At 61.5% G+C, this 57671-nt stretch carries 48 protein-coding genes (2 of these 48 cut by a window edge); 27 read left to right on the forward strand and 21 right to left on the reverse strand.

All coding sequences use genetic code 11. The features are described 5' to 3' along the window. The 4 genes in view from QEZ49_RS11960 to mnhG are tightly spaced (each overlapping or abutting the next) and all read left to right on the forward strand, a layout consistent with a single transcriptional unit that may run on beyond the window. A protein-coding gene (locus QEZ49_RS11960; RefSeq protein WP_280387300.1) for a monovalent cation/H+ antiporter subunit D crosses the window boundary here: on the forward strand, positions 1-444 show its 3' end. The gene continues 1254 nt to the left of window position 1, outside the view; only the last 444 of its 1698 coding nucleotides appear in the window; its start codon lies beyond the left edge, outside the window; its stop codon occupies positions 442-444. After that, the gene (locus tag QEZ49_RS11965; RefSeq protein ID WP_280387151.1) at positions 441-938 is read left to right on the forward strand and encodes a Na+/H+ antiporter subunit E; all 498 of its coding nucleotides are present in this window, start codon (positions 441-443) and stop codon (positions 936-938) included. Before QEZ49_RS11960 ends, QEZ49_RS11965 begins: the two co-directional genes overlap by 4 nt. Continuing rightward, positions 935-1219: a K+/H+ antiporter subunit F gene (locus QEZ49_RS11970; RefSeq protein WP_280387152.1), complete on the forward strand. Its 285-nt coding sequence runs from the start codon at positions 935-937 to the stop codon at positions 1217-1219. The genes QEZ49_RS11965 and QEZ49_RS11970 overlap by 4 nt, the downstream gene beginning before the upstream one ends. Beyond that, positions 1219-1623, forward strand: coding sequence for a monovalent cation/H(+) antiporter subunit G (gene mnhG / locus QEZ49_RS11975; RefSeq protein ID WP_173954026.1), 405 nt, complete (start codon positions 1219-1221; stop codon positions 1621-1623). The genes QEZ49_RS11970 and mnhG overlap by 1 nt, the downstream gene beginning before the upstream one ends. A gap of 264 nt (positions 1624-1887) precedes the next feature. Here mnhG and QEZ49_RS11980 read toward each other — a convergent pair whose 3' ends face one another. Continuing rightward, positions 1888-4212, reverse strand: a complete 2325-nt coding sequence (locus QEZ49_RS11980) for a Tex family protein (protein WP_280387154.1) — start codon at positions 4210-4212, stop codon at positions 1888-1890. 200 nt (positions 4213-4412) lie between these two features. On the opposite strand from QEZ49_RS11980, the gene hrpB reads away from it, so the two are divergent. The 7 genes from hrpB to nadE all read left to right on the forward strand — a co-directional run bounded on the left by hrpB (position 4413) and on the right by nadE (position 15039). After that, positions 4413-6896: an ATP-dependent helicase HrpB gene (gene hrpB, locus QEZ49_RS11985; RefSeq protein ID WP_280387156.1), complete on the forward strand. Its 2484-nt coding sequence runs from the start codon at positions 4413-4415 to the stop codon at positions 6894-6896. A 386-nt stretch (positions 6897-7282) separates the two neighbouring features. Further along, positions 7283-8464 (forward strand): SH3 domain-containing protein, encoded by a 1182-nt coding sequence (locus tag QEZ49_RS11990; protein WP_280387157.1) that lies wholly within the window; start codon positions 7283-7285, stop codon positions 8462-8464. A 483-nt stretch (positions 8465-8947) separates the two neighbouring features. Beyond that, positions 8948-10063 carry a hypothetical protein gene (locus tag QEZ49_RS11995; protein WP_280387159.1) on the forward strand — a complete coding sequence of 372 codons (1116 nt, stop codon included), beginning with the start codon at positions 8948-8950 and terminating at the stop codon, positions 10061-10063. A gap of 27 nt (positions 10064-10090) precedes the next feature. Continuing rightward, positions 10091-12106, forward strand: a complete 2016-nt coding sequence (gene asnB, locus QEZ49_RS12000) for an asparagine synthase (glutamine-hydrolyzing) (protein WP_280387161.1) — start codon at positions 10091-10093, stop codon at positions 12104-12106. A 22-nt stretch (positions 12107-12128) separates the two neighbouring features. Next, on the forward strand, positions 12129-12404 hold the full coding sequence (locus tag QEZ49_RS12005) for a phosphopantetheine-binding protein (RefSeq protein ID WP_280387163.1): 276 nt from the start codon (positions 12129-12131) through the stop codon (positions 12402-12404). Positions 12405-12458: 54 nt separating this feature from the next. Next, positions 12459-14021 carry a class I adenylate-forming enzyme family protein gene (locus QEZ49_RS12010; RefSeq protein WP_280387164.1) on the forward strand — a complete coding sequence of 521 codons (1563 nt, stop codon included), beginning with the start codon at positions 12459-12461 and terminating at the stop codon, positions 14019-14021. Further along, on the forward strand, positions 14008-15039 hold the full coding sequence (gene nadE, locus QEZ49_RS12015; protein ID WP_280387166.1) for an NAD(+) synthase: 1032 nt from the start codon (positions 14008-14010) through the stop codon (positions 15037-15039). Before QEZ49_RS12010 ends, nadE begins: the two co-directional genes overlap by 14 nt. 110 nt (positions 15040-15149) lie before the next feature. Here nadE and glk read toward each other — a convergent pair whose 3' ends face one another. The 5 genes from glk to QEZ49_RS12040 all read right to left on the reverse strand — a co-directional run bounded on the left by glk (position 15150) and on the right by QEZ49_RS12040 (position 21984). Then, positions 15150-16124 carry a glucokinase gene (gene glk, locus QEZ49_RS12020; protein ID WP_280387168.1) on the reverse strand — a complete coding sequence of 325 codons (975 nt, stop codon included), beginning with the start codon at positions 16122-16124 and terminating at the stop codon, positions 15150-15152. 96 nt (positions 16125-16220) lie between these two features. Beyond that, entirely contained in the window at positions 16221-17069 is an 849-nt protein-coding gene (locus tag QEZ49_RS12025; protein WP_280387170.1) for a hypothetical protein, read from the reverse strand. A gap of 249 nt (positions 17070-17318) precedes the next feature. After that, positions 17319-18104: a hypothetical protein gene (locus QEZ49_RS12030; protein WP_280387172.1), complete on the reverse strand. Its 786-nt coding sequence runs from the start codon at positions 18102-18104 to the stop codon at positions 17319-17321. A 436-nt stretch (positions 18105-18540) separates the two neighbouring features. Next, positions 18541-20688: a molybdopterin oxidoreductase family protein gene (locus QEZ49_RS12035; protein WP_280387173.1), complete on the reverse strand. Its 2148-nt coding sequence runs from the start codon at positions 20686-20688 to the stop codon at positions 18541-18543. Positions 20689-20925: 237 nt separating this feature from the next. Next, entirely contained in the window at positions 20926-21984 is a 1059-nt protein-coding gene (locus tag QEZ49_RS12040) for a lysine-2,3-aminomutase-like protein (protein ID WP_280387175.1), read from the reverse strand. A gap of 238 nt (positions 21985-22222) precedes the next feature. On the opposite strand from QEZ49_RS12040, the gene QEZ49_RS12045 reads away from it, so the two are divergent. After that, positions 22223-22981 (forward strand): outer membrane beta-barrel protein, encoded by a 759-nt coding sequence (locus QEZ49_RS12045; RefSeq protein WP_280387177.1) that lies wholly within the window; start codon positions 22223-22225, stop codon positions 22979-22981. A gap of 97 nt (positions 22982-23078) precedes the next feature. Here QEZ49_RS12045 and QEZ49_RS12050 read toward each other — a convergent pair whose 3' ends face one another. From QEZ49_RS12050 to epmA, 3 genes are all read right to left on the reverse strand, one after another. After that, positions 23079-23828 (reverse strand): glucose 1-dehydrogenase, encoded by a 750-nt coding sequence (locus QEZ49_RS12050; protein WP_280387178.1) that lies wholly within the window; start codon positions 23826-23828, stop codon positions 23079-23081. Positions 23829-23998: 170 nt separating this feature from the next. After that, positions 23999-24274 (reverse strand): helix-turn-helix domain-containing protein, encoded by a 276-nt coding sequence (locus tag QEZ49_RS12055; RefSeq protein ID WP_280387180.1) that lies wholly within the window; start codon positions 24272-24274, stop codon positions 23999-24001. A gap of 67 nt (positions 24275-24341) precedes the next feature. Next, positions 24342-25388 carry an EF-P lysine aminoacylase EpmA gene (gene epmA / locus QEZ49_RS12060; RefSeq protein WP_280387182.1) on the reverse strand — a complete coding sequence of 349 codons (1047 nt, stop codon included), beginning with the start codon at positions 25386-25388 and terminating at the stop codon, positions 24342-24344. A gap of 193 nt (positions 25389-25581) precedes the next feature. On the opposite strand from epmA, the gene efp reads away from it, so the two are divergent. Further along, complete coding sequence (gene efp, locus QEZ49_RS12065) at positions 25582-26151, forward strand: elongation factor P (protein ID WP_280387184.1); 570 nt, start codon at positions 25582-25584, stop codon at positions 26149-26151. A gap of 8 nt (positions 26152-26159) precedes the next feature. On the opposite strand, the gene QEZ49_RS12070 is transcribed toward efp, so the two are convergent. Further along, on the reverse strand, positions 26160-26639 hold the full coding sequence (locus tag QEZ49_RS12070; RefSeq protein WP_280387186.1) for a lysozyme inhibitor LprI family protein: 480 nt from the start codon (positions 26637-26639) through the stop codon (positions 26160-26162). A gap of 129 nt (positions 26640-26768) precedes the next feature. Between QEZ49_RS12070 and QEZ49_RS12075 the strand changes: the two genes are divergently transcribed. Next, positions 26769-28526 carry an outer membrane beta-barrel protein gene (locus QEZ49_RS12075; RefSeq protein ID WP_280387188.1) on the forward strand — a complete coding sequence of 586 codons (1758 nt, stop codon included), beginning with the start codon at positions 26769-26771 and terminating at the stop codon, positions 28524-28526. 89 nt (positions 28527-28615) lie between these two features. On the opposite strand, the gene QEZ49_RS12080 is transcribed toward QEZ49_RS12075, so the two are convergent. Beyond that, complete coding sequence (locus QEZ49_RS12080; protein WP_068459124.1) at positions 28616-29110, reverse strand: hypothetical protein; 495 nt, start codon at positions 29108-29110, stop codon at positions 28616-28618. A gap of 88 nt (positions 29111-29198) precedes the next feature. Between QEZ49_RS12080 and QEZ49_RS12085 the strand changes: the two genes are divergently transcribed. The 5 genes from QEZ49_RS12085 (at position 29199) to QEZ49_RS12105 (ending at position 33895) form a co-directional block, all read left to right on the forward strand. Further along, positions 29199-29501 (forward strand): putative quinol monooxygenase, encoded by a 303-nt coding sequence (locus QEZ49_RS12085; protein WP_280387190.1) that lies wholly within the window; start codon positions 29199-29201, stop codon positions 29499-29501. Positions 29502-29600: 99 nt separating this feature from the next. Next, positions 29601-31067, forward strand: coding sequence for a malonyl-CoA decarboxylase (locus QEZ49_RS12090; protein WP_280387192.1), 1467 nt, complete (start codon positions 29601-29603; stop codon positions 31065-31067). A gap of 257 nt (positions 31068-31324) precedes the next feature. Beyond that, positions 31325-32311, forward strand: coding sequence for a neutral zinc metallopeptidase (locus tag QEZ49_RS12095; RefSeq protein ID WP_280387193.1), 987 nt, complete (start codon positions 31325-31327; stop codon positions 32309-32311). Positions 32312-33055: 744 nt separating this feature from the next. After that, entirely contained in the window at positions 33056-33373 is a 318-nt protein-coding gene (locus tag QEZ49_RS12100) for a hypothetical protein (RefSeq protein WP_280387195.1), read from the forward strand. A 387-nt stretch (positions 33374-33760) separates the two neighbouring features. Beyond that, positions 33761-33895, forward strand: coding sequence for a hypothetical protein (locus QEZ49_RS12105; protein WP_280387197.1), 135 nt, complete (start codon positions 33761-33763; stop codon positions 33893-33895). A 1196-nt stretch (positions 33896-35091) separates the two neighbouring features. On the opposite strand, the gene QEZ49_RS12110 is transcribed toward QEZ49_RS12105, so the two are convergent. Then, complete coding sequence (locus QEZ49_RS12110) at positions 35092-36360, reverse strand: porin (protein WP_280387199.1); 1269 nt, start codon at positions 36358-36360, stop codon at positions 35092-35094. A gap of 865 nt (positions 36361-37225) precedes the next feature. On the opposite strand from QEZ49_RS12110, the gene QEZ49_RS12115 reads away from it, so the two are divergent. Continuing rightward, on the forward strand, positions 37226-38683 hold the full coding sequence (locus QEZ49_RS12115) for a glucan biosynthesis protein G (RefSeq protein WP_280387201.1): 1458 nt from the start codon (positions 37226-37228) through the stop codon (positions 38681-38683). After that, a complete protein-coding gene (gene mdoH, locus QEZ49_RS12120) occupies positions 38680-40632 on the forward strand; it encodes a glucans biosynthesis glucosyltransferase MdoH (protein WP_280387203.1) in 1953 nt (650 codons plus the stop codon). Before QEZ49_RS12115 ends, mdoH begins: the two co-directional genes overlap by 4 nt. A 57-nt stretch (positions 40633-40689) precedes the next feature. On the opposite strand, the gene QEZ49_RS12125 is transcribed toward mdoH, so the two are convergent. From QEZ49_RS12125 to QEZ49_RS12135, 3 genes are all read right to left on the reverse strand, one after another. Continuing rightward, positions 40690-41760 carry a TIGR01620 family protein gene (locus QEZ49_RS12125; RefSeq protein WP_280387205.1) on the reverse strand — a complete coding sequence of 357 codons (1071 nt, stop codon included), beginning with the start codon at positions 41758-41760 and terminating at the stop codon, positions 40690-40692. Further along, the gene (locus QEZ49_RS12130; protein ID WP_280387207.1) at positions 41757-43235 is read right to left on the reverse strand and encodes a YcjX family protein; all 1479 of its coding nucleotides are present in this window, start codon (positions 43233-43235) and stop codon (positions 41757-41759) included. Before QEZ49_RS12130 ends, QEZ49_RS12125 begins: the two co-directional genes overlap by 4 nt. A 541-nt stretch (positions 43236-43776) precedes the next feature. Next, complete coding sequence (locus QEZ49_RS12135; protein WP_280387210.1) at positions 43777-44523, reverse strand: hypothetical protein; 747 nt, start codon at positions 44521-44523, stop codon at positions 43777-43779. Between the two features lie 155 nt (positions 44524-44678). On the opposite strand from QEZ49_RS12135, the gene QEZ49_RS12140 reads away from it, so the two are divergent. After that, entirely contained in the window at positions 44679-45482 is an 804-nt protein-coding gene (locus tag QEZ49_RS12140; RefSeq protein ID WP_280387212.1) for a DUF2189 domain-containing protein, read from the forward strand. A gap of 48 nt (positions 45483-45530) precedes the next feature. Here QEZ49_RS12140 and QEZ49_RS12145 read toward each other — a convergent pair whose 3' ends face one another. Together QEZ49_RS12145 and QEZ49_RS12150 are read right to left on the reverse strand one after the other, a co-directional pair. Then, positions 45531-46391 (reverse strand): outer membrane beta-barrel protein, encoded by an 861-nt coding sequence (locus tag QEZ49_RS12145; RefSeq protein WP_280387214.1) that lies wholly within the window; start codon positions 46389-46391, stop codon positions 45531-45533. Positions 46392-46550: 159 nt separating this feature from the next. After that, on the reverse strand, positions 46551-47396 hold the full coding sequence (locus QEZ49_RS12150; RefSeq protein ID WP_068459137.1) for a MoxR family ATPase: 846 nt from the start codon (positions 47394-47396) through the stop codon (positions 46551-46553). A 671-nt stretch (positions 47397-48067) separates the two neighbouring features. Between QEZ49_RS12150 and dksA the strand changes: the two genes are divergently transcribed. Next, on the forward strand, positions 48068-48505 hold the full coding sequence (gene dksA / locus QEZ49_RS17270) for an RNA polymerase-binding protein DksA (protein WP_068459166.1): 438 nt from the start codon (positions 48068-48070) through the stop codon (positions 48503-48505). A 168-nt stretch (positions 48506-48673) separates the two neighbouring features. Here dksA and QEZ49_RS12160 read toward each other — a convergent pair whose 3' ends face one another. Beyond that, complete coding sequence (locus QEZ49_RS12160; RefSeq protein ID WP_280387219.1) at positions 48674-50317, reverse strand: arylsulfatase; 1644 nt, start codon at positions 50315-50317, stop codon at positions 48674-48676. Positions 50318-50835: 518 nt separating this feature from the next. On the opposite strand from QEZ49_RS12160, the gene QEZ49_RS12165 reads away from it, so the two are divergent. Beyond that, positions 50836-51765, forward strand: coding sequence for a formylglycine-generating enzyme family protein (locus QEZ49_RS12165; protein ID WP_280387221.1), 930 nt, complete (start codon positions 50836-50838; stop codon positions 51763-51765). 46 nt (positions 51766-51811) lie between these two features. Here the strand turns inward: QEZ49_RS12165 and ada are convergent, their stop codons facing one another. The 3 genes from ada to QEZ49_RS12180 all read right to left on the reverse strand — a co-directional run bounded on the left by ada (position 51812) and on the right by QEZ49_RS12180 (position 54762). Then, positions 51812-52864, reverse strand: coding sequence for a bifunctional DNA-binding transcriptional regulator/O6-methylguanine-DNA methyltransferase Ada (gene ada / locus QEZ49_RS12170; protein WP_280387224.1), 1053 nt, complete (start codon positions 52862-52864; stop codon positions 51812-51814). Positions 52865-53026: 162 nt separating this feature from the next. Further along, positions 53027-53569 carry a GNAT family N-acetyltransferase gene (locus tag QEZ49_RS12175; RefSeq protein WP_280387226.1) on the reverse strand — a complete coding sequence of 181 codons (543 nt, stop codon included), beginning with the start codon at positions 53567-53569 and terminating at the stop codon, positions 53027-53029. Between the two features lie 86 nt (positions 53570-53655). After that, positions 53656-54762 (reverse strand): DUF2865 domain-containing protein, encoded by a 1107-nt coding sequence (locus QEZ49_RS12180; RefSeq protein WP_280387228.1) that lies wholly within the window; start codon positions 54760-54762, stop codon positions 53656-53658. 386 nt (positions 54763-55148) lie between these two features. Here QEZ49_RS12180 and cysS point away from each other — a divergent pair, with 386 nt between their 5' ends. The 3 genes from cysS to cimA form a co-directional block, all read left to right on the forward strand. Further along, the gene (cysS, locus tag QEZ49_RS12185) at positions 55149-56567 is read left to right on the forward strand and encodes a cysteine--tRNA ligase (protein ID WP_280387231.1); all 1419 of its coding nucleotides are present in this window, start codon (positions 55149-55151) and stop codon (positions 56565-56567) included. After that, positions 56564-56689: a hypothetical protein gene (locus tag QEZ49_RS12190; RefSeq protein WP_280387233.1), complete on the forward strand. Its 126-nt coding sequence runs from the start codon at positions 56564-56566 to the stop codon at positions 56687-56689. The genes cysS and QEZ49_RS12190 overlap by 4 nt, the downstream gene beginning before the upstream one ends. 146 nt (positions 56690-56835) lie before the next feature. Beyond that, positions 56836-57671: the 5' portion of a citramalate synthase gene (cimA, locus tag QEZ49_RS12195; RefSeq protein WP_280387235.1), read on the forward strand. 799 nt of this gene lie beyond the right edge of the window; 836 of the gene's 1635 nt are visible here — the first part of the coding sequence; it begins with the start codon at positions 56836-56838; its stop codon lies beyond the right edge, outside the window.

Here is a 57671-nt window from a genome sequence, read left to right on the forward strand (position 1 = left end):
GGCTTCGTCGCCAAGTTCCTTATGCTGCACGCAATGTTTCTGCCCGATGGCGTTGCTGTCGGTGCCCATGAGGTCAACGGTACGACGCCGACGCTCGGGGCATTGAGCTGGACGCTGATGGCTATGCTGCTTATTTCCGGCTTCGCCGTCATGGTGGCGATGGCGCGCGCGGGTGTGCGCGTGTTCTGGGTGCCGATGGAAAGCACGGTGCCGAAGGTGCGCTTTCTGGAAATGGTGCCGATCGTCTCGTTGCTGCTGCTGTGTGCAACGCTGACGGTGCAAGCGGGGCCGGTGGCGCGCTTCATGGACGCGACGGCAAAGAGCATTCATGCGCCGGAAGGTTACGTGCGCGGTGTGCTGGATGTGCCGCGCAAACGCCCTGAGCAACCGGTGATCGACGGCCAGCCTGCCACGGCACCCGCCACGCAGGAGGTGAGCCCATGAGCGTGCTAACCCGCCGGGTGCTGCCTTATCCGCTGCTGTCGGCGTTTCTGCTGATCATGTGGCTGCTGCTCAATCAGTCTCTTTCGGCCGGACATCTGATCCTTGGCTCGATCATCGGCGTTGCCGGTGGTCTTGCGATTTCATCGCTGCAGATTCCCTCCGGTCAGGTGCGCAACCTGCACCTGCTGGTGCAGTTCGCATTCATCGTCCTGTACGACATCATCCGTTCCAACATTGCGGTGACGCGCATCGTGCTGACGCCGGGGCGGGTTGCGAAGTCGGGCTTTCTCTACGTCAAGCTGGATATTCGCAACGAATACGCGCTGGCGATTCTGGCGTGCGTGGTGACTTCCACGCCGGGCACTGTCTGGGTCAATTTCGACAGCGCCAAGGGCGAACTGCTGCTGCACGTGCTGGACCTTGTTGACGAGGATGAATGGACTGACCTGATCAAGAACCGCTACGAGCGACTGCTGAAGGAGATCTTCGAATGACGGCACATTCGATTCTTATATGGTCGGTCGCGGCCGCTGAAATGATGATCGTGCTGGCCATGGCGTGCGCGGCTTATCGCATGCTGAAGGGACCGCGGGCGCAGGATCGCGTGCTGGCGCTCGATGCGTTCTATGTGTGCGGCATGATCCTCATTCTCACGTTCGGCATCGAGACATCGGACATCTTCTATTTTGAGGCGGTGTTGGTGATTGCGCTGGTGGGCTTTGTTGCCACGGCCGCGCTCGCCAAGTTCCTTATGCGCGGGGAGCCAATCGAATGATGGAGGTTTCTCCCACTCTGCCCGCCTGGGTGGCGATCGTTACGTCCATTCTTGTGCTGCTGGGCGCAGCATTGACGCTGATCGGAACCATCGGTCTGGTGCGGCTGAACAACTTCTATTCGCGCGTGCATCCGCCGACGCTGGGAACCACCCTGGGCATCGGCTGCGTGCTGCTGGCGTCGATGCTGTATTTTTCCGTGGTGAAGCAGCGGCTGGTGGTGCACGAGGTGCTGATTGCCATCTTCGTCACCATAACGACGCCGGTTACGCTGATGCTGCTCGTCAGCGCTGCTTTGCGGCGCGACTGGGCTATCGGTGATCCGAGTGTGCCGGTTCCTCCCGGTCTGCCGGAGGAGGCCGAACGGCCGGAGCCATTGCCCGAGTCGGATCAGCCGACGTCATAGCCGGCGGCTACGGCAACTTCTGCTTTGCCTTACAGCGGGGCGGGCAGGGCATCGCCCCTGCGGCCCGCCCGGCATCATGACTGCTGCATTTCCGTTGGCGACATTTTCGGCAGCATCGTAGTGCGATGTATGCAATTCGCATTGCGACGGCATCGGTGTGGTAAAGCGTGATCGCGTTTTCAGGTGCGATCACGCTCCAACCACGTGCTGAGACCGATGGTGACGCTTCGGATTGACAGCGCCCGAAGCGTCAATGGCTTAGGCCTAGTGCCGGCCTTTTTCCTGTGCGCGCTTGAGTGCGGCGGCCAGAGCGCTTTCTCCACCCGACTGCGATGGTGACGACTGACGCGGGATCGGCGCGCCACTGCTGCGCTGGGATGGTGGCGGCGAAGCCTGCCGGTCATTTCGGCCGGATGCAGAGCGATCAACAGCGCCGGAACGCATCGTCAGCGCGATACGCTTGCGGGCGACATCCACTTCCTTCACGCGTACCTTCACCACGTCGCCAGCCTTCACTACCTCGTGTGGATCTTTCACGAAGCGGTCGGCCAGTTCCGACACGTGCACCAGCCCGTCTTGATGGACGCCGATGTCGACGAACGCTCCGAACGCAGCGACGTTGGTGACGACACCTTCAAGCTGCATGCCGGGTTCCAGATCGCCGATGGTTTCGACACCATCCTGGAACGTGGCGGTCTTGAATTCAGGACGCGGGTCGCGACCGGGCTTTTCGAGCTCGGCAAGAATGTCGGTGATGGTGGGAATACCGAACGCTTCATCGGCGAAATCGGCCGCCCGCACAGACTTGAGGAACGCGCGATCACCGATCATCGTCTTCAGCGGTCGCTTGGTCGCGTCGGCGATTTTCTCGACCACGATATAGGCTTCGGGATGCACCGCGGATGCATCGAGCGGGTTTTTGCCGTCCATGATGCGCAGGAAGCCTGCCGCCTGTTCGAACGCCTTGGCGCCAAGACGCGGCACCTTTTTCAGTGCCGTGCGAGTTTTGAACGCGCCGTTCTCGTCGCGGAAGGCAACGATGTTGGAAGCCAGCGTGCGGTTGAGGCCGGACACGCGCGCCAGCAACGGGGCCGAAGCAGTGTTCACGTCAACGCCAACCGAGTTCACGCAGTCCTCTACAACGGCATCAAGCGAGCGGGCGAGACCGGATTGATCGACGTCGTGCTGGTATTGACCGACGCCGATGGCCTTGGGCTCGATCTTGACCAGCTCCGCCAGCGGGTCCTGCAGGCGCCGCGCGATGGAAACGGCGCCGCGCAGGCTGACGTCGAGATCGGGAAATCCGTTGGCGGCCAGTTCCGACGCCGAATAGACCGACGCGCCAGCTTCCGACACGATCGCCTTGATGATCTTCAGGTCCGGCATCTTGCCGATCAGTTCGGCGACCAGCTTGTCGGTTTCGCGACTGCCGGTGCCGTTGCCCACGCTGATGATTTCAACGCGGTGCTTCTTGCACAGCATGGCCAGCGCTGCGAGTGAACCCTGCCAGTCGCGCCGCGGCTCGTGCGGATAGATCGTGGTGGTGTCGAGCAGCTTGCCGGTGGCATCGACCACGGCAACCTTGACGCCGGTGCGGATACCCGGATCGAGCCCCATCGTCGTGCGCGGGCCAGCGGGTGCAGCCAGCAGCAGATCCTTCAGGTTGCGTGAGAACACCGTGATTGCTTCGGCATCGGCGCGCTCTTTGAGGCGCGCAAGCAGGCCCGACTGCAGCGATACGGAAAGCTTGTCGTTCCAGGCGCGGCGCACCGTTTCGCCCAGCCAGGCATCGGCGGGACGGCCGCGCTCGGCGATGCCGAATGTGCTCTTGATGCGCCCTTCCGCCGGATGCGGCTTGTCCTTCTCGTGCGCGATGTCGAGATCGAGATCGAGCACGCCTTCATTTGCGCCGCGCAGCATGGCAAGCGCGCGGTGGGATGGCATATCCTGAATGCGCTGGCCGAACGCGAAGTAGTCGGCGAACTTTTCGCCCTCGCCGGACTTGCCCTTGCGCACGGCGGACTTCAGCTCGCCTTCGCCCCACATCCATTCGCGCAAGCCGCCGACGACTTCGGGCTTTTCCGCAATGCGCTCGATGAGAATGTGGCGCGCGCCTTCCAGCGCGGTATCGGCATCGCCAAAGCCACCTTCGGCGTTGATGTATTTCGCCGCTTCCGCAACCGGATCGAGATTCGGGTTTGCCAGCAGCGCGTCGCTCAGCGGTTCAAGGCCTGCTTCGCGCGCAATCTGCGCACGGGTGCGCCGCTTGGGCTTGTAAGGCGCATAAAGATCTTCAAGCTCGATCTTGGTGCTCACGCCGTCGATCTGGCGCGCGAGTTCCGGCGTGAGCTTGCCAAGGCCTTCGATGGTTTTCAGCACCGTGCCGCGCCGGTCTTCCAGTTCGCGCAGATAGCCTAGCCGTTCTTCCAGCTTGCGAAGCTGCGTATCGTCGAGGCCACCGGTCTTTTCCTTGCGGTAACGCGCGATGAACGGGACGGTGGCGCCCTCATTCAGCAGCTCCACTGCGGCCAGCACCTGATTGGCGCCCACGTTCAGCTCGGCGGCGATGCGATTGTTGATTTTGTCCATGCTGCGCTCCTTCGGAACGGGCCTCATGCAATGCTTGGGGCAGGGTGGTCAAGTGCGCGCAAATGGTATGTGGATTGCGGCGCCGGCAAGCGACTTTTCGCTCAATAGTGGCATTTATAGGGGGAGGTTGAACCCCATAGGCCAGAGAATCGTAACTGATAGGCAGTTGCGCCCGGCCTGTCATTCTCCGATACAGCGCCATGGAATTCGCTGCAGCCCTGCCCATCGATACGGTTTTAGGAGAATTGCGCGCTGCGCTGGTGGCGCGCAACGCCGCCGTGCTGATCGCGCCGCCGGGTGCGGGCAAGACCACGCGCGTGCCGCTGGCGCTGATGGACGAGGCCTGGCTTGCGGGGCGCAAAATTCTCGTGCTGGAGCCACGCCGCATCGCCGCGCGTGGAGCCGCCGAACGCATGGCGCACACGTTGGGTGAAGCGGTGGGGCAGCGCGTTGGTCTGCGCACGCGCCTGATGACCAAGGTTAGCGCGCAGACGCGCATAGAGGTTGTCACCGAAGGCATCTTCACGCGCATGATTCTCGACGATCCGGAATTGCATGGCGTTGGCGCGGTGCTGTTCGACGAGTTTCACGAACGCTCGCTGGATGCCGATCTGGGGTTAGCGCTGGCGCTCGATTGTCAGAGCGCGCTGCGCGAGGATCTGCGCATCGTGCCGATGTCGGCGACGCTGGATGGCGGCCGTGTGGCGCAGATGCTGGGCGATGCTCCGGCAATCGTCAGCGAGGGCCGCGCCTATCCCGTTGAGACGCGCTATGTCGGGCGTGATGCCAACGTGCGCATTGAAGATCGCATGACTGATGCGGTGTTGCGCGCATTGCGCGAGGAGCACGGATCGATACTGGCTTTTCTGCCGGGGCAGGGCGAGATCCGCCGCGTTGACGAGCGATTGCGCGAACGGATCACCGACCCGTCGATTGTGCTTGCGCCGCTCTATGGTGCGATGGACGTGCGGGCGCAGGATCTGGCGCTTGAACCGGCCACGAACGGAACGCGCAAGGTGGTGCTGGCGACATCGATTGCGGAAACGTCGATCACCATCGAAGGGGTGCGCATCGTTATTGACAGCGGACTGGCGCGCGTACCGCGTTTTGAACCCGACGTTGGCGTGACGCGGCTTGAAACCGTGCGCACGTCACGCGCGTCGGCGGATCAGCGGCGCGGGCGTGCCGGGCGCACCGAACCGGGCGTCTGCTATCGCCTTTGGGATGAGGCGCAGACCCAGAGCCTGCCCGCATTTGCGGAGCCTGAAATCCGTTCGGCGGATCTGGCTTCGCTGCTGCTGGATTGCGCCGAGTGGGGCGCGCATGATCCGCGCGCGCTGCGGTGGCTGGATGCACCTTCGCAAGCGGCAGTCGATGCCGCGCGCGAAGAGCTGCAGGCGTTGGCCGCGCTTGATGCGGAGGGGCGGATAACGCCGGGCGGGCGCGCATTGCGATCGCTGCCGCTGCCACCACGACTGGCGCGGATGATCATTGCTGCGGCGGAGCATGGCTGTGCGCAGGACGCGGCCGACATCGCTGCCGTTATGGTTGAGCGCGGCCTTGGCGGTAATGACGTCGATCTCGACATCCGGCTGGAGAACTTTCGTCGCGATCGTGGACGGCGCGCAACCGACATGCGCAAGCTCGCGGCGGGTTGGGCGCGCGCGGCGGAAAAGCGTGTCGGATCGCAGGACGGCGAAAATTCAACTGAGAACCTGTCAACCGCGCGGCTGCTGGCGCTGGCGTATCCGGACCGCCTCGGCAAGGCGCGCGGGGCACGTGGGCAGTTTCTGCTCGCCAATGGCAGAGGTGCGGTGATGGATGCGCTGCATCCGCTGGCGCGTTCCAGCTTCATCGTGGCGGCCGAGCTTTCCGGTGCCGCCGCAGCGACGCGTATTTTGCTTTGTGCCGGTGCGAATGAAGCGGACGTTCTGGCGTCGGCTGAAGGGCGTGTGCATGAAGCTGTGGAAGTCGATTTTGATCCTGCGTCGTCGGCATTGCGTGCGCGCCATGTGCGTCGGCTCGATGCGATCGTGCTGGCCAGCGAACCGCGCGCGATTGAGCACGGCGCAGATACTGCACGGATTTTCGCTGAGGCGCTTGGCAGATACGGTGTCGAGCGTTTGCCGTGGAGCAAACCGCAGCAGCAACTGCGCGAGCGGCTGGCATTTTTGCGTTCAACCGGCGATGAAAGCTGGCCCGATCTGAGCGACGACACACTTGCGGCAAGCGTTGCCGATTGGCTGGCGCCGTTTCTCAATGGCAAGTCGCGGCTGGCGGATATCGGCGCTGATGATCTCGGCGCGGCGCTCGATGCGTTGCTGCCGTGGAACGTGCGGCGCCGGATCGACGACGAAGCGCCGACGCATTTCGAGGCGCCCACCGGCAATCGGCATGCCATCGACTATGGAGCTGCGGGTGGACCTGCGCTGCACATCCGGGTGCAGGAACTGTTCGGGTTGAAGCAACATCCGGCGCTGGCGAACGGCAAGCTGCCGCTGACGCTGCATCTTCTTTCGCCCGCACACCGCCCCATTCAGATCACGCGCGACCTGCCGGGCTTCTGGCGGGGTTCGTGGGCCGCGGTGAAAGCTGAAATGAAAGGGCGTTACCCGCGCCACCCCTGGCCGGACGATCCGGCCTCGGCGCTGCCAACGGCGCGGGCCAAGCCGCGCGGCACTTAGCAACCTGCGCAGTGCAGTGCGTCTAGCGTCGGCATGGCTCCGAGACGGCGCGCGCGGTCGGCAGTCTGCGGGTCGATGGCTGGCGTTGCCTCGAAATGCTCCAGCAACCCGATGTCGCCGGGCAGATTGCCACCACTTCTTAAGCCTTCGGAGCGATTCTGTTTGGTGGTCCGTGGCTGCCTCCCGGCGGCGCGGCTGGGCAGGCGTTTGATGTATCCGGTGCCTTTGCATCGGCAACAAAGCGCGCTTCGGCACGCGATTTGAAAAAGCGGCCATAGTGGGGCGCAAGCGTCTGGTCTGGGGCGAAAAATCCGGTGCTTGCAACCGGGTTCTCGCCACTTTCTGAGACCATGAAGGGGCTCCGGGCGGAGCGGGTAGGGGTAGTGATGTTGCGTTTGGTTACTGTTGTCGGTTTGCTGGCAGGTGTGAGCGCCGCGATGGCTGCTCCGGTGCGCATGTCCGGCGAAGAGATCAAGCGAGCCATGCCCGGCGCGCTGCTGGAAATTGACACGCCTTTGCGCATGACCATTCCGGTCAAGGTCGGCACCAACGGCCTGATGTCTGCTGAAGCGGGCGCGCTGGGCTTGACGCTCGGTGCCACCAAGGATCGCGGTCGCTGGTGGACCGAAGGCGACAAGCTTTGCATGAAATGGTTCCGCTGGTTCGACGCCAAGCCGCGCTGCATGGTTCTGCGCCGTGAAGGCAATCGCGTGCACTGGTCGGAAGCCAGCGGCGAGAGCGGCACCGCAACGATTACTGAAGCCAAGCCTGTGGTTGCCGCCGTGACGGCAAAGCCAAAGCAGGCACCCGCACGTCCGGTCGCTCCGGTGGCGGAAAAGAAGTCGATTGCACCACCGCAGCAGACCGCTGCCGCATCGGTGCTGCAACCTGAACCGAAGCAGCCGGAGCCGAAGGCTGTTGCGGTTGGCGATGCGGACAGACAGGAAACGATCGTCGTCGCGTCGGCAGATCTTCCGGCAGCGCGCAACGGTTATGAACCGGTGGAGCCGGTCGTGCCGCCACGCTTCACCACCGCAGCGCTGGGCGAATGGCTGAAGTCGGCTTTGACGCCGAAGGAGCCCGAGCCCTATCGCCTCGGCATGAATGCTGAAGCAAGTGCGTCAGATGCCATTGAAGGATCGCCGGAGATGCCGCAGATCCTCAACTCTGAGGCTGCACAGCAGAACGCCGCCCGGCAAAGGGTTGCGTCGGCGGCCAATGTCACAAGGCCCTATGACGACATCGCCGATATGGAACCTGAACCGGCCACCGCACCGGAATCGCGCAGGCATCAACCGCCGGCAGATACGCGTCCGGCCAACAGCCGCCGTCTGGCGTCGTTCCGCGTTTCCAATGTCCAGATTGGCGATCGCCTGAATGTGCGCACGGGGCCTTCCGAATATCATCCGCGCATTGGCGCCATCGGCCCGGATGGCCGCGGCGTCCGCATCGTGGGCGCGTGCCGCAACCTGTGGTGTCCGGTGCAATACGGCCGCCTGAAGGGCTGGGTTAACCGCTATTACCTCGCCGAGGAGCGGCCGACACAGGGCGCCTGGAACACTCCCTGATCGGGACGCCCAATTCAATTTTGAAACACAGCGTTGCTGGATGGGCAGGCGCCGCGAACTTTGCGCGTGCGCCCGCATACTATCGCGCCACGATATAATGCCGCATCTGAGCTGAAGGGCTGCGGCGTCGACGCCGCAGTTGGGAAATGTTCCTGCGGAAAACCGCTGGCCGAATTTACGGTTCCCTAACGGTGCTTTCACAATCCGTTCCATTTGAGCCAAACGGGCCGTTTGGTCTCAATTACTCTAGGGACTGACTATTATCTGAATTATCGTTATAAATCAGCGATTTGCTGGCGCATTCGCGCCAATCCGTCCGACAGAAACGGTTAACGGACGTATTCAAATTATCAACACTCTGGGCGCAACGTCCGGCCCTCGAGAGGGGCCGCTTTGTCTGGGTCGCGCTGACCGACGGTTGGTCCGGGCTATGCAAGGCTTGGCGCGGGACTGCTGTCGCAGTCCGCGTGCAGAGGTAGCTGAGTGAGTTACACATCAGGCAAACAGGAAGCCATCCGGCCGTGCCGTCGCGACGATGTCGACGCATTGGCGGGACTGTTTGCGCGCTCGTTCCGTGACGGCAAGGGCGGCGGCAGCACGGAGTTGCGCCGCTATTTCGAAGATGTGGTCTTCACGGGCGTGGGCGCCGGCGAAGAACCCCGTTCGCGCGTGTTCACCGATAGCACAGGCGAGGTTCGCGGCTTCATTGGCATCTGGCCGCGACAGATGCAACTCAATGGACGATCCATCAGCGCAGCGGTGGCGGGTTCAATGATGGTCGATCAGCCAGAGTTGCACCCGACCGCTGGCGCACGCCTGTTGCGCAGTTTTCTATCCGGTCCGCAGGATCTTTCGTTCAGCGAAACCGCCAACGGCATCTCGCAGCGCATGTGGCAGAAGGTTGGCGGCTCGCAGCTGTCCGCCGGTAGCCTAGACTGGTTGCGCGTCGTGCGCCCGGCGGGGACTGCGGTTGCGGCGGCACAGCATGCGTTCCGACCGGCTGGCCTCATGCGGCCGCTGGCATCGGGCTTTGATATGTTGCTGCAGCGGCTGGATCGTAATCCGCTTGCATTGCCCGCCGCGCAGGATGGCGTGCACGATGTCGAAGCAACGGCGGCGGACATTGAAAGCCTGATCCCGGAGCTGAGCCGCACCTATACGCTCTATCCCGACTGGCACACGCCGTCGCTGTCGATGTTGTTGACCCACGCAGAGGCGAAAGAACGCTACGGCGTGCTGCAGCGTCGTATCGTTCTCGACCGCAACAGCAAGCCCGTGGGTTGCTACCTGTTTTATGCGCGCCGCGGGCAGATCGCGCGCGTGCTGCAGGTGCTGGCACTGCCCGAACACGTCGGCACGACGCTTGATGCGCTGTTCCGCCGTGCGCAGGAACTGGGCTGCGTCGCCATTCGTGGCCGTGCGGACGATGTTCTGCTTGATGCGCTGGTTGCGCGTCGCTGCGTTTTGTTCCATGGCGCGTCGACATTGGTGCATGCCCGCGACAAGGAACTGCTGCGGGAGGTGTGTCATGGAACGGCGCTGCTGACGGGGCTCGCGGGCGAGTCCTGGACACGTTTTGTCGGCGGCGAGTTTGCGTAGACGCTTCAGGCGTCCGGGAGAGTAACGATGTGCGGCATTGCCGGCTTTTATCGTCTGCCGATTGCGCCTGACCGCAAACGCGGTCAGCTACAGCGCATGATCCGCACGCTCGCCCATCGCGGGCCGGACGGTGACGGCGTGTACGTTGACGGCGATGCCGGGCTTGCCCATGCGCGCCTCAGCATCGTCGATGTCGACGGTGGCCGTCAGCCGATGAGCAACGAAGACGGCACGGTTTGGGTTTCGTTCAACGGCGAAATTTTCAACTATGTCGAACTGCGCGAGGGTCTGATTGCGCGCGGACACGTTTTCAAAACAACCTCCGACACTGAAGTAATCGTGCATCTGTACGAAGAGCGCGGGCCGGACTGTGTTGAGATGTTCAACGGCGACTTTGCATTCGCCATCTGGGACAGCAATCGTCAACACATGGTGCTGGCCCGCGATCGCGCAGGCGTGCGGCCGCTCTATTATACGCAAAGCGCTGGTGGCATCGCGTTCGCGTCCGAGGTCAAGGCGCTGTTGACGCTGCCCGGCGTCAAAGCGGAGCTTGATCCTATCGCGCTCGACCAGATGTTTACGTTCTGGTTTCCGCTCGCGCCGCGCACCCCATTCAAGAACATTAGCGAGCTGCCGCCGGGACACGTGATGATCGTCAATCGCGATGGCGCGCGGACACATCAATACTGGCGCTTCGACTATCCCGATGCGGCGGACGATCGACCGGTTTCGGCAAAAGAAGAAGCGCGTCTGACGGAAGAAGTACGCGCGCTGTTGCTGGATGCTGTGCGTATTCGGTTGCGGGCCGATGTTCCGGTCGGTGCCTATCTCAGCGGCGGGCTGGATTCATCGATCACGACTGCTGCGATACGCACGTTCACGCCCGACACGTTGCGATCGTTCTCGGTTGCGTTTGCCAATGCGGAGTTCGACGAGAGCGCCTTTCAGCAGGAGATGGTTGCGGCGCTCGATCTGAACCACGCGGTGACGGTGTGCGAGGAGAACGATATTGCGACGGTGATGGGTGATGTCATCCGCCATGCCGAGCGCCCGCTGATGCGAACCGCACCAGCGCCGATGTACATGCTGTCGCGACTGGTGCACGACAACGGCATCAAGGTTGTGATGACTGGCGAGGGCGCTGACGAAGTGTTCGCCGGTTATGACGTGTTCAAGGAAGCCAAGGTGCGCCGCTTCTGTGCCGCGCAGCCCGGTTCGCGTTTGCGGCCGCTGCTTCTACGTCGCCTTTACCCCTATATGCCGCGCATGAATGCGCAGTCGCAGCGCTATCTGGAAGCGTTTTTTGGCAACCATCGGGACAGCATCAGCGATCCGCTCTATTCGCATCTGCCGCGCTTCCGCTCCAGCCAGGGTGCGAAGGCATTCTTCTCGGCGGAACTGCGCGATGAAATCGGCGAGTACGACGCGTTGGATGATCTGCGCGAGCGACTGCCGCCTGAGTTCCAGCGCTGGCATCCGCTATCGCAGGCGCAGTATCTGGAAAGCGCTTATCTGCTACCGGGATATATTCTGTCATCGCAGGGTGATCGGGTTGCGATGGCGAACGCGGTTGAAGGACGCTTTCCGTTCCTCGATCATCGCCTGATGGAATTTGCAGCGCGCATCCCGCCGCGACTGAAGCTGAAGGGACTGCGTGAAAAGCACATCCTGCGTGAAAGCGTTGCGGACCTTCTGCCGACGGATATCGCACGACGTCCGAAGCAGCCCTATCGGGCGCCGGAAAGTCGCGCGTTCGTCGGCACGGCGGCCGGAGCTGAGATGTTGACGCGCATGAGCCGCTCCAGCATTGCGGACGCGGGGTATTTCGACGGCGCGCTCGTTGATCGTCTGGTCAACAAGTGCACGCGATTTGCATCGACCGGTTTCCGGGACAACCTGGCTTTTGTTGGAGTGCTGTCGACGCAGGTTTGGCACGAGACTTTTGTGCAGCAGTCATCTGTGGGCATTGGCACGCCGCTTGCTTCGTCCCAGCCAGTTAACTCTGATGGCAATGGCCGCGCGCGTGTTGCCGTCAATTCGTAATGTACGGGTGAGTATCAAGACCATGTCAAACGCACTTAAAACGTCGATCCGCGAATTCGTAGAAGCGAGCTTTCTTTTTCGCGAAGGTCGCAACGGTCTGACCAACGATGAATCGCTGTTGGCCGCCGGTCTTATCGATTCAACGGGCATCCTGGAGCTCGTGGAGCATCTCGAAACCAACTTCGGCATCACCGTCGAGGATGACGAGATCGTTCCGGAAAACCTCGATTCTATCGATCTGATTGCTGCCTATGTGGCCCGCAAGCAGGGCGCCAAGATTACCGGCATTGCGGTTTAAAGCCGAAGCAAACGCTCGTTCTGAAATACGGTCAACTGGTGGTGGGGTACGGCGATGCGCTTTGAATCGTTTCTGCGTGCAAGTGCGATGCGCTTTCCCGATAAGACGGCACTCGTTGCCGGCAATCGGCGCCTGACCTACAGCCAGCTCGACGATATTTCTGATGAACTGGCGCAGGGGCTGATCCATCGCGGGATCGAAACGGGCGATCGTGTTGTCCTGTTTCTGGACAACAGCGTTGAAGCGGTTGTTTCAATTTTTGCCGTGCTGAAGGCTGGCGCTGTCTTCAGTCCCGTTAATCCTTCGACCAAGACAGACAAGCTCAGCTACATCCTGAATAACTGCCGCGCCAAGGCAATCATCGCGCAACAGAAGACGGCGTCAGTTGCGGCGGAAGCTATTGCATCGGCGCCATCGGTTGCGGTGAGCGTGATTGCCGATGGTGAAGCCGTGCCGGCCGGGTTTGGCGCGTTGCATTGGAATGATGTGCTCGCAGCACCAGAGTTTTCGCTGCTGCAGAACGCGCCCGGCATCAATGTTGATCTGGCGATGTTGATCTATACGTCGGGCTCGACGGGGTTCCCGAAGGGCGTGATGATGACACATCAGAATGTCGTCGCAGCCGCCACATCCATCACGACGTACCTTGAGAACACGGCCGACGACATCATTCTCAACGTGCTCCCGGTTGCGTTCGATTATGGTTTGTACCAGGTGCTGATGGCCATCAAGGTCGGTGCCACGCTGGTGCTTGAGAAGTCATTTGCGTTCCCGCAAGTCATTCTGAAGCGCTGTGAAGAGGAGCGCGTGACGGGCCTGCCGCTCGTTCCGACGATGGCTGCAATTCTTGTTGGACAGCGCAACCTTGCACCGGGTGCGTTGCCGCATCTGCGCTACATCACGAACACTGCTGCGGCGCTGCCGCCGACGCACATCGAAAAGCTGCAAGCGCTGTTTCCGCACGCGGCGCTGTATTCGATGTATGGCCTGACGGAATGCAAACGCTGTACGTGGCTGCCGCCGAACGAGCTTAAGAACCGCATTTCGTCCGTTGGTGTCGCCATTCCCGGCACGGAAGCTTATGTCGTCGATGACGAGGGCCAGCGCGTCGGGCCCGATGTTGTCGGCGAGCTGGTGATCCGCGGCGCACACGTGATGAAGGGATACTGGGAAAATCCGGAAGCAACCGCCAACGCGCTGCGTCCGGGGCCATATCCGTGGGAGCAGGTTCTTTACACCGGCGATCTGTTCCGCACAGACAGCGAAGGCTTCCTCTATTTTGTCGGTCGCAAGGACGACATCATCAAATCGCGCGGCGAGAAAGTTCCGCCGAAGGAAGTTGAGAACGTCATTTATGCGCTGCCGGGCGTCGCCGAAGTTGCCGTGATCGGTGTGCCGGATGCAGTGCTGGGCAGCGCTATCAAGGCGGTTGTTGCGCTGGAGTCGGATACGGACATCGGCGCGCAGGACATCATCCGCCACTGCGCGCGCTTCCTTGAAGATTACATGGTTCCCAAGCTTGTAGAATTCCGGCCGTCGCTGCCAAAGACGGATTCCGGAAAGATCAGTCGTCGCCTCGTTAGTGAGGCCGAGAGAGGGCAGAATGCAGCGCTCTGATATTTCGTCTGTGGCCGATAGTGAGTTCTCGCGTGAGACGTTGCAGCTTGATGCTGCGGTGGCTGTGCGCGCGATCACGCAGGGCATTTCCAACCAGGTGCTGCGTCGCTTGCGCCGTCGCGGCGCTGTGATTGGTCTTTCTGGTGGCATCGATTCAAGTGTGACGGCGGCGCTGTGTGCTGCTGCGCTTGGGCCTCAGAATGTGATGGCCGTGCTGATGCCGGAGAAGGATTCCGATCCCGACAGCCTGCGTCTCGGCCGTCTGGTTGCGGAGACCTATGGCATCGGCCATGTGGTCGAAGATATCGCGCCGACGCTTTCGGCTGCGGGATGCTATCTGCGCCGAGATGGTGCCATTCGTGAGCTGTTTCCGGATTTCGGTCCGGATTGGAGCTGCAAGGTTGTTCTGTCGAACGTGCTGCATGGCAACCGTTATAGCCTGACCAAGCTTGTGGTTGAAACGCCTGCCGGTGAGCGTCGCGAGGCGCGGATGCCGATCGGCGTCTATCAGGCGGTGGTGGCAGCGACCAACATGAAGCAGCGCATCCGCAAGCAGCTTGAATATTACCACGCTGACCGGTTGAACTATGCCGTGGCCGGCACGCCGAACCGGCTGGAGTACGATCAGGGCTTCTTCGTGAAGAACGGCGATGGCGCTGCCGACTTCAAACCCATCGCGCATCTCTACAAGTCGCAGGTTTATCAGCTCGCTGAAGAACTTGGCATCCCGGCTGAAATCCGCCAGCGTCCGCCGACGACTGACACTTGGTCGATGGCGCAGACGCAGGAGGAATTCTACTTTGCGCTGCCCTACGAGCAGATGGACCTGTGCCTTTATGGGCTGGAGCACGCGCTAACTGCTGAAGCCGTCGCGCAGGCAACGGGTTTGACGGAGGAGCAGGTTACGCTGGTGTGGCAGGACATCGAGGCGAAGCGCAAGGCAACGCGCTATCTGCACGAGCCGCCGCTGCTGATTGATGAGGATGAAGCCGATCGCAGTTTCGGGCAGGTGGCCTGAGCTGAATAAGGCGCGTTGTCGCTGCCGCGGCTAGGTTGATCGGCAGACGATATAATCAATCGCTTTGAATACATGAATGCCGCGCGGCTCCGGTTGCGCGGCATTTTCTTTTATAATCCGTTGCGGGGGCTGCGTATCAGGGCGGCAGCACCGATCAGCGCGGCGTCATGGCGTGTGATGACATAGGTTGGAATTGCCGCCAGATAATCGCTGAAGCGACCCTTCGTTTCAAAGCGCTTGCGAAACGGCGACGCTGCGAAGCAATTACCCAGCCGGGGGACAATTCCGCCCGCGATATAGATGCCGCCGCGGCAGCCCAGTGTCAGCGCGACATCGCCCGCAACAGTGCCCAACATCGCGCAGAACATGGCGACCGCTTCGTCGGCGCGCGCGTCCGTGTCGGCAAGCGCTGCCTCGCAGATGGCGGCAGGTGTCAGTTGGATCTCATCCAGCCCATCGCTGATGCACAGCGATGCATAGATGTTGGTGATGCCCGGTCCCGAAAGCAGCCGTTCGGCGGAGACGTGTCCGAAACGTGCGCGCAGAATATCCAGCACGGCAGCTTCGCGACTGTCACTTGCGGCCATGGTCACGTGGCCGCCTTCTCCCGGCAGCGCGATGTAGCGCTCGCCCGACCACACGCACGCGCTGACACCGAGGCCGGAGCCGGGACCGAGCACGGCCATTGGGGCATGCGTTACCGGATTGCCGCCGCCGATTTGCAAGACATCTTCATTTTGCAGATAGGGTAGCGCCAGCGCGTTGGCGTGAAAGTCGTTGATGACGTGCAAGTCGCCGATGCCGATACGCTGCGTCAGATCAGTTATTGAAAACGACCAGGGGTTATTGGTGAAACAAACCTGATCGCCGTCGGGTGTTGTCGCCACTGCCAGCACGGCGCGTGGCGGCGTCGGTGCGCGAACGTCGGTGAGATAAGCTGCAATCGCCGCATCGAGGTTACAGTGATTGCTGCACAGGAAGCTGGCGAAATGCGACAGGTTCCCATCGGCGTCAGCTAACGCAAAACGCGCGTTCGTGGCGCCGATGTCGCCGACCAGATGTCGTCCGCTCAGGTGCGATGTCATGCTGAGCAATGTGGGCGATCAAAGCGCTGACGGCAACTTTCTCCGCAAAAATGCGCCGATGACATAACCACCTTGCAATGGAGCGGCAGTGGAGTTCTAGATTGGCGTGCCGCAGCGGAAGACACCATTGGCGACAGTGTCGTCATACGGTGTCAAATCTTCCAGCATCGACCCAGCTGGGCAGAGGCAATTGGGTGCGCCAGACAACACGATGGCATGCGATGAGCCATCTACAGAGCAATAGCTGGGACCGGCGGGAGCAGGTGTCGATTGTGCTTTCACGATCTTCGGGAACACCGGCAGGTATGCTTCCGGATCATCCTGACGGTTGCGATCAATCAGCGACTTGTTGTTGTCGCCGCTGAGATAGATCTTGAGGCCGCCTGTGATGCTTGCATAGTCGCTGCGGCCGAAGTCACTGCGTGCAAACAGCGAAACCGGCACATCGGTTCCCGATAGAAGATATTCAGCGCCCGCCGATCCAAGGCTCATCTCGCTGACATAGCGATAGCCTGCCGACACCTTGAAATTGTCGGTGATGTAATAGGCTGCATCGAGGTGGCCGAAGAAGCTCGAGTCATCCTTGTTGAGTACGGCCAGACCATCGGAAAGCCGCGGAAAATCGATGTATTCGTAACCGGCAAGACCGGACAGCGTGAAGCGCTGGAGATACAATTCGGCTTCGCCAGCCACGCGCCAGATGCCGATCGAATCCCAAGTGTGATAGCTGCCGAACACGCCAAGCAGATAGCTGGATGGATCGCGCGTGAAGAGGTGAAGTCCGCCGCCGCCCATGATCTGACCGTCGATGGAGCCTACCGCGCCGTCTGCCTGCAGACCGAACGTGTGACCGAGCGGTAATGAGAGACTGCCGGTCGCGATACCGGCGCCACTGTCATCGTATGTGCCGCCTTCAACGCTGACTTTTCCGTTCGGTCCAGACACCGCGGAAAAATCATTTGCGGATGCTGAAACTACAGTTGAAGCGCTCACAAGGAGGGCCAACAGGACAGGCTTCGCCATTGCCAGCATGGTCTTATTCCCGTTCTATTTCTTGACGGGAATTCGACACCAGCGCCCGCGACATTCCATCAACAGTTAAATGTTAATGGAGTGAATCGCGTTTAGATCGCAACAGTTTTTACATAGTCGGATTAAGCGGCAAAACGTACGTCGACTGAATATGCCGCCAGATTAAACCGGATTTCCGCACGTATAGAAGCCACCCAGTGCGGGAATGAATTGCGGCTTCTGTCCGGAGAGGGGCGTGCTGGATGGGCAGGTGCAATCAAAATTCGACGAAACCTTATAATCTGGGCTTGGACCGACAACGCATTGGTTAGATCCTTGCTGTGTTGCTGTTCTCAGCTTCGGAAACACCGGCATGTAAATTTCAGGATCGTCGCGGCGATTGCGGTCGATCAGCGATTTGTTGCGGTCGTCGCTGAGATAGATCTTCACACCGCCGGTGATGCTGTTGAAGTCGCTGTTGCCAAAATCTCCGCGCGCGAACAGTGACATGGGCACGCCGTGATCGCGCAGCAGGTATTCAGCGCCCGCTGCACCGAGGCTGGTCTCGGCAACGTAGCGATAGCCGCCGTAGATCTTGAAATCATCGTTGATGTAGTAGGCGACGTCACCGATGCCGAAGAAACTTTTTTCATCCTGCGTCAGCACCGGCAAACCGCTCGCCAGCGAAGGTACGTCGATGTTCTCATATCCGGCGAGCGCGGAAACCGTGAACCGCCCTAGGTAAAGTTCGGCTTCGGCAGCGATGCGCCAGATGTCGATGGAATCCCAGGTGTGATAGCTGCCGTACACACCGAGCAGATAGCTGGACGGATCGCGCGTGAACAGATGCACGCCGCCGCCACCCAAAACGTCGCCATCGACGTTGCCGACCGCGCCATCGAACTGCACACCGAGATCTGTGACCGAGCGGCAGCGAAAAGCTGCCGAGCGCCAAGCCTGCGGCTTCATCATCGAATGTTCCACCTTCCACACTGAGCTTGCCGTTTGGACCGGAAACAGCCGGTAACTCGCCCGCTGCCGTCACCCCAGGAAACAGCAGAGCACACAGCAGAATACTTGCTAAAACCGTTGGCTTTAACAGCATGAAAGATCTCCGCGTGTTGGCGGGTTCAAATGTTAGATGTCAAAAAACGAAACGTAAGCGCAGGGAAACTGCCTAGAGACGCGAAGTCCACTTTAACAATACCGATTGAGTGGTGATAATCAGACGTCGGTATTCATAATCGTTAATTCTAGGGATCTGCGTTGTCGCGCAATTGGCATCACGTAACAGGCGCGCGCGCCCTCGTGAGCGATGACGGTTTTGTCGGTGGGTGTGGCCACAAAAAATTGGGGCGGCAGATGCCGCACCCCTTAGTGGGACCAGTCGCGAGAAGACAGAACCTCAATTGACGCGTGTGACCTCGACGAGATTGTCGGAATAGGTCGGCGCGCGGCCAATGCCCGACCATGCGTCGGACGATATCGAATTGACTGAACCGTCGGAGCGATTGCGCGAGCGCCAATAACCCAGCGTGGCGACAACGATGCCAGGGTTCACGTCGTCGGTTACGCGGGCAACGCCTTCGAAATTGCCGCGCGCATTGGCAACGCGTACCGGATCGCCCTCGCGGATGTTGCGCGCGTTCGCATCGAGCGGCGAAATCAGCACATACTGCTCGCCCTGGATGCGCACCTTGTGCGGTTCGTTCGCATAACAGGAGTTGAGGAACGCGTGGCTCTTGGGCGAGATGATGTTGAGCGGATATTGCCGCGCCAGATCAGGGCAGGTTTGTGGTGATCTGCGGTTGGGAACATAGCCGGGCAGCGGGTCCAGCAGGTCGCCGTCCTGTTCACCCTCGTACATGGCGCGGAACGGCGGAGCGACAAAATTGCGGGCGTCGTTCAGCAGCATCTCGACTTTGCCGGATGGCGTCGGGAAGTTGCCTGCAGCGTGGGGCACGCGGTTGTCGGCGGTGCCGACGTTGACGCGAAAATAGCCGTGGGTGCGGAAGTGCTCCATGTCGATGCCGCCCATGCGCGGATCGTCCCACAGCAGATAGGCTTCGCACAGCTCACTGTCGGTCATCTGGAAGATGGGATCGTCAAACTCCATCTCCTTTGCCAGCAGGCGCCACATATCGCTGGTGGGTTTGCACTCGCCCGGTGGCTCAACGGCCTTCTGGTTATAGGTGAGATAGAAGTGCCCCCACGACCACATCATGTCTTCCGCTTCGGCCGCCATGGCCGCTGGCAGGATGATGTCGGCGTATTTGGCCGTGTCGGTGATGAAGTGCTCGGCGACGATGGTGAAAAGATCTTCGCGCTGTAATCCGGCGCAGATCTTGTTTGTCTCCGGCGCCTGACTGACCGGATTGGTGCAGAACACGAACAGGCTTTTGATTGGCGGATCGAGTTGCATCTCGCCGGTTAGCGCCTGGCCTAGCCGCAGGTTATTGACGACGCGTGTGCCGGGCTTGATCCAGTCCGGCCGTGCGGCCTTGGCCCAGTCGACCGGGAACTCCCACAGTGGCAATTGCAGGACGCCGCCGCCGACATGGCGCCACGCACCGGCTAGGGCAGGCAGGCAGTAGATGGCGCGCGAAGCCTGGGCACCGCCGGCGGAGCGCTCTATGGCGACGCCAATGCGGATTGCGGCCGGTTGCGAGGTGGCGTATTCGCGCGCGAACTTCATCACATCGGCGGCCTTCACACCGGTGATTGCCTGCACGTATTCCGGCGTGAATTCCTTGGCGCGTTCTTTCAGCTCCGGAAAACCCACCGTGTAATTGTCGACGTACTCCTGATCGACGAGACCCTGCGCGATCATGGAATTGATGATGCCCATCGCCAGCGCGCCATCGGTGCCCGGACGCGGACAGATATGCCAGTCGGCGCCCTTGGCCGTGCGTGAGCGGAACGCATCGATGACGACAACCTTCGCGCCGCGTTTGCGCGCTTCGAGCACGAACGGCCAGTGATGCAGGTTGGTGGAAATGGTGTTGCACGCCCAGATGACGATATACTTCGCGTGCACGAAGCTTTCCGGGTCGACGCCGCCGGTAGGGCCAATCGTCAGCAGCCATGCCGATGATGAGCCCGATGTGCAGAAGGTCTTTTCGTTGACGGTCGAGCCGAGGCGATTGAAGAACGGATCGCCGGAGTTGATGCCCTGCACCAGCCCCATGTTGCCCAGATAGCTGTAGGGCATGATGGCTTCGGCGCCGTGCTCATCGATGATGGCGCGCCAGCGCTGGCCGATCTCTGAAATCGCTTCGTCCCAGGTGATGCGCTCAAAATTGTTGCCGCCGTTAGGGCCCGATCCCTTCGAGCCGACGCGGCGCAGCGGATACATCAGCCGTTCCGGGTTGGCGTGGTGGTCGTGAAAGTCTTTCAGCTTCACGCACAGGGTGCCGCGCGTGATGGGGTGATCCTTGTTGCCGCGCACGTTGACGAGTTTGCCGTCCTCAACCTCGTAGTGCATCGAGCAGGTATCGGGGCAGTCGTGGGGGCAGGCACCAAAATAGGTTTCCTGCTTTACCTGATCGTCCATTGCGCGCCTCCCCAGCGACGTCTTTTGTTGTTGCACTCAGTGGCGGCAATAGGATGGCTCTATCGCGCCATAGAGAGCGTCGTGCGGCACTTTGGCATCGATGCTGATGTCGATCAAGCGGAGGAACGGGCAGCGCCAGGCAGATGCGCATGCGATGCGAGGTGTCCATAGCACCACGACATTCGCTGGCCTGCAGGCTTGGATTGAGAAACGGGCGCCGCTTTATTGGCTATCGCCTCAGCGTACGCTGTTGCCTGGATAGGTATGCGTTTCGCCGCGACTGTCGCTGACGCACAGGCTGTCGCCGTCGCGATGAACGTAGTTCGGGCCGATCGGAACCTTGCCGTGTGCGCCGGGAATATCCAGCACATAGGTCGGCATCGCGAGCCCGGAAATCCGGGAGCGGAGCGCCTGCATCAGCGCCTGCCCCTCTTCGATGGACGTGCGCAAATGCGCGGTGCCGGGCGCAAGGTCGCCGTGGTGCAGGTAATAAGGCTTGATGCGATTTTCGACGAAGGCGCGCATCAGCGTTGCCAGCGTTTCGACGTTATCGTTCACGCCGCGCAACAGCACCGTCTGGCTGACCATGGCGACGCCGCTGTCGATCATGCGTGAGCATGCGTTGCGGGCCGCATCGGTCAACTCGCGCGGGTGATTGGCGTGCAGCGCGACGTATACCGTTTTACGCGGCGCCTTCAGCGCTTTGACCATCGCGTCGGTCACGCGTTCGGGTGCAACGACGGGCACGCGTGAATGCCAGCGAATGATTTTGACATGGTCGATGGCGTCGAGCGCGGCGGTCACTTCGGCAATGCGGCGCGGCGACATAATGAGCGGATCGCCGCCGGTGAGAATGACCTCCCAGATTTCCGGTGTCGCGCGGATGTAATCAAGTGCCGCCTGCAGTTCCTGTTCGCCGAGCGCGTTGCTTTTGCCGGGGCCGACCATCTCGCGCCGGAAGCAGAAGCGGCAATAAACCGGACACACATGCACCAGCTTCAGCAGCACGCGATCGGGGTAACGGTGAACGATGCCGGGCACGGGGCTTTTTAGTGTGTCACCGATCGGGTCGGCATTCTCTTCGGGCAGGATGTCTAATTCGCGCGGATCGGGAATGAACTGACGCGCGATCGGATCGTCAGGGTTCGAAGTATCTATCAACGCCGCCATCGCAGGCGTAACGGCAACCGCATACCGGCTGCCGACCGGCGCCAGTTCGTCAGCACGCCGCGCCGGGATCAGGCCGGCATCGGCCAGATCGTCGGTGGAGGTTAGCGTTCTGCGAAATGCCGTCATGCCTTGCCTGTGCCTGCAACGGAAAACGCTGCGGTTGCCGCTTCCGAAAATGGCCCCGGACGGCCCGCGTGATGAATGCGCCACGGCGCAAAAAGTTTGCTGCGGCCGTTGTTGATAGCTGGGAAACGCCTGAACAACCACACTACAGGACGCCGCTTTTCGCGTACGGATGAGGCCAACCAGTGCATGCGTCCCGTCAGTTGAAGTCACTCCGTAGTGGGTTGTTGAGGAGGCGTTTATGCGTCGTCATTTGTTTGCCGCGTGCGTTGCGTTTGCAGGAATTTTCGGTGTCGCCGAACAGGCTCAGGCCGGCGGAACACCGGGGGGCTTCGACTATTATCCGCCCGATCCCAAATCCTGGGCTGGATTGTACTTCGGCGCCCACATCGGCGGAACCTGGGGCAGTTCAACTGCCCGCGACGTCGGCGGAGCCACCATCCTTTACGACTCCTTGAGCTTTTCGCCTAGCGGCGTCGTGGCCGGCGCAACGCTGGGCTACAACTGGCAGACCGGGCCGGTGGTGTTCGGCGTTGAAGGCGATATCGGCTATCTCGGGCTCGCAGGCACGGGCGGATACTATCTGCCGTTTGCCTATGACGCTTCGACCACAACTGATTCCGACTTCTACATCAGCTTGCGCGGCCGCCTTGGCGTCGTCGCGAACGGCTGGCTCTGGTACGTGACCGGCGGCTACCTCGGCGCCGATACGCAGGTGTCGGTGCTCGAAGCCTGCACGCTCTTCTGCGCGTCGCCGGTCGTCAGTGCCTCATCGACGGGCTTCCGCAACGGCTGGACGCTGGGCGGCGGTCTGGAAACGATGCTGCAGGGCGGTTGGACGGCGAAGGTCGAATATCTCTATTACGACTTGGGCACTGTCTCGCTGACCACGCCTTCGGGTGGCGGCATCGGTGCCAATACATGGCATGTCGAGACCGACGGAAACATCGTGCGCTTCGGCCTGAACTATCGCTTCAACTCGATCCAGTTCGGCTACTAAGCGCGCCACCCATCGGATCAAAACTTTCGCGCTTGCGGCAATGCTTCTGGAGCAACCGGCGAACCAACGCCGGTTGCTTTAGTTTCGCGCTATATTCTTATGAATGGCCGCCCGATGCGGTGATGATTTCGCCGGTGATCCAGCCTGCGTCGTCGGAGGCGAGGAAGGCCGCAACCTTTGCGATGTCGGCCGGCAGGCCAACCCGGCGCAAAGGCGTTTCCGCTATCACCTGCTGCTCAAACGGCGAACCGATTACGCCCAATGACTGCGATCCTTCCGTCGAAATAAGACCGGGATTGAGCGACACCACGCGGATGTTGCGCGGGCCGAGTTCCTGCGCGTAGGTGCGGGTGAGAGTGTCGAGCGCGCCCTTCGTCGCCGAATAGACGGACGAATTCGGCACGGGGCTGAACGCAACCACCGAACTCACGTTGATGATGACGCCGCCGCTGCTGGGAAAGTGCTTCACTGCCGCTTGCGTCGTCAGGATCGGCCCGAGCACGTTGATGCGGAAATGGCGCTCGAAGTGGGCTTCCGTGATTTCCTCAAGGGGCTTGAAGTCAAAGACGCCGGCGTTGTTGATCAGGATGTCGACGCGGCCAAACGTCTGCTTCGCGGCATCGAACAATGCGGTGACGTCATCGCTCTTGGAGACGTCTCCGCCCATCGCGATGGCTTTGCCGCCTGCCGCAGTTATGTCCGCCACGACGCGATCTGCGCCCTCCCGGCTGGATGCATAATTGACGACAACCGAGGCGCCCTCAGCCGCCAGCGTCCGCCCAATCTCCGCGCCGATGCCTTTGGAAGCGCCGGTCACGACTGCTACTTTTCCGTCCAGTTTACCCACGATTGGCTCCAGTTCGAGAGTCTGATGATGTCATTTCGACAATCATCTAAGTATCGAAGTGTGCCGATCAAGGGGGATGGTTTGATTTTCATGCTCGGGGTGCCGGGGTCGCATCGCGTGTCGAGCCGCGCTGCTGCGACGGCGGTTTGCGCGGAGCGACCGCAACGGCGTCAGATGTTGGCGAGCTTGGCCAAATACGCGCGCAGGACGGCTCGGTTTACCGTCATGCTCATGGCCTTGCCGACGCGCGTGACGTCGATGAGGCCAGCGGTTTCCAGCTCTTTCAGATGATGGGAGATGGTGGCCGCACTGATGTCGTGCTTTTGCGCCAGCGCGAGGCAGGGCAGGCCGTCCGTAGCTGCGCCGATCTGCTCCAGAATTTGATGGCGACGCGGCTCGGCCAGGGCGCGGGCGATCAGCGCAACCTGCTTGTCGGTGAGTTCCACTTCGGGTTCGGTAGTCATGAGTGGAATATGGCGCATTGCCTGCGCTTCTCCAACTTTTAGGGCGCGATCAGTGTTCGGGCGGCTGCGGCGTCCATAGGATCTGATCGATACGCGTTGCGCCGGTTGCCAGCATCACCACACGGTCGAAACCCATCGCGCATCCAGATGCAGCAGGCATATGGGCCAGCGCGGCGATGAAGTCATCGTCCACCGGATATCGCTCGCCGTAGCGCTCCTGCTTGCGATCCATTTCCGCCGTCAGCAGCTCGCGCTGGGCTTGCGGGTCGGTCAGTTCGCCGAAGCCGTTAGCCAGCTCGACGCCGCAGCAATACATCTCGAACCGCTCGGCCAGGCGCGCATCGTCTTCGCTGGCCCGGGCGAGTGGCGCTTCCGATGCCGGATAGTGCGAGAGCAGCGTCGCGCGCCCCAGTCCAAGCTTGGGCTCGACGAGCGCGGTCAGCACCTTGGCGAAGATGTCGGCCCAATCGTCATCGGGGCGCGGCGCGATACCGGCTGAAGTCGCAGCAGCGGCCAGCGCCTCGCGGTCGTTGCCGGTTGGGGCAATCGTCGCCATCAGGTCTATGCCGGCATAACGGCTGAATGCTTCAGCTACCGACAGCTGCTCGGGGGCGGCGCGAGCGTCGGCAGTGTGGCCGCGCCAGGAGACCAGCGAAGCACCGGCAGTCTTTACGGCCAGCTTCAGCAGCTCGCCGCAGTCATCCATCACGGCTGAATATGGCTCATAGGCGCGATACCATTCCAGCATGGTGAATTCGGGCGCGTGCAGGGGGCCGCGCTCGCGGTTGCGGAACACTGGCGCGAAGGTAAAAATTTTCTTCTCGCCAGCGGCCAGCAGCTTCTTGCAGGCAAATTCGGGCGAGGTGTGCAGATAGAGGGCGCGCCGCTCCAGATCGGTGCCGATCTGTTCCGTACGGTAGGCATGCAGATGCGCCTCATTGCCGGGGGAGGTCTGGAGAATGGCGGTGTCCACCTCCACGAAGCCGCGTTCTTCGAACCAGGCGCGCATGGCGCTCTTGATGCGCCCGCGGGCCAGCAGGGCCGGGCGGCGGTCGGCGTGGACGTCGGCGTTCCACCAGGGTCTGTCAGTGCTCATGGTGCCTGCATAATCCATTGCGGCGCCCCGGAGCAGGGGGCCATGGTGCGGTAATGTCGGCGCCCGGCTCCGGGGGCGCCTTGGCGTTTGGCCCTGGAAAGGGTATGAGAGCGCCGAAACTTACCGCTATTGGCCGCAGGAAGCGCACCCCCGAGCGTCGGTCCGGCCCCCTTTTGAATTAATGGAGAACTCTGTGGCTAAGGTCATCGCCTCTTCGGTGCGCAAGGGCAACGTGCTCGATCTCGAAGGCAAGCTCGCCGTCGTCATCCATGCCGAGAACATTCATCCCGGCAAGGGCACGCCGGTCACCCATCTTGAAATGCGCCGCATTGCCGATGGCGTGAAGGTGACGGAGCGTTATCGCACCACCGATCAGGTCGAACGCGCCTACCTTGAGGAAAAGGATTACAACTACCTCTACGAAGACGAGATCGGTTTCACGTTCATGCACCCTGAAACCTACGACCAGATCACCGTCTCGCGCGACGTGATGGGCGATCAGGCCCAGTGGCTGCAGGAAGGCATGACCTGCACGCTGTCGCTGCATGAAGGCGTGCCGATCGCGATCGAGCTGCCGCAGCGCGTGACGTTCGAAATCGTTGAAGCTGATCCGGTGGTGAAGGGTCAGACCGCTTCATCGTCCTATAAGCCGGCCAAGCTTGCCAATGGCGCGCGCGTGATGGTGCCGCCGCATATCGGAGCGGGCACGCGCGTTGTCGTCATGACGGCCGACGGCTCGTACGTCGAGCGCGCGAAGGACTGACGCCTTCGCTACTCTTTACCCTCAGCCATACCGCGCCATGACTGGATGAGAATGGCGCGGTTGGCGGTGTGGTCGCGCTCGCACTGAGCGCCCAGTATCTGCACGATCGTTCCGCCATTGTAGAATTGATACGGCACGCGGCAGTCAGCCTCGCGCGCCGTCAGCCAGATGCGCTGCGCCTTGCGCACATCGTTGGCAGTCTCGGCGCCGACGAGCGCCAGCAGGCGCTTGTACTCTTCATTCAGAAGCTTATCCCAGACTTCGGTTTCGCGCATCGTGCAAGCGACCGTGCCCGGCGTCGACTGGCCCTCGGGCGTCTCGCTGCACGGATCGGACACGCGGCCGATGCAGGCGTGCGCGTCCTTCTGGGACTGCTCCATCTCACGCAAGCAGGTTGTGATTGTCGAGGCGTCTTCTGAGGCGGCGCTCGCGACCGGCGAGAAAAGAACGATGCCACCTACAACGCAAAGCGCTTTGATCCATGACATGCCGGTTCAATTCTCCGCTGTACACGCCGCCAGGCTGCCAGCGGCTGATTGAAAGCTGTTCTACGAATCATCTAGCAAGGGAAGATAAATACATAGTGGCGTCCGCTCTCAACATTTGCGGAGATACCAATGACATCGCTGAGCCGGGCACGTCTGCATATGGCAGCCTGCCTTCTAGCTTGCGCGCTACCGGGCACGGCGATGGCAGACGGGATGGCGGTTGCCTCCGATGCCGGAGCAGAGGTCCCGTTCGCCTGGAGCGGCCTTTATATCGGTGCGCACCTTGGCGGCGGCGCAATCCTGAGCGACGTTTCCGATTCAGCCGGTCCCTCGACGTTCGGTAATCCGCTGATCAGCCCGGCGCCGCTTGCCGGCGTGCAGATCGGCTACAGCTTTCAATCCGGCAACATGGTCTATGGGCTTGAAGCAGACGTAAGCTTCCCCGACGATGCTGGCACCGGCACCTGCTCGGCGCTCTCGGGCTCCTTCATGAACTCCACCTGCCGCGTGGAAACCGATGCCTTCGGAACGCTGACCGGCAAGCTTGGTGTGACGGTGGGCGAGGCGGGCCGTGGCCTGATTTACGGTAAGGCAGGCGCCGCCTGGATGAGCGGCGAACTGCACACGGCGATCAATGACGCCACATTGGGCGCCGCCGGAAACCCTATCGGTTCGCGCACGGAAAGCCTGCAGCGCTGGGGCTGGACGTTGGGCGCGGGAACCGAATACGCGCTGACCGGCAACTGGTCGCTCGCCGCCGAATATGACTACCTGAACTTCGGCACCAGTTCCGTTACCCTGATGCCAAGCGCGTTCGTGGATAATGCTGGCGCGATAACCGCCACTGTTCCGGCGCGGCAGGGCAGCGTTTCGCAGGAAATGCACCTGTTCAAGATCGGCCTCAACTATCGCTTTGGCAACGGCGTGCTGGCCGACAGCGTTGCGGAAGCACCAGTCCGCCAGTCGACGATGGCGCTGAATGGCTTCACCTTCGATCTGGGCGGCCGCTACTGGTACAGCTGGGGGCGGCACAAGTACGACCTCGGTCTGTTCAAGGGCACAGCGGATCCGACAACCTCGATCTCGCGCCTGACCTACGGCGGCATTGAAGCCAGCACCGGTGAAGCGTTCGGCCGTGTTTCGGCGCCATGGAATCTGTTCGCCAAGGGCTTCATTGGCGGCGGCGGCATCCACGGCGGCAAGATGAACGACGAGGACTTCGGCATTCCGGGCCCCGGCAATGTCGGCGTGGTGCCTTATACAAACACGCTCAGCTCAGCATCCGGCGACGTGCCGCTCTACGGTACGATCGACGTCGGCTATGACTTCTGGCGCACGGCGAATTATCGGTTCGGCGCGTTTGTTGGATACAACTTCTACAAAGAAGAGATCAGTGCTTACGGCTGCCGGCAGACCGCCAACGCAATTGGCCCTTGCTCGGCGGCTGAGGGCGGACCGGTTGCGGGAACCGGACACGCGATCATCGATCAGGAGGCACGCTGGCAGTCGATGCGCCTGGGCGCTGCAGGCGAGTTTTATCTCGTGCCCGGCCTGAAGGTCAGCGCCGAAGCTGCCTATCTGCCGTATGTGCATGTGACGGGCCGCGATCACCATTACTTCGGCAACACGCCCGCAATCGCCAGCATCAATCCTTTGACCGGCTACGGTACCGGCGCTCAGATCGAGGCGATGCTGTCCTACGATGTGACCGAGAATATCAGCCTGGGTGTTGGTGCCCGCTACTGGGGCATGTTCACGAAGGCAGGCAGCTTCCGCAGAACCTATGACTCGCCGAACCCTGTTCCGGCTCCGCAGCGTCATCAGAATGCGAAGCTCGATTCAGAGCGGATCGGTATTCTCGGCGAACTGACTTACCGCTTCGACTGACATAAGTCGTGTGCGGGCAATCCGCTGCTAAAGAAAACGGCGCCGTCCTGGACGGCGCCGTTTTTCGTATGCGATCATAGCAACAAGCTTCAGGCGTAGTCGTGCTTTCGCCCGACCTCGAACACTTCCATGATGCGCGCACCGCGATGGGGGCCGTCGACGACGAACGTCCACCGGCCTTCGGTGTAGGTGTCGCACATCTTCACACCCTTCACGAGAATCCAGTGCCCTTCCTTGCCCTTGTGAACGGCCAGGATGTAGTGCTTCCAGACGTTGCGCGGCTTCTGCATCCACGTCCAAAGTGTCGGACGCTCCTTGCGCGGCTTCGTCATGTACGTCTCTTTCACCGTCATGCCGTAGCCGAAGTGCGCGAGTGCGGCCGCGACATCCTCCGAGCCGGTGCCTTTCACGGGCGTGCCGTCCGGGTGCAGCCGGTGCGTGCGGATGATGTCCTCGATTTTCGAGATCGGGTAACCGGTAATCGCCGAAAGAACATAAGGGCCGCAGAACGCTGTGCGGCCGGTATCGTTCTTCGCTTCGGAAAGCCCCGTCGGCGTCCGGTCAAAGACTGCCAGCGTATCCATGTATTCCTCTTGAGGTTGGTTAACGAAATGTCATGCTAAGAGGTTTACGAATGGTTAACGGGTGTCCGAACTTCAGGAGGGGTACCGGATGTTTGTCGTCGTCGTTTTCCTAGAGGCCCATCTCGGGCGGCAGGCAGAGTTGCGCGATGCCTTGCGTCGCCATGGCAAGCTGAGCATTGAGCGTGAGGAGGGATGCCGACGCTACGATGTCAGCGTCGATCCGATCGAGGGCAACGCGTTTCTGCTCTATCAGGTCTACGAGGACGAGGCGGCCTACCGCGCCCATCGGGAATTGCCCCACTATGCCGACTTCCGGCTGCTCAGCGACCCGTGGGTGAAATCGCGCCGCGTGCTGACCTATGAAAGTGTCGCAATTCTGGGCGGCACTTGAAGCCGGTCGTGTAGCAACCCATTCCATTTCCAAACCGTTGTGATGACGGCATACGATTGCCGTATGCATCATTGGCGTCTCGAAGTTCGCCGAGCACGCATGACCGAGGAAGGACCTCCCTTGAACGTCACGTTTCTGCAGGAGCTGTTTGGGTCAATCGCCGAGCAGGGGCGTAGTTTGCTGCCAAAATCGCTGTTCGGTGTCGAAGGCGATACCGACATCAATGGATTGGCGCGCGCGCTGACCTCAGGGCGCGGCGAAGCTTCCGGCGTTGCGGTGGCCCGGGCGTTGCTCGACCGCTATGCCGAACTCGATGCCGACGGACGCATCCGCTTCTTCAAGTTTTTGGCATCCGACATGCAACCGGACCCGGCGCGTGTTTCCGAGGCCGCGAGGGCCTATCTCGACGCGCCGTCGCCACTGGAGCTGTCGCGCCTGCAGAAAGCACTGGAGAGCCCGCGCACGGAGTTTTTCCGCCGGTTGCATCTGGCGCCGGGTGCAACGCCGGAAATCGTCGCCATGCGCCACGACCTGCTGCGCGTTCTGCCTACAGATCCAGAGCTGATGGGCGTCGATGCCGATCTGCGGCGCCTGTTTTATGTCTGGTTTAATCGCGGCTTTCTGGTTCTGCGTCGGATCGACTGGAATACGCCTGCTGTGATTCTGGAGAAGATCATCCGCTACGAGGCGGTGCACGAGATTCAGGGTTGGGACGACCTGCGCCGACGCCTCGACCCGGCAGATCGCCGCTGCTTCGCGTTCTTCCATCCCTCGCTGGTCGATGAGCCGCTGGTGTTCGTCGAGGTGGCGCTGATGCGCGATGTGCCCGATGCCATCGAGCAGGTGCTGGAAGAGCCGCATGCGGAACCGGATTCAAAAGCGCCGACGGCGGCGATTTTCTATTCAATCTCCAACTGCCAGGAGGGGCTGAAGGGCATCACCTTTGGCAGCTTCCTGCTGAAGCAGGTGGTTGAGGAACTGATGCGCGAGCAGCCGAGCCTGAAAAATTTCGTCACGCTGTCTCCTGCGCCGAAGTTTGCGTCGTGGCTGCGTGCGACCGCGCGCTCCGCCGAGCAGGGCGACAACGAAGAACGGGACGTTGCTGCCGAGGCACGCGCGCTTCTGGCTGCGGTTGGCGCATCTGACTGGGCTGCGGCCGCCAGTGGTGACACCGAGGCAGCCGAGGCGATAGAGGCATCGATGCTGTCGCTGGCCGCGCAGTATTATCTCAACGCGAAGGGAGCCGATGGGCGGCCGGTGGACCCGGTGGCGCGTTTCCATCTCGGCAACGGCGCGCGGCTGGATCGCATCAACTATCTGGCCGATACCTCCGACAAGGGGCTGCGCGATGCCTTCGGGATCATGGTCAACTATCGCTACGATCCCAAGGAGATCGAACGCAATCATGAGGACTATGCCAACGGCGGTGTGATTGCGGCCTCGCGGGCGGTGCGTGCCATGCTGAAGCTGAAGCCAAAGGTTCCGCTCGGTCACGCCGAGGGCGCCGGAGGGCAGCCCGCACTGCCGGCTCCGGATGCGGTCGGGTCGGCACCGGCAACGTCTTGAGAAGATCGTTTGATGAGAAAGCCGGTGCGTCGGGATTTAGCCAAATCTAGATGCGGCGGCAGAACCAGTGTGCGGATGTGGCGGTGCCATGGAGGCATTCTTAAGACCGGCCAATGCAACCTGCCTGCGGATGGCGGCGGCCGTAATTCTGCTGGTACTTGTCACCGCTCTGCCCCAGCGGGCACAATGGACCGGCGCGATGCCGAGAGGCTGCAGCAACTGACGCCAGAGATATTTGCAATTGGCTGGAGAAGACGATGCGCTACGGAGACGACGATCGCGAAAGCCGGAACGTTGAAGACCGGCGCGGCGAGCGCGGGGGCTTTCGTTTCCCTGGCGGCTTTCCCGGCGGCTCGGGAGGCAATCGCATCCGCATCCCGATGGGCGGCGGAAAGGGCGGCGGCAGCATCTGGACCATTCTGATCATCGGCGGCATCCTGATGCTGCTCGGCGTCAATCCGTTAGACCTTCTCACCGGCGGCGGCGGGCAGTTCCCGCAGGTACCGCAGATGCCGGAATCCAGCCGCCAGGTTCCCACGCGCGAAGCCGATCGCGGGCCGAATATTCCGGGTCTGCCCGGTGGCACACAGGTCAGCGGCCAGGACGACATGAAGCGTTTCGTGTCGCAGGTTCTGGCGGACACTGAGGATGTGTGGAAGCAGGTGTTCTCCAGCTTCGGCCGCAACTACTCCGAGCCGCAGATGGTGCTGTTCTCCGGCGCCACGCGCACGGCGTGCGGCACGGGCATGGCTCAGATGGGGCCGTTCTACTGTCCGCTGGATCGCAAGATCTACATCGATCTATCGTTCTACGACATGATGAAAAAGCGCTTCAACGCACCCGGTGACTTTGCGCAGGCCTACGTGATTGCGCACGAGGTCGGTCACCACGTGCAGAAGCTTCTCGGCATCGCGGACAAGGTGCAGGAGATGAAGATGTCGATGAGCGAGCGCGAGGCCAACGCTGTGCAGGTACGCATGGAGTTGCAGGCCGATTGCCTCGCTGGCGTGTGGGCCAATCTCAACGATCAGGTGAAGAACCGGTTGCAGCCGGGTGACGTGGAAGAGGGCCTCAACGCGGCGAGCCAGATCGGCGACGACATGATCCAGAGGCGCACACAGGGCACAGTGGTTCCCGATGCCTTTACGCACGGCAGTTCGGAGCAGCGCGTGCGCTGGTTCAAGCGCGGTCTCGATGCTGGCGATATCAGCCAGTGCGATACCTTCAATACCAACGCGCTGTAGTTTACTCAGCAAGTCGAACGGTTTCGTTCAGTGAACGGCGCAGTTCCTCGGGAGCTGCGCCGTTTGTGTATTCGGGGGAGGCGAAGCATTGGCTTTCTTTTTCGCCGCGCCTTGAGCCGCTGGTCGTTTCTCGGGGATTGTTATCGCTGCTGAGCTTTTGTCAGGTCGTGGCATAATTCGCCTGGCTTTGTGTGAAGCTCGGTCCGCCGGGTACTGACCGGACTGCCAGTCCGCAAAGGCGGTGACCGCAGTTTTGGAATTGTTTTAGCTCGCGGTTTTAACGCTGGCGCTCAAAAAGCCCAATTATCCGGGCCTTTGACGAGGCTGATATATGTTTGGAACCGCTTGGGGCACAGGCCGTTTCCTCGCCAAATGTGCAACCGGTGTCAGGGCCTCATATGTTTTGCAGTTCTTCCTATTTGACCTTTGAAGGGCCTGCACCCATCTATGAACGCGTTGGCCAATGCTTCGGCCAGCCGCGGTGATTTGCAGAGCAAGTTTGCGCCGCGAAACCAAACGCTAAGACGCTGTGCAGCGATCTGCACGGCTCGGCTCGAAGGAGAACAACGATGGCAAGTGTCGCACAATCGTCAAAAGACCGTACTCCGCTGGCTCACGTATGGGCCGGCATCTCCTGTTGCATGTGTTGCTGAGGCATTCGGGCAAATTCGGCCTGGCGACAAATAACTGACATCAAAACATGCAAAAGGAGCGCCGGTAGATAGGCCGGCGCAAGGAGCAACTATGTCCTCACAAGCCTATATCATCGAGATCGGAAGCGACGCCGTTGGCATCGTCGTGCGCGAAGAAGGCGAGGCCTCTTTCCGCTTCCACTCTGCAATCGGTGCCTTCCAGGCGCTTGACGGCAAGCGTTTTGCGACGGCCTCCGCCGCGCAGCGTGCGGCCGATGATTTGCACGGCGTCCGCAGGGCGCGTGCGAACGTGCACGCGGCAGCAAATGCACGGCAGCGCGAACGCAGCAGCCGTGGCCGCAGCTCCAATCCCAGCCTGGAGCACAACATCAACGGCAGACATGACGCTTTCGCGCTTGCGCTGGCGTGAAGCCGAAGTGGCTTCGGTTAGTGTGTCGTGTTGAGTTGAAACCAGATCGAGCTCCCGCGTGTGACAATACATGCGGGAGCTCTTTCGTTTGTGTGGGGTCTTTGCTGCATGCCTTTTCCGCAGCATCCGCTGCGTTGCGGTTTGCCCGTGACGCGAATGTAGCGGTCGCCTGCTCGCGATCGTCTTCCAGTGGCATCATGGTCCGCGGCCGCAGATACGCGCTTTTAGACTTCGATGGGGTGGCAAGGAATTGTTGTCCGGCAGCATGCTCACTGTGGTGGCGGGCGCTGTGCTGGTACGGAATGCTTAGGGTCGCGGCGAGCAGCGCATCAATGGCGGCTTCCTCGATTATGCGGGGCACGCGAGCTTCACGCTGCGGTAGACGAGATGGAGCGCTTCATCAGCTTTCTGAAGCGCAGCTTCTGGATACTGTTCGTCGCGTTTGGCTGGGTTACTGTCGGGCAGGATGGCCGCGATTGCGCGCGCTTGCTGCGTGAGGTTGCCGCCGCCCGCGCGCACTGATCGAGCGGGCAGCGCTGCAGCCGCTATCGCTCTCGACGGCGCCCGATCGATACGCTTAGTGCGGCCGATCTAATGCGCCATGCGCGTCTACTCAGTGTCTACGCTGCGCTGTTCCCGGAGGTGTATTATGAGCCCGTGTAGCACGGGCGCGTTGTGCCATTGGCGATGGACCTGCGCACGCAGCATTGTTGGACAGCGACGGCCATCGCCAGCCTGCGGTCGAGCGAAAGTATGCCAGCTTCGCCAGTTTCCTTGAGGAAGTTGCTGCGGTCTGAGCGGGATGCGCGTGGCGTGCGCTCACACCGGACGCAGGCGCGGACCGTTGGCTTCCCGGCAATGAAGGTGCTGGAATAATACGACTTCAGCATATTGACTGACGCCGTCGACGCCCATCCGGAAGCTGGCCTCGCTCAGTTTCGTGGAGCGGGTGGAGAATTTGCTTCTGCTCGGAGCACCCCGGCAACGGAAAGGTGCACCTCGTGATCGCCTTTGGATTCTTCAGGCATCGTAGGGCAAGAAGGTAGGCTCCCGTGGTCGCGGTACCTCGTCATGGCGCTAGAGGCGGCACGGCGGACCCGCATGAAGAGAGGACCTGCATCGCCACAGCGGCGCGCCTGAGGCTGTTGATCATGGCTGAAATCCCCAGCCTACGGTACGGACGCTAGCGGGTCTACTGCCTAGCAGGCCGTCGCCCGGCGCAATGGAAACGGCGCGATGTCATGACATCGAACTTTGCGTTCAGCAGATTGGACGATGTGTCCGCGGGTTATGGGTGCCCAGTGCGGCAATGCTCAACCGCGTGCTGAATCAGTCGGCTGTCCGTTCGGATCGGTGGTGAGAGCCCGGCTCAAGGATGAGTGCCGCGCTGGCATCAAGGCTTGGCCGCAGCGCGCCCAAAGGAGAGGGCAGAAACAAACGCGTGAGGTCGTTGCTCTAGGGCGCGGGCAATGACGATGACGGAGCGTAGGGTGGGTTCAAGTTGAGAGACGCGAGAAAACCTCGGCCAGTCCCAGGTGCCGTTGGAAAACAGGCTTGGCGCCCGTCTTATGCTCCTCCCGCATTCTGACGCTGATTTGGAATAGCAATTACATTTGCGATGAGGCGTGAGGAGCCGGCGTTGAAAGATGGGCCGAGCTAAAAGCAAGAAGCCGCCCGGTGAGGGGCGGCTTCCGCTTAAGTCGGATGGTCTGTGCGGATCAGAAGTTGATCAGCGCGCCAGCCTTCACGTACTGGAAGTCTTCGTAGCTGCGGGTCGAGTTGTCGCTGTACTCAATGTGGCGATAGGAGACCCACACCGACATGGCAGCGGCGTCAATTTCCTGTACGACACCGAGACCCCAGAGGTCGAAGTCGCTGGAGCGTACGGCTGCATTGCCACCGTTGAGGTTGGCTGAGACGAACGCGTTGCCGTCGGCCTGATTGTTCTCGTACTCACCGTAGAGAACGGTGTGACCGAGAGCAGACCAGCGCTCACGCAGACCAGCCTTGACGTAGTAGGTCTCGGACTCGCCAGCCGCCAGATCAAACTGGGCATTGCCGTAGGCACCGTAAACGAACAGGCCGGTCGGCACGTGCTCGATGTAGCCACCAACCTGGAAGTACTGGAAGGTGTCGCCCTGGATCATACCAGGGAAGGATTCGGTGCTCAGCTCATTGTAAGCTGCGGCGACGGCGACCTTGAAGCCGGCGTGCTCACCCGCGTAACGGGCTGCCACATCCCACATGTCGTCTTCGCCCCAAGAGGCCGAGACCGAGAAGCCGCCGAAGGTGGGCGAGTCGTAGCGGACAACGTTCTGCGTTGCGCCGTTGCAGTCACCGATAGCGCCACCGCCGCGGCAGCCGCCGACGCCGATGAACTGAATGCCGGTGGATGCAGTGGTGGCACGGTCACGGATGAAGAAGCTGGCGTAGTCGAACGCGACCCAGTTGGCGGGAACGAGCGAGCCCGAGCCGTCAACGAGAATGGCGGTGTTGTCCGAAGCCTGCGACTGCAGACCGACGCTGATCTTACCGAGCTGGTCGCTCTTCACGAACCAGAACGACTGCAGCAGATGGACGCCGTCAGCGACCAGAGCGCCGTTGTTGCCGTAGTCCTGCGTCAGGCCGAGCGAGTTGTTGTTACGAGCTTCGACGTGCAGCACATAACCGGCATACCAGCCCGGAGAAATCGTGGCACGGCCAGTGAACTTGAAGTGTGAGGACAGCGTGGCGCCGAGGTCACCGACGTAGGTGTTCGACTCGTAACCGTCGTCCCACCACATGACCTGCTGGCCAACCCAACCGGACACCGTCAGCGAAACCTTGCGGTTGCCCTTACGTGCGGTCGTCGCTTCGAGTTCGGCGATACGTTCTTCAAGATCGGCGCAGCAATTGCCGCCAAGATCCGCGGCCGAGGCGCTACCGGTGGAAAGACCACCAGCCAGCAGGCCTGCTGCCACGAGGGCACCTAGACTAGACTTTTTCATTGACCTACTCCCGTCTGCTTACTTTATCGGCGACGCCACACACAGAAGCCGCCTACTCCCTACGAAACCCAACGCAACCTATCGTTTACTTCGTTCTTTGCGCGCGGTGGAGGTCGACGGACCGAATCACCGCTCGGGGCAGAAGCTTAATCAGAGATTTACGCGAGATGAAACGCCTTGAGCGCGAAATGCCGTGGAATCCAGTGGGTATGTGGCCCGACAGCCACGACACCATTGATGGGCTTAAGGGACTGAAATAATAGTACATTTCTGGAATGTGGCTATTTTGTGCCACGGTCGTTGCGCCAAAGTTTGTGGATTTGCAGTTTGTCCGACTACGTCATTACGCGGTGTATGTTGTCGATAAGAGTGGAGCACATCGGAGTGAGAAGCCCTGTGCCGACGCGTCGCATGCCAGGCGACTTCGAAGCAGCCCTTCGGACGGTGTCACGCGCTTGCCGAAATTGTTGAGCTACACTATTCTGATGCAGCGCAAAATGAGCGCCGAGCGATTGCGTAGTCGCCGCGGGAAGCACCGCTAGGATGTTGGCCTAGCGCCATTTTTTACTCGCAGGCTACGCAGGCGACCACTCATCGGCACAAAAACACTGCGGCATGTTAAGTCGCGTTTACACGCATAGGGGCTGTTAAGTCGCTGTAGGTAAAACTCACGCATGAATTGGGCGTGTTTTTTCCCAACAGAGGCAACGGGATTGGTGCGACGTGCGTTGTGACCGAGAGAGCGCATTCTGACACGGAAAGCAGACTAAGAATGGAAGCGACGCGGTTGGACCGGAGATCGGTCCTGTTGTCGGCTGGCGCCTTCGCGGTCCTAGGGGCGGTACTGCGAGGTGAGATCTCCCATGTGGAGGCGGCGCCACTGACGGATGCTACGACGGCGTTCACCGGTGATCTGGTGAAGTCGATCGCCAAGGAACTGGCAGCCAGCGAATTTGCAAGTCCGGCCATGACGCTGCCGGAAGCGTTCAACCAGCTTTCCTACGATCAGTTTCGCGATATCCGCTTCCGCACCGATCAGGCGATCTGGCGGGGCGACCCCATCGATTTTGAGCTGCAACTGCTGCCGATGGGCTGGCTTTACAACACGCCGGTCGAGCTTTGGCTTGTCGATGGCGGTACCGCTCGGCGGCTGAAGGCGGATAGCAATCTGTTTTCCATCGGCCCGCTGGTGAAAGATGCCGGTGAGGGCGCGCCTTACGGCTTCTCCGGCTTCCGGGTGCATGGCCCTATCAACCGGCCCGACTATTTCGACGAGTATCTGGTGTTCCAAGGCGCGAGTTATTTTCGCGCTGTGGGACGTGAGCAGCTCTATGGCCTTTCGGCCCGTGGTCTGGCGGTAAACACTGCCCGACCCGGCGGCGAAGAATTTCCGCTGTTCCGCGCGTTCTGGATTGAAAAGCCGCAGCCGGGCGAGCGCTCCATCATTGTGCACGCTTTGCTGGACAGCGAGTCCGTGACCGGGGCCTATCGCTTTGTCGCTGAGCCCGGCGAGTCCACGATTGTGGACGTGGAAGCGACGCTCTATCCGCGCCGCGCGCTGAAGCATGTCGGTCTTGGCCCGCTGACGAGCATGTTCCTGCATGGCCCCGGACATCACCGCATCCGCGATGACTTCCGGCCTGCGGTCCACGACAGCGATGGTCTGGCGATCTTCAACGGTAATAACGAGTGCATCTGGCGCCCGCTGACCAATCCACGCCGTTTGCAGACCAGCGCCTTCCTGGACAAGAACGTGAAGGGCTTCGGCCTGTGCCAGCGTCCGCGTTCGTTCCATTCCTATGAGGATCTGGAAGCGCGATATGAAAAGCGCCCGACCGTCTGGATCGAACCCAAGGGCCGTTGGGGTGCTGGTTATGTGGAATTGATCGAAATTCCGACCGGCGAAGAGATCCACGACAACATCGTTGCGTACTGGAAGCCGACCAAGGAATTGGAAGCCGGTGTGCCGTTCACATTCGGCTATCGGATGCACTGGACGAACTCGTTGCCGGTGGCATGGAGCGGTGCGTTGACCGCAGCCACCCGCGTGGGACGCGGCAAGACCGATGGCACGACAAAGTTCATCGTCGATTTCGTCGGACCGGCGCTGCAAAACCGTTCGCAGATGCCTGTCGCGGTCGTGTCGGCGAACCCGGGCACGATCGCGGATGTGGCCGTGCACGAAAACCCTGAAATTAAAGGCCTGCGGGTGAGTTTTGAGCTCGATCCGGCCGGAACCGATCTTTGTGAACTTCGTTTGTCACTAAAGCTCGGAGATCAGCAGATTTCCGAGACATGGCTTTATCGATGGACCAGTTCATGAGCGAGATCACTGTGGCTGGCGAAAAAATTGGACGCTTGCCTGACGTCAGCAGCCCGGAGCTGTTGCCGCCGGAAGTGCCGCTCGACATGCCCGATCAGGACTTCAAGGCGCGGGGGGCGAAGCCCCGGCAGCGTCGGGGGTACTGGATTCCGCGCGCGGCTGTGTTCACCGGCGCACTGTTGCTGACGGCTGCATTTGCCTATGAGCTTTACGGCGTGCTGGCTGTCGAGCAGGCAACGCCGCTTCAGCTGCTATTCCTTGTGCTGTCGACGATCGCATTCGGCTGGATAGCGCTGGGCTCGCTGAATGCCGCGCTGGGGTTCATTCCGCTGTTTGGCGGTGAGAAGGCCGACACGCTGGATCTGCCGCAGCCGGGACCGGAGATGACGACCCGAACAGCGCTGCTGTTTCCGGTGTACCACGAGGATCCAGCCCGGATAGCAGGCACCATTCAGGCGATCGCGCTTGAGCTGCAGGCTATGGGGGCGGCAAAAGCATTCGACGTTTTCATCGTTTCGGATACGCGAGACGAGAGCGGTAACGGCGCGGGCGCTGCTGAGGAGAGCGCCTATCGCGCGCTGCGCCATCGGCTGAGCGATATCATTCCGGTTTACTATCGCCGCCGCCGTGACAACCACGCGCGCAAGGCCGGCAACATCAAGGACTGGGTGCGCCGGTTTGGTGGCGGCTACGCGCACTTCGTGGTGCTGGACGGCGACAGTGTGATGTCCGGCATGACGCTGGTGCGGCTGGCGCTGGCAATGGAGCGCGAGCAGACCGCAGGTCTGATCCAGACCGTGCCGCGCCTGACCGGGGCCTCCACACTGCTGCAGTACCTGACGCAGTTTGCATCCAATGTTTATGGGCCGCTGGTCGCGGCAGGACTGGCATTCTGGCATCGCGACCAGGGCAACTACTGGGGCCACAACGCCATCATCCGCACGGTGGCGTTTGCATCGGCTGCCGGCCTGCCGACGCTGCCGGGTCGTGCACCTTTTGGCGGCGATATTCAGAGCCATGACTTTGTCGAGGCGGTGCTGCTGGCCCGCGCCGACTGGGGCGTGCACATGGTGCCGACCATCGAGGGCAGCTACGAAGGCCAGCCGCCGACGCTGCCCGACGTGGTGGCGCGCGACCGGCGCTGGGCGCAGGGCAACCTGCAGCATCTTGGCATCGTGTTCACCTCGAACATCACCACGATGGGCCGCCTGCATCTGCTGATGGGCGCTACATCCTATCTGATGTCGCTGGTGTGGGCGTCGTCGCTGGTCGTTGGTATCGTGCTGGCGTTGCAGGGCCAGCAGATGATCCCGAGCTATTTCATCGACGAGAAGACGCTGTTCCCGGTGTGGCCGGTGACGGACCCTGGCGCGGCGCTGCGGTTGTTCTTCGCCACTATGGCGATCGTACTGATGCCGAAGTTTCTGGGGCTGGCGCTGGAGATCAAGCGGGCCTATGCGGCGCGCGAACGCCGCGGCCGGATGCGGGCCGTGGCCGGTGTGCTGACCGAAACACTGTTCTCGATCCTGATTTCGCCCATCCTGATGGTGACGCAGACGGTGGCCGTGTTCCAGGTGCTGTTCGGTTTTGACTCCGGCTGGCGTCCGCAGAGCCGCGACGGTGAAGGGCTCTCGTTTGTGTCGGCGCTGCGTTATCACCGCTGGCACATGGTGACCGGCGTGGTGATGGCGGTGCTGTGCTACGAGGCTTCGGCGCTGGTGCTGGCGTGGATGGCGCCGGTTATCCTGGGGCTGGTGCTTGCAGCGCCTGTGAGCTGGCTGACGTCACGCAAGGCACCGCGGATATTGCGCTCGCTGCTGTCGACCCGTGATGGCCGCAAGGAACCGGCAATCGTGGAAAGCGCGCGCCGCGCCGGTGACGAGTGGGCGATGCAGATCGCGAACCGCGCCATTGACGGCAAGGTGGTTCCGATCATTCGCGCGGCTTGATAAGCGGGCCGTCGCTGTTGCGGCGGCTGCTATGACAAGCTGACGGCTACCGATAATTCAGGACTTGCTGGCGGCGTCATCTGCGGATGGCGCCGCAGTCGTATTACGGCGGAACGCTTCCGCCAGCATGTCACGGGCGCGGACGGGCGGCGCGGAAATGAACGGCAGCGGCCGGCACACTTCCACCGCAGCGGCGCCGACGCGGGCGGTGAGCGCACCGTTGAACGCGCCTTCACCGAGACGGCGCGAGAGCCGCCGCAACAGATCCTGACCGAGGAACTGGCCAAGCAGATCGTCGGTGAGCGCGACGCCGCCGGTGGCGATGATATGGCCGACAACCATGCGGCCGAGACGCAGCGCGCCGAGTGTGCCGGGGCGGCCGCCATAAAGCCCGGCGATGGCGCGCAGCATGCGCAGGTTTTCTATCAGCACATACAGCATGGCGATCCACGGCATCGGGCTGATGGCGGTGACCATGCCGATGCGCTTGGCGGCGGCGAGGACGGTGCGACGCGCTTCCTGATCGATGGGCATCATCAGATCGCGGTCGGCGAGGGAAAGCAGATCGCCCGCAGGCATCACCGCGCGCTCATGCTCGGCGAAGCGAGCAAGAGGCCATTGCATATCGGGTCGCGCGCTGAGAATGCGCTTCAGATGTCGGATGGCACGGCGTTCGGCATCGATGTTTTTATCGTGCAGCGCGTGGGTGACTTCCTGGCGCATCGCGGTGAGCCGCGACAGGCGCAGCATGCCGATGATTTCGCGCAGGATGATGACGACAACGGCGATGCCCGCAGTGGTGAGCAACGCCAGCGCCAGCCAGCCGATCCAGTCCTGCCGTGCCAGCGCCACTTCGACGTAGCTGGTGAACCAGGTGACGGTGGCAAGCGCGATCAGGCCGCCGATGGCCGACAGCAGGACGGCGCCCCAGCGGAAGCCGCGGCTGATGTTGACGGCGGTGGGGCGCGGTGGGGGTGTGGTTTGGGATGAGGTGCGCTGACCACGGACACGCGCGCTGCGGGATGACGTTTCGCCTTGCGATGCGGACGCCTGTTCGGGCGTGATGCGCAGGGCGGGATCATCGGTGGTAAAGGCGCGCGGTCGTCTGCTGTCCGATTCTATCGTCATGCGAGCCAATCCGAAAGCAGGAAGTCGAGAGCGCGATCCAAGCGGATGTGCGGCAGCGGCGGGGATTCGCCGTCAGCGCCCGGCGGCAACAGGCGCGGCGGACGGAAGCGCACGAAATGCAGGCCGGCGGGCGCGGCGTCAGGTTTCAGGGCATCGCGCGGATTGGCGGGCAGATCGCCGGGGAAGATGGCGGCTTCCGTGCGGCCGTTGAATACCTGATTGCCGATGCGCTCGCCGGGCATCGGAACGCCGACGATGCAGGGCAGCAGCTCGCCATCGACCTTGGCATCGGCTTCACGCGTGGCACGCAACGATGCCAGCGCCTGCACACCCACTTCGGCGCCACTGTCGACAGCACGGCCCATCGCGCGATCGATGATGACGCGCAGGATGGCTTCGAGGCGGTCGTGGCTGGAGGCGTGGATGTGATCGGCCTTGGTGGCGGCGAACAGCAGTTTGTCGATGCGGCGCGTGAACAGCGCGCTGAACCAGTTGCCGGAGCCGATCTTGAATACGCTCAGCACCGATGACAGCGCGTGTTCGAGATCGACCACGGCGTCGCCGCCTTCGTTCAACGGGCCGAGCACATCGACCAGCACGATCTGGCGGTCGAGGCGCGAGAAGTGATCGCGGAAGAACGGTTTGACGGCGTGGTTTTTGTAGCTCTCGAAGCGGCGCGCCATCATGCCGGCGTTGGTGTTGCGGCCGTAGGGGATCGACGGATCGAGATTGAGCGGACAGAAGGTGAGCAGCGGCGATCCGGCCAGTTCGCCCGGCATCAGGAAGCGTCCCGGTCCGGTGGTGTGCAGCACGTGATCTTCAGCGCGGGCAGCTTTCAGATAGTCGGCGAACAGTTCCGCACCACGCAGGGCAAGCTGCTCATCGTGCGGTGCGTAGGGATCGACGGTGGAGAGAAACTCGCGCCACGCATTTGAGTGCGCCTGACGTCGCGGGGCGACGGACTGCGCAACAGCTTCGGCGCACCAGGCCGTGTAGTCCATGTTGAGCAACGGCAGATCGATCAGCCACTCGCCGGGGTAATCGACGATGTCGACGTGCAGCTTGGAAACACCGAAGGCGCGGCGCAGGCTGCTTTCGGAACGGAACTCGATCGTGACGCGAAGCTGGCTGAGACGGCGCGTGCTTTCCGGCCAGTCGGCGGGATCGCGCGCCAGCGCTGCCAGATGCCCTTCATAATCGAAGCGCGGCACCTGATCGTCGGGTTGCGGTTCGAGATAGGCGCGCTCGATGCGGCCTTCCGCTTCCGGCAGAAAGAACGGCATACGCCCGCCCGACAGCAGCGTGCGGATCAGCGCGGTGATGAAGATGGTTTTGCCGGCGCGCGACAGTCCGGTGACGCCGAGCCGCAATGTTGGCGTCATCATATCCGTGAACGCGGCACCGGCGCGGTTCCAGGCCCATGTCGTGGTGGCAGGCGTGGTGCTGGGGTCCGGATCGGATTTTGATGTCGGCAAGTTGAACCTCGCGGAAGCACCATCGACCAGTGCTCGATCACCCGGCTGCGAACCGCGACACCTGATCGTCGGGCTGCGGTTTCCAGCCTGTTGGTGCGGCCGATGATTCACGCTTCGGGCAGATAGGCCAGAAGCGATCAGATCTAGTGCGAAGTTGCCATGCCGACAAGGTTTTCAACAAAAGAGCGCCGCTGCAACCTGAGGTGCGCGCAAGCGAAGCGTTAAAGTTTGCGCGGGCTTTGCAATGAAGTGCTGAACGCCGAGCCGTAAAAATCAGCCGTAGAATATGACGAGCACACCGGCGGCCATAACCGTCAACCCCATGAGGATGATAAGGCCGCTGCGAATGAACTCTGCCATGGGCGCCTCCGTGATGCGTGACTTGCGGGTGAACCTGATCCGGTGACTGTGGAGCCGGTTCGCTGAATGCCCTCTGAAGTGGCGCTTGCAGCCGCTGTTCATGAAGAGCGACGGCTGATCCCATAGCTGCATTGGAGACCTTTGGCGCGTGCAATGCACCTTGGCGATCTGCAATGGCGCTCTATGGCGATGGCGCCGCCCCATCCACAGCATCCTGGACGACCGGAGCGGGTTCGGATGCTGGTGTGGCCGCGGGGCTTGACTGGCTATCGGCGCGCTTGCGCTCGGGCATGGAGACGGCTTGACGCCGCATGCTGAGCATCTGATCGGAATACCAAGGCAGCGTGCGCTCGAAGACGACGGGCTCGACCGCATTGGTGAACAGCTTGTCGATGAAGTCCGGACGGCGGGCCTGTGCGGTGACAAGGTTCAGCGTGAAGCGGAAGTCGCCCGCGTCGTCGATCAGCTTCGGGAACACATCGCCATCGGGATAGAAGCGGATCGTGTCGCTGAAGGTTTCGCGGCCCGCGATCGACAGCGGCGCAAATGAGCGGTTGGGCGCATCGGCGTTGACTTGATGCTCGCCGAGGAAGGCGCTGTAGAACTGCTTTTTCTGATTGGTCTTGAGGTTCTCGGCGGTGAGCTGCAGCGACAGGATCGTGCCGGTGCGCGCGCCGGAGTTCGTCACCGTGATGGGAATGGAAAACAGCTCGGTGTCGCCGCTGCCATCGCGCGCATACTGAATGACCGGTGGAATGAAGACCTCGATCTCGGCTGTCTTGAAGCTTGTCTCGTATAGCGAGTAGGCGGACAGTGCGAGTGCGAAGGCTGAAAGAATTGTCGCCTGCCAGCCGCCATAACCCATTGCTGCGGTGAGATTTGCGCGGGATTGCTCATCGCGCTGCGCCGCACGGTCAGTCGTCGTCATAGTTTGTTTCCCCACCGGGCGGAGCGCCCTCTTTGATGGCGGTTATCCACGCGCACGAAATTCGGCGGCTGCGTGGCGGCCAGGATCACGCTATGTAACAGAGTTGCAGCCCGAGCGCTGCCGTTAGGAGAATGAGCGGAAGGAGCACGTTTTCCATGGCAGGCGAAGACCTTTCCCGACCCAACGCGGCGACGCATCCGCTTGGCTTTCCGGTGCGCCGTGTTGCGCTTGATGCCCCCTGGGCCTGGCTGGCGGCCGGCTGGCGCGACCTGTGCGCCAATCCCGTGCTGAGCATCGGCTTGGGCATCATTTTCACTGCGGGAGGATGGCTGCTCTATTGGCTGCTTGAGCGCCAGGAGCTGGTGTCACTGGTGCCGGTTCTGGGGGCTGGCTTCGTGCTGATCTCGCCGGTGCTGGCGGCGGGCCTCTATGAGATGAGCCGCCTGCGAGAGAAGGGGCAGCGTGTCACGCTGGGCGCGGTGGTGGCGGGAATGCGCTCGGCGATTGGCCGGCTGGCGCTGTTCGGTGTCGCGCTGTTTCTGGCCTTTTTCGCTTGGGTTCAGTTGGCGTTTTTGCTGCTCGGCCTGTTTCTGGGCGAGGTGGCGGTGCCGGACCCGAGCCAGTTTGTTCATACGGCGCTGTTCACCAACGCCGGTTTGGCGCTGCTGTTCGCGGGCACCATTCTGGGTGCGGCTCTGGCGGCGATGGTGTTCAGCATTTCAAGTATCGGTGCACCGCTGCTGCTGGCCGAGGACGTTGATACCGTCACTGCGATGGCGACCAGCGTGCGGGCGGCGGCGGCTAACATCGGCCCGATGTTGCTGTGGGCGGCGCTGATCGCCGGTCACATGATGATCGGTCTGCTGACGCTATTTCTGGGGCTTGCAATCATCCTGCCGTTGCTGGGGCACGCGACGTGGCATGCCTTCCGCGCGCTGACGGTCGTGGATGACATCTGACAATTGCGAACGGCGGATCGAACCGTTTGCCTGCGGTAACCAGACTGCTCAATTGAAATGATAGTTCACGCCAACGCGCAGGATTTGGCCGTTGAAACGTGTCGATCCGGTCAGATCGTTCACAAACAAGGGTGCGCCCTGGCCCGCTGCGTTCGGTAGCACCATCGGGGCGACGCTGCCGGCGGAAAACCGCTCCTTGCCGAGGTCGTAATAGAGATAATCGCCGCCGAGGCTCCAGTTTGCGCCCAGCAGCCATTCAATGCCGCCGCCGAGGGTCCAGCCGACGCGTGTCGAGGTTGACTTAGCGGAACTCACCCCATTGTCGATGGTCGACAGATTGATTGTCTGGCTTACGTCGACGCGGCTGGTGGTGCCGGCATAGGCCAGACCGCCGGTTCCGTACATGAGCAGCGACGGGCTGAGCAGCATTCCGAGCCGGCCGCGCAGCGTGCCCAAGTAGTCGACTGAATGGGATATGGTTGTGGTGGTGGTATAGGTCCAGGCGGGGGTGAAAGTGCTTTGATACGGACGGCCTGGATCGGCGCCCGGTCCCTGCAGGTCAGTTTCGAAGCCAGTGACGAAACCACCTAGCTGCCAGTTGTAACCCAGCTTGCCGCCGGCAAAGAAGTTCGTTCCCTTGCCGCTCACATACTTGCCCGATGTCTGGCTGGCATAGATGTCGGCAAACACGTTGGCGAACGGTTCAAGCGGGTTGAGCGCGGACGTTGTGGTCGAGATGTCGGTGGTGTCGTGGCTGTTCCAGGTGCCGCCGACGACGAGACCGGCATAAGCACCCTGCCATGCCGATCCGGCCGGTTCCTGCGCCATTGCAGCGACCGAAAAAGCGGCGAGCGCTCCAGCGGAGCAGGCGATCAATCCGATGGCGCGAAATGGGCTGGTGGCAGGCAATGTCGTTCTCCGGTGCGAATCGGCAAGAAATATCGCACCGAACGTTATTCAATTGGCGGTGGTGTCACTATGACCTCAGCGCAACAGCCAGTTGAATAGGGCTCGCGGTGGCGCCGGTGTGCATCGCCCGTCTGTGTCTTCGCGCCAGGTGAGTGGAGGCTACTCTCCGCGCCGCCGCGCCATGAAGGCGATGCGCTCGAACAGGTGCAGATCCTGCTCGTTCTTGAGCAGCGCGCCAGCCAGTGGCGGAATGACCTTGCGCGCTTCATGCTCGCGCAGCGTTTCAGGCGAGACATCCTCGTTCAGCAGCAGCTTCAGCCAGTCGAGCAGCTCCGACGTCGATGGCTTCTTCTTGATGCCCGCCATGTCGCGGATGTCATAGAAGATGCGCATCGCTTCCGACACCAGCCGGCCCTTGAGGCCGGGGAAGTGCACGTCAACGATTTGCTGCATCGTGTCGGCGTCGGGGAACTTGATGTAGTGGAAGAAGCAACGGCGCAGGAATGCGTCCGGCAGCTCTTTCTCGTTGTTGGACGTGATGATGACGATGGGGCGGTTGTGCGCCTTCACCGTTTCGCCGGTCTCGTAGACGAAGAACTCCATGCGATCGAGTTCCTGCAACAGGTCGTTGGGGAATTCGATGTCGGCCTTGTCGATCTCGTCGATCAGCAGCACGGGGCGCCCGTCGTGCACGAACGCTTCCCACAGCTTGCCGCGCTTGATGTAGTTGCCGATGTTCTTGACGCGCTCATCGCCGAGCTGGCTGTCGCGCAGGCGCGAAACGGCGTCGTACTCGTAAAGGCCCTGCTGCGCCTTGGTGGTGGATTTGATGTGCCATTCGATGATCGGCACGCCGAGGGCCTCGGCGACCTCGATGGCCAGCGCGGTCTTGCCGGTTCCCGGTTCGCCCTTGATGAGCAGCGGGCGCCCCAGGGTGATGGCGGCATTGACGGCTACCTTGAGGTCGTCGGTGGCGACATAGCGGCGCGTGCCTTCGAACTTCATCGCGGAATATTGCCCTTCTGGTGGGGCGGCGTCGATACGCCGGCTGCGTGTCTGGTGGGTTTGGACCGGAAAGGAGGCAGGCTCCCAGGTGGCTTATGGCCCTTAGCCCATTGAGAATCGGCGGTATAATAAGGCCGCCATTTTTATTGAGACCACTTAAGCTTAGGTGCGATGGCAGAACGTCTTGACAGATCGCCGCACTGCCGCCAATAGAGGCGCCGAAATGCAGCTTGTTGTCGGTCCGATGCTAGATCGGCCGTCTCTACCAGCCTCCCGGAGGCCTGATGAGCAAGCAAGGCGCAAAAGAGCTGAAGAAGGCTAAGGGTCGGCCTGGCGAGGCTGCGGCCGGCAGTGCGGCTTCGAAAACTGCCGCGAAGCGAGAAAGTGCTGCCGTTGCCAACGTGAGGGCGGCAGCCAGCGGCGCCGATAGCGTCAAGAAGGGTGCCCCAAAAAGAGGGCGCGCAAATCCCGGCGGGACAGAACTTCAGCCGGGTGCTTCAGGAAAACAATCGGGCGCAAAAAAAGCAGCGACAAAGAAGGCCAAGCCCGATCAGAACACTACGTCCAAGGTTACGGCCAAGGGGAGGACGTCCGACAAAGCGCCGATGATCGGCGGCAGTTCCGGCAGTACTGAGCCGGTGATGGTTGAGCAGAATGTTGCGGGGAGAAAAATGACGGCACGCGCCAAGACAACGTCGATTGTGCTGCCTCCGGATTACAAGCCTTCGGAGGACGAGCCGTTCATGAATGAGCAACATCGGGCGTACTTCCGCCAGAAGCTGCTCAATTGGAAGGATGAGATCATCCGTCAGACCCGCGAGACGCTGGTGGGATTGCACGAGGAATCGACCCAGCATGCGGATCTGGCCGACCGGGCCACATCGGAAACGGACCGCGCGCTTGAGCTGCGCGCCCGTGATCGTCAACGCAAGCTGGTCGCTAAGATCGACGCAGCAATCGCGCGGATTGATGACGGCTCGTACGGGTATTGCGAAGACACAGGCGAGCCCATCGGCCTGAAGCGTCTGGATGCACGGCCGATTGCGACGCTGTCGGTTGAAGCGCAGGAGCGGCATGAACGCCGCGAGAAGGTCTACCGCGAAGACTGATCGGAAAATCGCGGCGATGGCTGGCTGCTGGCCTAGGGTTGGCGATAGAGCGGCCATCGGTCGATAGCGGATAAATTGGAACGAGGCGCTGCGGTGGATGCCGAAGCGCCTCGTTTTTTGTTTTGCGATCGCTATGCGTGGCGTGAGCCTACGCGGGCGGCAGTCACATCAGTTGCCCGTAGGCAGGCCGATGGTGAAGCCATCCTTCGCCAGCTCCTCCTGAATGTATTTGAACTTCTCATAGCGGCTGATCGTGATCGGACCAGTGTAAGTTTCGCTCTGAATCTTGCGCGGCGGAAACTTCTTGTACGTATCCATGAGGCCGGCGACGGCGTCGTTGGCAGGAACCATCGCCCACGTGTTCTCGGTGAAGTTGGTCATGAACACGTCGTAGCGCTCCTGCGGATCGGCCAGTATGTCGAACACCTGCGGAACGGTTGCGACGTAGCTCGATGGGCCCTTCCAGCCGAGGTTGGTGTCGACGGCAAGGCCGCCAGTCTTGGCGCCGTCGTCGCCGCGCAGATTGAACACGTACTTGAAGTTGTCGACGCGCACCGCACCGGGAGAAAGCTCGTCCTCTGTGAAGAAGAACCAGCTATCGCGCTTAGATTTGCCGGTGCCGAGCAACGCCGGTGTCATGTCAAAGCTGTCGAAGATGATCGGCTTACCTTCGCGATCGTTTTCCGGCAGGGGCACGCCACCGAGCGCTGCGAACGTTGCCATCAGATCAAGACCGCCGAGGATGTCGTTATTGACCGTGCCGGGTTTCACCTTGCCGGGCCAGCGCGCCATGGTGGGCACGCGATTGCCGCCTTCACGTACCGTGCCTTTGGTGCCGCGGAAAGGCGTGTAGCCGGCGTCGGGGTACACATCCTGCCAGGCGCCGTTGTCGACGGTGTAGAAGACCAGCGTGTTATCGGCCAGACCAAGCTCGTCCAGCTTTGTAAGAATGGCGCCGATGCGAGTGTCGAGCTCGACAACGGAGTCGGCATACTTCGACTTCGAGATCGACTTGTGAATGAAGTCCGGGTGCGGAAGGTTGGGCTGATGGTTCTTCATGAAGTTGACGTTGATGAAGAACGGTGTGTCGGGAGTCTTCGCAGCGTCGGTGAGGAACTCCGTCGCGGCCTTCTCGACATATGCATCAAGGAACGGGATGCCGACGATGCCCTTTTCCGGCGTATCGACGTATTCACCGTTGACCTCAAACACCTGCTTCGCCTCTTCGCCAGCGTTGCCGGAGAGCGCGCCCTTCGTGACCTTCTGAAACATTTCCCGCAGCTTCGGGCTCATGTTCGGAAACCACTTCGGATCGCCATAGGTGTAGGCGTTAAGATGATACAGGAACGCGTACTGCATCACGTCGTAGCCCTGGGCGTTCGGCAGCGCGTAATCGCTTTCGCCAAGGTGCCACTTGCCGGTGAAGTAGGTTTTGTAGCCCGCGTTCTTGAGCACTGACGCCAGCGTCCATTCGGCTGCCGGCAGGCCGCCGCCCTGACCCTGGAACGCCACTGTCGTCATGCCGCTGCGGTTCGGAATGCGTCCGGTCTGGATGGCAGCGCGGCCGGGCGTGCAGCTCGGTTGGCCGTAGTAGTTTGTGAAGAACATGCCTTCGCGCGCGAGGCGATCGAAATTCGGTGTTGGCATGCCTCTGGCGTCACCACCCAGAAACGGGCCCAGATCGCCCCAGCCGGTATCGTCGGAAACGATCAGCAGGATGTTGGGTTTGCTGCCTGCAGCGGATGGTGCTGTTTGCGCCGTCGTTTCCTGCGTTGCCGTTGGTGTGGTTGTTTCCTGCGCTGTAGCGGACATCGGCATTGCCATGCACACGGATACAGCCACGGATATGGCGATCGCCGATATTCTTCCTGGCTGCTTCGCCCCTAGCAAGTCAGACATCACAAACTCCATTCCAAGCTGGACTCACAGCATTGGCACACACGGTGATTGCGATAGGAAGAAGGGAAACCGCCTTCGAGATGCACTTCGATTGTGTTGGTGTCGGAGAGCTTAAGTGGCCAATTTGAGTTGCTGTTCGTGCAAAACAATGCGGATTTAAAGCATTCGGCATGAGTGAAAAATTACGTCTGCTGCGCCATGCTCCCGGATAGGCCCAATAGAGTTGGTCTAACGAGGGCGGCGTGCAGATCACAGCGGAACAACTGAAGTCAGTGCTTCATCGCCAATTGTCGGGCGGTGCGCATGCTGCTCAAACAGCGTTGTGTGCGGCGCTATTGGCTGCCGGTTTTGTGCTCACCGGCGCTAGCGCATCGGCGCAAACGTCCGCACAGGGAAAAGTAGCCCAGCCTGCCGCTGACTGTCGCTCACCCATGCGCCTCGCCACCCGGAAATCCGTCACTGCGGCGGGCGACAAAACAGGGATGGTGTATGTGCCCGGTGGCGCGTTTATCATGGGCTCGGATCGGCAGCTGCCGGAAGAACGCTCTGCCCATACTGTGGAGGTGAGCGGCTTCTGGATCGACAGCCGCGAGGTAACGAACGCACAGTTCGCCGAGTTTGTGCGGGCAACCGGATATATTACGCACGCCGAGCGCGCCAATAATCCCGGTTCGGCGGTGTTTGTTGCACCTTCTGAACTGCCGCAGGGGGCCAGAACCTCGCAATGGTGGAAATATATTGAGAGCGCCAACTGGCGCCAGCCGGAAGGCGAGGGCAGTTCTATCGAAGGACGCGAGCGCCATCCCGTGGTGCATGTGACGTATGAGGATGCGCTGGCGTATGCCAACTGGCGCGGCCACGATCTGCCAACCGAAGCTGAGTGGGAATACGCTGCGCGCGGTGGCGACCGTGAAGAGATTGGAGCGCGCACGGCCTATGACGGTGAAAAGCCGATCGCCAACACCTGGCAGGGTGTTTTCCCGGTGCTGAACACCGCCGAGGATGGATTTGTCGGCACGGCTCCGGTCGGCTGCTTTTCGCCCAACGGATATGGCCTGTACGACATGATTGGCAACGTCTGGGAATGGACGAGCGATTGGTATCGTCGCGGCCATGTAAATGTCGCGGCGGTGAATCCAAAAGGTCCACCGGGGCTTGCACCGCTGGCACCGGGCAGTGCGCCCAGCCGCGTTATCAAGGGCGGCTCGCACCTTTGCGCAGCCAACTATTGCGCGCGTTATCGCACCACATCACGGCAGCCGCAGGAAGCGGATCTGGGGACATCGCATGTCGGCTTCAGAACGGTTGTGCGCGATCAGGGCAGCAGCACCAAGGAAGCGAAGGCGAACGTGGGCAAGTAGAAAACGCAGGCGGTAAATGCAGGCGACAATGGAGCCGGGGCACGCTTCAGGTTTTGCGCTCGCGATCCAGAAGTTTGCGCTTGCGATCGATGCCCCAACGATAACCCGACAGCGCGCCATCGGTGCGGATCACGCGGTGACAGGGAATAGCTATCGCGACACTGTTGGCCGCGCACGCGGTGGCGACAGCGCGCACGGCCTTGGGCATGCCGATCGTTGCTGCAATCTCGCTATAGGTTGCGGTTGAGCCAGGCGGGATTTCGCGCAGCGCCTGCCACACCAGATGCTGGAACGCGGTGCCGCGTACATCGAGCGGCAGATCGATGCCCGATTGCGGTGCTTCCACCAGTCCGACAACCTTCGCCATCACGTCTTCAAAGTTTGCATCGCCGCCGATGAGATTGGCGCTGGGAAACCGGCGTTCCAGATCATGAATCAGCGCTTCGGGATCATCGCCCAAAAGGATTGCGGTGATGCCCTTGTCGCTGGCGGCAACGAGGATCGACCCCAGCCAGCATTCTCCAACGGCGAAACGCATATCAACGTCTGTTCCGCCGGCGCGGTAGTCATTCGGTTTCATGCCGATGATGGCTCCGGAGTTGGCATAGAAACGGCCGCTGGATTCAAAGCCCGCAGCGTGAACAGCTTCCGTTACGGATGTGCCCTGCAGCAGCGTTTTGCGCACGCGCTGCTGACGGACAGCAACGGCATAGGCTTTCGGCGTGACGCCAACGGTGGCTTTGAACACGCGATGAAAGTGGTGTGCGCTGAGGCCTGCGGCGCGCGCAAGTGATGTCAGTGAAGGCTGCTGCTCGGCGGTTTCAATCAGACGGCAGATGTCGGCCATCTGTGCTGCGTGGCGATCATGCGGGGCCAGTTCGTCAGGCTTGCACCGCTTGCACGGGCGGTAACCGGCTTTTTCGGCCGCTGCGCAGGTGGCGTGGAATGCGATGTTGCCGCGATTAGGGCGCCGGGCCGGACATGAGGGACGGCAATAGATGCCCGTGGTTGCGACGGAATAATAGAATTTGCCGTCGAAGGAGCGGTCGCGGGTTTCAACTGCGTGCCAGTAGTCAGCGGTTTGTGCGGCGGTCTGCATCGTCCTGCATCTTGCGAGGCCAAGTGAGCGCTTTCCTGCGTCGCGAGCAGGCTAGTGCATCGCGGAGGAGGGCACACTCCGTTTCTTGCGGTCAAATCAAATGCGGGTTGCGCGCTATCCGAAACGCCAGCAATGGCGCGCCGGAGTCGCAGGCGAAATGCGTCAGTGCATTACCGTGTGGCGGGCCAACCCGAGCTTGCGCATCTCGATAACGGGGATCTGCTGGCCGGAGGGCAGGCCTAGTGGGCGCGGTCCGATCTGCTGATAGCCCGAAGCTTCCAGAAACCCGACGGCGCCGGGCAGGGCGCCAATATCGAGGGCGCGGAATCCGGCGGCGCGGGCTTCTTCCTCGATGTGGGCGAGGAGTCGGGCGCCGATGCCGCTGGCGCCGAATAGCGGCTGGACGAATACGCCGATCAGGCGGGCGGTTGGGCTGGGGGCTGCGCTGGAACTCCAGGCTGCAACGGCAACCATCTCGGCGCCGATGAAAGCGCCATAGCTGCGTCCGGCATACAGAAGATCGCTGTAGTGCGGGCTTTGGACGAAATCCATGAGCGCGTGCAGTTGCGCCTGTGTGTATGCGGCGGCCGCGTGCCGTTTGACGGCGCTGGCGATGACATAGCGGGCGGTGGCAAGGCAGTCGACGCTGAGAGGTCTGATCTCCAGCATGTCGACAAGCTGTGCGGCTGGCGCAGAAGGATGCATGATCCGGCTTTCGTGGCGGTTTCCGTCACAGGCAGGTGAAGGAAGACCGGAGCGTCTGGGAGTAAATAAAGCCCGGACGCTCTCTGCTATTGTTGCCTTTGCGCTTCCGCTTCCGAGCGGGCTTCCCAGCCGGTGGCGAGGCTACCGGCAGCACCGGCGCTTTTTCCTGGGCTGGCCTTCCCTTCGGGCGGCACGTATTCCGCTTCCTTACATGAGCAGCCCTTTACCAACTCCTTGCGGTAGCGGAATGCGGTCCTTAATCGTGTGTATGGTTCCTGAGAGCTGAACGACACCGACTGGTCCATGCTGGAACCGGGGTTCTGATAATAATACAGCTCGGCCGGCGCAGCGCAGCGTGATTGGCAGGCCTCGGCATCCTGATCGAAATGGCTCGGCAGGGTTGAGAAGCTCACCGGGAAGTAATAGCCGTCGCACAGGCGCACGCATACCGTGCGGTAGGTGGCGCCGGACTGGCCGCCATAGCTTCCCCAGCGATTGCCGAAATTGCCGACGTCCTCGTCCTGCCAGACCGACGAAGAGCCCTGATCGTAACGCCGGGCTTCCTGCACGTAGTTGTTGCCGCAATTGTTCCGCGCCAGCTCGCGCACGATTTCCTCGCGATAAGAGCGCACGCCGGAATTGGCGATCTGCTGGCGCTGGGCCTCCAGCTCCGACAGTCGCTGCTCCGCCTGCTGGCGCTGCTGGGCGAGGTCGATGCAAGCGCGGGTGCGGCGGATGGATTTGGAGAACAGGAAGTACTCGTAGCACTTGCCGCGCTCCAGATCGGATTCCGCCTGCCGGTAAGTGCGGTCCATCTGGTCGATTTCAGCCTCGATGGCGGGCAGGCGGGAGCGCATGCCGCTGGAGGACTGGCCGTCCTGCACCAGCCGCTGTTCTAGCTGCAGGCAGATCGGGTTCTTGGTCGACCAGTTGACGGCAGGGGCAGACGGTGGCGGCTGCCGATCAGGCGGGGGCTGCGCGTCGTAATAATCCGGCGATGGGCCGCCGCGCGGAGGCGGCGGTTCGCGGTAAACAGGTTCGTCAGGAATCGGCGGCCGTTCCGGCTCGGAGCTTGACCAAGGCCACCAGTCCTGCGCCGTGGCGGGCGCCACAACAGCCGACCAAGCCGTCAGGAGCGCTGCCGACAGGATCGCAGCACCAAAGGCCTTACGCCGAGCATTTGCCTTAACCATCGTGATTTCTGTCCTGCCGTGGCTCAGCGAAGCTTGCGGCCCGCTGTGCGCCAATCGGGGCGACTATGACCACCACGGGCTAGGGGGTCAATGCGGAGCAATTTGGGCGGCCCGCGGCTTACCGACTGGGGAAAACAGCGGCCGATCGATACATTACCTTGGCGCTGAGCCGACCTAACCATGGCTTGGCTTGACGAAGGAACGCGAGTTTGCGCATAACGGCGGGCATGAAGCGCATGCTGCGTCAAACGCCGCCGGCCTGTTGTGCGGCACCGATTTTTATTCTGAGCTAGCACATCCCCGCTGGCGCGCGGCGCGCTTCTTTGGCCAAATTCTGACAGAGAAATCGTCCCCGTCAGCGGCTCCCGACGAGATCAGGGACCACTATGGCCGAGCTGCAATCACTGAGACTGTACAACACGCTGACCCGCCGCAAGGAGGAGTTCGTTCCGCTCGATGCGCAGAACGTGCGCATGTATGTGTGCGGGCCGACCGTCTATGACTATGCCCACATCGGCAACGCGCGTCCGGTGATCGTGTTTGATGTGCTGTTCCGGCTGCTGCGTCACGTCTATGGCGCCGATCACGTCAAGTATGTGCGCAACATCACGGACGTCGACGACAAGATCAACGCGCGGGCGGCGGATGAAGGCATCTCGATCCGTGAGCTGACGGAGCGGACGGCGAAGCAGTTCCACGACGACATCGCCGCGCTGGGCGTGCTGCCGCCGACGGTGGAGCCGCGCGCGACTGAACACATTGATGAAATGAAGACGCTGATCGAGGCGCTGATCGCCAACGGTCACGCCTATGCGGCCGAAGGGCATGTGCTGTTCGATGTGCCTTCGATGCCCGACTACGGCAAGCTCTCCAACCGCACGCTGGATGAGATGGCGGCCGGCGCCCGCGTTGAGGTGGCGCCTTATAAAAAAGACCCGATGGACTTTGTGCTGTGGAAGCCATCGAAGCCCGGCGAGCCGTCATGGCCATCGCCCGCAGGCATCACCGAACCGGGACGGCCGGGCTGGCATATCGAGTGCTCCGCGATGGCGGGCAAGCATCTGGGCGATGTGTTCGACATCCACGGCGGTGGCATCGATCTGGTGTTTCCGCACCACGAGAACGAGATCGCGCAGTCGCGCTGCGCGCATGGCTCGCAAGTGATGGCGCGCTACTGGCTGCACAACGGCTTTCTGCAGGTGGAAGGCGAGAAGATGTCGAAGTCGCTCGGCAACTTCATCACCATTCACGATCTGCTGCAGGAGTGGTCTGGCGAGGTGGTGCGCTTCAACATGCTGCGCACGCACTATCGTCAGCCGATCGACTGGACGCGCAAGGCGCTGGAAGAATCGAAGGCGACGCTGGATCGCTGGGGTGAGATCAGTGATCGCATCGGCGGCGCGCTGCTGGAGCACGCCCTGCCCGACGGCGCCGTTATCGATGCGCTGAAGGATGATCTTAACACACCTCTGGCCATCGCCCGCCTGCACGAGCTGGCGAAGGATGCGCGCAGCGGTGATAATGCAAGCGGCGAGAAGTGGCTGGCTTCTGCCGCATTGATGGGCTTCGATGTTGCGCGCTGGCATGCGCCGGTGCAGAGCGCCGACCTGGTTGAGGTGACCGATCCCGATCTCGCCGTGCGCGTTAACACTTTGGTGGCGCAACGCGGCGAGGCGCGCAAAGCGAAAAACTTCAAGGAAGCCGACCGTATTCGCGATGAGCTGGCGGCATCCGGTGTTATCCTGAAAGACGCCAAGGACACGGCAACGGGCGAAATCGTAACAACCTGGGAGCTGGCACGATGAGCGACGACTGGCACAAGGATACGCCCGAGCCACGCCATTGGCTGGTTTACATGCTGGTGAAGATCGGCATCGCGCTGCTGGCATTCTGGTTGGCCGCGCAGGCATTCGGATATCTTCTTTAGGGACGCACCTTTTCAGGACAGGCATCCGCCGGGAGGGATCGGCGGGTGAGGCAAATGGGTGCACTGCGGTCAGGGATCGTCGGCCGTTGTTAGGCCGGCGTTACGGTTCGGCCAGTTAAGTATCGCGTAGGGGGCGTGCGTAACGCATGACGAGGGAACGGCTCTATCTGTTCGATACAACGCTGCGCGATGGCGCGCAGACGACGGGCATCGACTTTTCCGTCGAGGAGAAGCGCCGCATCGCTGCGGTGCTGGATGACCTTGGCGTTGATTACGTTGAAGGCGGCTTTCCGGGGGCAAATGCTACCGACACGCGCCTGTTTGAAAATCCACCAACATTGGAAACCGCGCGGCTGACCGCTTTCGGCATGGTGAAGCGTGCAGGGCGCTCGGTCTCGAACGACAGCGGCTTTCAGGCCGTGATGGCCGCGAAGTCCCCGGCGATCTGCCTTGTTGCGAAGGCGTGGGACTATCACGTCCGCGTGGCGCTCGGCATCAGCAACGATGAAAACCTTGCAGCGATTGCGCAGTCGGTTGAAGCGATTGTCGCCAGCGGCCGCGAAGCCATGATCGACTGCGAGCATTTCTTTGACGGCTACAAGGGCAACGCGGCCTACGCGCTTGCCGTCGCGCGCACCGCCTATGATGCCGGCGCGCGCTGGGTGGTTTTGTGCGACACCAACGGCGGCACGCTTCCGCACGAGTTCGAGCACATCATTGCCGACGTTACCAAGGTGGTGCCGGGCAGCCATCTGGGCATTCACACGCACAACGACACCGAAAATGCAGTCGCCAATTCGCTGATGGCGGTGCGCGCGGGTGTGCGCCAGATTCAAGGTACGTTGAATGGCATCGGCGAACGCTGCGGCAACGCCAATCTCACATCCATCATTCCGACACTGCTGCTGAAGAGCGAGTTTGCGGATCGTTTTGACACTGGCGTGACGCCCGCGCGTCTGCGTCATCTCACGCATGCGAGCCG

Origin of the sequence: Hyphomicrobium sp. D-2, assembly GCF_029872155.1 — a bacterium.
GTDB lineage: Bacteria > Pseudomonadota > Alphaproteobacteria > Rhizobiales > Hyphomicrobiaceae > Hyphomicrobium_A.

What these genes read in the sequence shown, in the direction of transcription:
- hrpB (WP_280387156.1), top strand. Translation starts at nt 4,413, where the DNA reads ATGGAATTCGCTGCAGCCCTGCCCATCGATACGGTTTTAGGAGAATTG.
- QEZ49_RS12140 (WP_280387212.1), top strand. Translation starts at nt 44,679, where the DNA reads ATGGCAGGCGAAGACCTTTCCCGACCCAACGCGGCGACGCATCCGCTT.
- QEZ49_RS12100 (WP_280387195.1), top strand. Translation starts at nt 33,056, where the DNA reads ATGTCCTCACAAGCCTATATCATCGAGATCGGAAGCGACGCCGTTGGC.
- cysS (WP_280387231.1), top strand. Translation starts at nt 55,149, where the DNA reads ATGGCCGAGCTGCAATCACTGAGACTGTACAACACGCTGACCCGCCGC.
- QEZ49_RS12135 (WP_280387210.1), bottom strand. Translation starts at nt 44,523, where the DNA reads ATGACGACGACTGACCGTGCGGCGCAGCGCGATGAGCAATCCCGCGCA.
- QEZ49_RS12105 (WP_280387197.1), top strand. Translation starts at nt 33,761, where the DNA reads ATGGAGCGCTTCATCAGCTTTCTGAAGCGCAGCTTCTGGATACTGTTC.
- QEZ49_RS12180 (WP_280387228.1), bottom strand. Translation starts at nt 54,762, where the DNA reads ATGGTTAAGGCAAATGCTCGGCGTAAGGCCTTTGGTGCTGCGATCCTG.
- asnB (WP_280387161.1), top strand. Translation starts at nt 10,091, where the DNA reads ATGTGCGGCATTGCCGGCTTTTATCGTCTGCCGATTGCGCCTGACCGC.
- QEZ49_RS11970 (WP_280387152.1), top strand. Translation starts at nt 935, where the DNA reads ATGACGGCACATTCGATTCTTATATGGTCGGTCGCGGCCGCTGAAATG.
- nadE (WP_280387166.1), top strand. Translation starts at nt 14,008, where the DNA reads ATGCAGCGCTCTGATATTTCGTCTGTGGCCGATAGTGAGTTCTCGCGT.
- QEZ49_RS12045 (WP_280387177.1), top strand. Translation starts at nt 22,223, where the DNA reads ATGCGTCGTCATTTGTTTGCCGCGTGCGTTGCGTTTGCAGGAATTTTC.
- ada (WP_280387224.1), bottom strand. Translation starts at nt 52,864, where the DNA reads ATGCAGACCGCCGCACAAACCGCTGACTACTGGCACGCAGTTGAAACC.
- QEZ49_RS12070 (WP_280387186.1), bottom strand. Translation starts at nt 26,639, where the DNA reads ATGTCATGGATCAAAGCGCTTTGCGTTGTAGGTGGCATCGTTCTTTTC.
- QEZ49_RS12040 (WP_280387175.1), bottom strand. Translation starts at nt 21,984, where the DNA reads ATGACGGCATTTCGCAGAACGCTAACCTCCACCGACGATCTGGCCGAT.
- QEZ49_RS12005 (WP_280387163.1), top strand. Translation starts at nt 12,129, where the DNA reads ATGTCAAACGCACTTAAAACGTCGATCCGCGAATTCGTAGAAGCGAGC.
- mnhG (WP_173954026.1), top strand. Translation starts at nt 1,219, where the DNA reads ATGGAGGTTTCTCCCACTCTGCCCGCCTGGGTGGCGATCGTTACGTCC.
- QEZ49_RS12090 (WP_280387192.1), top strand. Translation starts at nt 29,601, where the DNA reads ATGACCGAGGAAGGACCTCCCTTGAACGTCACGTTTCTGCAGGAGCTG.
- glk (WP_280387168.1), bottom strand. Translation starts at nt 16,124, where the DNA reads ATGACATCGCACCTGAGCGGACGACATCTGGTCGGCGACATCGGCGCC.
- QEZ49_RS12160 (WP_280387219.1), bottom strand. Translation starts at nt 50,317, where the DNA reads ATGTCCGCTACAGCGCAGGAAACAACCACACCAACGGCAACGCAGGAA.
- QEZ49_RS11990 (WP_280387157.1), top strand. Translation starts at nt 7,283, where the DNA reads ATGTTGCGTTTGGTTACTGTTGTCGGTTTGCTGGCAGGTGTGAGCGCC.
- QEZ49_RS12085 (WP_280387190.1), top strand. Translation starts at nt 29,199, where the DNA reads ATGTTTGTCGTCGTCGTTTTCCTAGAGGCCCATCTCGGGCGGCAGGCA.
- QEZ49_RS12175 (WP_280387226.1), bottom strand. Translation starts at nt 53,569, where the DNA reads ATGCATCCTTCTGCGCCAGCCGCACAGCTTGTCGACATGCTGGAGATC.
- QEZ49_RS12030 (WP_280387172.1), bottom strand. Translation starts at nt 18,104, where the DNA reads ATGAAGCCGCAGGCTTGGCGCTCGGCAGCTTTTCGCTGCCGCTCGGTC.
- QEZ49_RS12080 (WP_068459124.1), bottom strand. Translation starts at nt 29,110, where the DNA reads ATGGATACGCTGGCAGTCTTTGACCGGACGCCGACGGGGCTTTCCGAA.
- QEZ49_RS11965 (WP_280387151.1), top strand. Translation starts at nt 441, where the DNA reads ATGAGCGTGCTAACCCGCCGGGTGCTGCCTTATCCGCTGCTGTCGGCG.
- mdoH (WP_280387203.1), top strand. Translation starts at nt 38,680, where the DNA reads ATGAGCGAGATCACTGTGGCTGGCGAAAAAATTGGACGCTTGCCTGAC.
- QEZ49_RS12075 (WP_280387188.1), top strand. Translation starts at nt 26,769, where the DNA reads ATGACATCGCTGAGCCGGGCACGTCTGCATATGGCAGCCTGCCTTCTA.
- QEZ49_RS12125 (WP_280387205.1), bottom strand. Translation starts at nt 41,760, where the DNA reads ATGACGATAGAATCGGACAGCAGACGACCGCGCGCCTTTACCACCGAT.
- QEZ49_RS12150 (WP_068459137.1), bottom strand. Translation starts at nt 47,396, where the DNA reads ATGAAGTTCGAAGGCACGCGCCGCTATGTCGCCACCGACGACCTCAAG.
- QEZ49_RS12010 (WP_280387164.1), top strand. Translation starts at nt 12,459, where the DNA reads ATGCGCTTTGAATCGTTTCTGCGTGCAAGTGCGATGCGCTTTCCCGAT.
- QEZ49_RS12035 (WP_280387173.1), bottom strand. Translation starts at nt 20,688, where the DNA reads ATGGACGATCAGGTAAAGCAGGAAACCTATTTTGGTGCCTGCCCCCAC.
- QEZ49_RS12095 (WP_280387193.1), top strand. Translation starts at nt 31,325, where the DNA reads ATGCGCTACGGAGACGACGATCGCGAAAGCCGGAACGTTGAAGACCGG.
- epmA (WP_280387182.1), bottom strand. Translation starts at nt 25,388, where the DNA reads ATGAGCACTGACAGACCCTGGTGGAACGCCGACGTCCACGCCGACCGC.
- QEZ49_RS12110 (WP_280387199.1), bottom strand. Translation starts at nt 36,360, where the DNA reads ATGAAAAAGTCTAGTCTAGGTGCCCTCGTGGCAGCAGGCCTGCTGGCT.
- dksA (WP_068459166.1), top strand. Translation starts at nt 48,068, where the DNA reads ATGACGGCACGCGCCAAGACAACGTCGATTGTGCTGCCTCCGGATTAC.
- QEZ49_RS12165 (WP_280387221.1), top strand. Translation starts at nt 50,836, where the DNA reads ATGCGCCTCGCCACCCGGAAATCCGTCACTGCGGCGGGCGACAAAACA.
- QEZ49_RS12190 (WP_280387233.1), top strand. Translation starts at nt 56,564, where the DNA reads ATGAGCGACGACTGGCACAAGGATACGCCCGAGCCACGCCATTGGCTG.
- QEZ49_RS11980 (WP_280387154.1), bottom strand. Translation starts at nt 4,212, where the DNA reads ATGGACAAAATCAACAATCGCATCGCCGCCGAGCTGAACGTGGGCGCC.